Genomic DNA, 57,671 nt, shown 5'->3' on the forward strand with positions numbered 1-57,671 from the left:
GGAGCCGGGGGAGCCGGGGGAGCCGGGGGAGCCGGGGGTGCCGGGAGTGCCGGGGGAGCCGGGGGAGCCGGGGGAGTTGAGAGAGCTGAGGGAGTCGAAGGAGTCGGGTCCGGAGCCGAGGAGGCCGGCCGTGGCTGAGCCGAATCCGGATCCGCGCCCCGTCTACCCCACCGCGCTGGGCGCCTCCGACCTGAAGACCATCACCCTGCTGGGGCACGACCTCGCCGAGGACATCATGGGCTCGGTCGGCTTCGGCGAGCTCGCGTTCTGGCTCGCCACCCAGCGCCGGCCCGCCCCCGGCGAGACCCGCGTCTTCGAGGCCGTGCTCGCCGCACTCGCCGACCACGGCTTCACCCCCACCGCCATCGTCACCCGCCTGACCTACCTCTCCGCGCCGGACTCGGTGCAGGGCGCCCTCGCCGCCGGCCTGCTCGGCGGCGGCTCCCGTTTCCTGGGCGTCACCGAGGACACCGGCCGCTTCCTGCACGACGTACTGGAGACCCTGGACGGGGCCCTGCCCACCGACGAGGCGGCCTGGGACGAGCTCGCCCTTCGCACCGTCCGGGAGCACCGCGCAGCCGGGAGGTTCGTCCCCGGTCTCGGGCACCACGTGCACAAGGAGGGCGACCCCCGTACGCCACGGCTGATGCACATCGCCCGGGAAGAAGGCGTCTTCGGGCCGCACCTGCACCTGTTCGCCGCCATCGGCCGGGTCCACCCGGTCGTGCTGAACAGGACGCTTCCCCTCAACGGAGCGGGTGTCTGCGGCGCCGCCCTCGCGGACCTCGGCCTCCCGCTGCCGCTGCTGCGCGGCTTCGCGCTGCTGGCCCGTACCGCCGGACTCATCGGCCAGCTCGCCGAAGAACTGCGCCGTCCGGTCGCGCAGGACGTCTTCCTGTCCGTCGACCTCAACCACACCCCCGTCGCACCCGAGCCCTACGCCCCGGAACCCCTCGCGAAAGAACACCACGAGGACTGACCGCGCGACCGACGCACCGCCTTCCACCACAACCGCCCGCAGACCAGGGGAGCCGCCACCGTGTCCGTCGACGAGGAGAACATCACCGAACTGGCCGTCCGGCGCTGGGCCACCGCGCACTCCCCGCGACTGGGCGAGCTCATGACCGCGCTGGTCCGTCACCTGCACGACTTCTCGCGGGAGGTGCGGCTCACGGAGGACGAGTGGACGGCCGCGATCGAGTGGCTGACCGCGGCCGGCCAGACCAGCGACGACAAGCGCCAGGAGCTGATCCTCACCTCCGACGTGCTCGGACTGAGCACCCTCGTCGTGCAGTTGAACAACAGGTTCGGGCCCCGGGCGACCCCCGCCACGGTGCTCGGACCGTTCCACATCGACGGTTCACCGACCGCGCCCTACGGCTTCGACATGGCGGACGGCATCGAGGGCACGCCGATGTTCTTCACCGGCAGGGTGACGGACATCGAGGGCAAACCCCTGCCGGGCGTGGTGCTCGACGTCTGGCAGGCCGACGCCGACGGCGCCTACGAAGCCCAGCTCCCCGAGGTCGACGAGGCACGCCTGCGCGCCAAGTACCGCACCCGTGAGGACGGCACGTACTGCATCCGCACCATCGCGCCGCGCGGTTACGCCATCCCCATGGACGGCCCCGTCGGTGACCTCATGCGCCGGACGGACATCAGCCACTTCCGGCCCGCCCACGTCCACTTCCTCATCGACGAACCGGGCTACCGGAAACTGACCACCCACCTGTTCCAGGAGGGCGGCCAATACCTCGATTCCGACGTCGTCTTCGGCACCAGGGACGCGCTGTTCACGCCGTTCACCGAACGGCCGGCGGGCCGGGCCCCCGACGGAAGCACACTCGAAAGCGCCTACCTCCAGGCCGAGTACGACTTCGTTCTTCAGCCCGGCTGACCTGAGCGGAGCAACCACCGGCCGCCGGTGGCGGCCGCGTCCCGTAGCGCGTCCAGGAAGCTGCGCAGGGCCGGTTGTCCCAGGGCGGTCGTCCGGGCGGCGGCCGAGATCACCCGGAGCGGCTCGGGGTTGCGTACCGGGCGTACGACGACACCGGGGTGCTGGTTGCGCAGCCCGAGGCGCGGCATCAGACCGACGCCGAGGCCGGCTGCGACGAAGCCCTGTGCGGTGGCGTAGTCCTCGCTCTGGATGACGAAGTCGGGGCTGAAGCCGGCCGCGGCGCAGGAGTCGATGACGGGTTCGAGGCAGGGGCCGGGCGGCTCGCTGCCGACCCACTGCTCACCGGACAGTGCGTGCAGGTCGATCACCTCCTTGCCGGCGAGCGGATGACCGAGGGGCAGTACGGCCGCGTACGGGTCGTCGAGGAGGTGGACGAGCCGGCAGCCGTCCCCTGCGTGGCCTCGCGCCTGGACGACCACGGCCAGGTCGGCCCGGCCGTCCGCCACCTCCTGGAACGGGTCCTGCGGGTCGCTGAGTTCGAGTTCCACGCGGACGCCGGGGTGCTCGGCGCGGAGCCCGGCCAGGGCCGGCGCCACCAGGGTGGAGCCGGCGGTGGCGAAGTAGCGGACCGACAGCCGGCCGGTGCGCCCGGCCCGGAGGTCGGCGAGCGCCGACTCCGCCTGGGCGACCGCCGCACTGATCAGCGCCGCGTGCTCGGTGAGCAGCAGCCCGGCCGCCGTCGGGCGCACCCCGCGACCGACCCGCTCCAGCAGCGCCGTTCCGGCCTGTCTCTCCAGCGCGGCCACCTGCTGACTGACGGCTGACGGGGTGTAGCCGAGGTGGGCCGCGGCCGCCGTGACCGTGCCGCTGGTGACCACCGCGCGCAGGACTTGCAGTCGCCTCACATCAAGCATGTAGGACAGCTTAACGGTATTGGTAGAAGCGTTTGCTTGTTCTCAAAGCTCGGCTGGGGCACCGTCGTGGGAGCCGCAGGGCACCGACGAGCCGGCCACCGGACGAGAAGACGAGAACGGGGAAACGCCATGACTGACAACAGCGGCACGAGGGCCTTGCGGGGCGGCGTGCGGGTGGCCGTGCTCGCCCTGCTGTGGGGCTCGACCTTCCTCTGGACGGAGCTGGCGCTGCGTGGACTCTCCCCGCTCCAGGTCACGTTCGCGCGCTGTGCCTTCGGCGCGCTCGTCCTCGTCGTCGCCTGCTACGCGTCGGGGCACCGGTTGCCGAAGGGCGGCACCGTCTGGCGGCACATCGTCGTCGCGGCCTTCTTCTGCAACGCCCTGCCGTTCGCGTTGTTCAGCGTGGGCCAGCAGACCGTCGACTCCGGGCTGGCGGGCGTCCTGAACGCCACGACCCCGCTCTGGTCGATCATCCTCGGGCTCACCCTCGGCTCGGAGCGCGGGCTGCGGCCCGTACGGCTGGCGGGGCTGCTGCTCGGCTTCACCGGCACGATCGTCATCTTCGCCCCCTGGCGGACGACCGGGGCCACCGGGTGGGGTGCACTCGCGATCCTGGGCGCCGCCGTCAGCTACGCCATCGCGTTCACGTACATGGGCCGCACCCTGGTCCGCCGGGGCACACCCACGATCTCGCTCTCCGCCGCCCAACTCGTCGCTGCGAGCGGGCTCACCGCGCTGGCGGTACCGATCGGCGGTCTGGACGCGATCGACCCCGGACCGACGGTCCTCGTCGCGGCCGTCGTCCTCAGTGTGTGCTGCACCGCCGTCACGTTCCACCTCACCTACCGGATCATCAACGACGAGGGCGCTACCGACGCCGCCGTGGTCGGCTACCTGCTGCCGGTGGTGTCCGTGCTGCTGGGTGCCGTCGTCCTGGGCGAGGACCTCAACATCCGGGTGGTCCTGGGCATGGCGGTGGTACTGCTGGGCGTGGCGATGACCCGAAGGCGGGAGACGCCCACGAACTCCGCGGCGCCCACGAAGTCCGCGGCGCCCGCGCAAACCGTGGCGCCCGCGCAAACCGTGGCGCTCGCCGAGGAAGCGGTCGGCCCCGGAACGCGCCCGTGACCCCAACTGGTAGGAGACTGCCGGTCGTTCAGCGGGTGCGTTTCCACAGGCGGATCGTCTGATCGGCGCTGCCACTGGCCAGCAGGTTTCCGTCCGGGCTGAAGGCCACGGCGTAGACGGCGCCGCTGTGACCGGTGAGGGGGCGCCCGATGGGGGCCGGCCCGGCGGAGTCGGTCACGCGCCACAGGCGGATCGTGTGGTCGCTGCCACCGCTGGCCAGAAGACCTCCGTCGGGGCTGAAGGCGACGGTGTTGACGGCGTCCCCGTGTCCGGTGGCACGGCCGAGGAGCACCGGGTGCGCGGGGTCGGTGACCTTCCACAGGAGGATCGTGCGGTCGCCGCTGCCGCTGGCCAGCAGATGCCCGTTCGGGCTGAACGCCACACTGTAGACGCGGTCGGTGTGGCCGGGCAGGGGCTGGCCGATGCGAGCCGGACGGCCGGCCACGTTCCACAGCCCGACCGCGTGATCGGAGCCGCCACTGCCCATGACTCTTCTGCCGTGGCTGAACGCGACGGACAGGACGGCATCGGTATGTCCGAGGACGGGTTCGCCGACGAGTGCGGGATGCGCGGGGTCGGTCACCTTCCACAGGCGGATCGTCTTGTCGCCGCTGCCACCGGCCAGCAAGTCCCCGCCGGGGCTGAAGGCCACCGAGAAGACGGCGTCGGTGCGGCCGGTGACCGGGTGGCCGGCGGGTACCGGCCTGGCCGGGTCGGCCACGTTCAGCAGCCGGACCTTCTGATCGGCGCTCGCGTCAGCCACCAGGTTCCCCTTGGGGTGGAACACCACCGAATAGACCGTGTCGGTATGGCCGTTGACGGGGGAGCCGACCGGCTCGGGGCGCAGCGGATCCGTCAGGTCCCAGAACCTGAGCGTCTGATCGGCACTGCCACTGGCCAGGACCCCTCCGTCCGGCCGGAAGGCCACCGAGTAGACCCGGTCGGTGTGGCCGATGACCGGGTGTCCCAGCGGAACCATCACCACGGTCGCCGCCGTGCCGGCCCCCTTGCCAAAGGTACCGGGGTCCGAAGCCGCCGCCGGGTCGGCACGACGGCCGGGAAACGTCAGGATGGTGTCGGCGACGGTCAGCCCCAGGGCACCGATGGCGTTCAGCAGCATGCGCCGGTCCGGCAGGGGCCACCGCCCAGTGACGGACCGCGCCGGGACATCGGCGGCGTCGGCCGGTACCAGACTGCGGAGAACGGCGATGGCGGCCGCGGCTGCGCTCTCGGCGGCCTGACGCTGGGAGCCTTCCGCGTCCCGCTTGCTCTTGTCCAGGTCGGCCTTGTCGCTGATGCCCCGGATGATCAGCGTGTTCAAGGTGCCGGTGAGGTGGGCGGCCTGGGCGACGCCGGCGCCTTCCATTTCGATGGCGGCGGCGTCGTTGTAGTGCTCGTGGATGTGGCGGGCGATCGCGGACCCGGCGTCGGCGAGGACGACATCCCCGACCGCGATCGGCTTGAAGTGGGCGTGGTAATCGGCGCCGCGCAGGGCGTGACGGGCGGCCTGTTCCAGGAAGTGGGAGGCGTGCCAGGCCGCAGGGCGTTCGCGGAAGCCCTCCGGGGTCTGCTTGCCCCCTTGAATGCCGTACACCTTCGTCGCCACCACGACGTCCCCGATGTCGATGTCGTCCTTGAGGCTGCCCGCGACACCCACGAAGAAGAGGAGGTGCGGAGCGAGCCAGGAGTTGACGCGTTCGGTGAGGGTGGCCGCGGTGAGGGTGCCCTCACCGATCTCGGCGAGGGCGACATACCAGGGGGTCCCGGGGAGTCGGCCATGTTCGACGCGGGTGCCGGAGGGATGTACGAGCGTCCTGGTGTCGGTGAGGTGAGCCCGTACGGCCTCGTACTCCACGGACAAGGCGGTGAGGACGACCGCGGTGGGGGGAGCGGTTTCTGCCACGTGACCAGCCTCAACCGTTCTTCTCTCGCATGGGTGCGAAGTTCACGTTAAGGCACATCCCATGGTGGAATATGGAGTTCCGTGGAGAATACGGCCCTTGTCGGAACCACTCGCCGTGTCCGAGCCTCGCTGGGCAGGGACGTGAACTCGACGAACGGTCGGACGACCCAGGTCCGAGGACGTCTTGATGTGGTGACGGCCGTCAGGGTCGGGGGCCGGCGGTCGGCCGTCGGCCCGCCTGTGTCGGTGGGCGGTGCGCAGGGCCGGTGAGGGGGTGCCACCACCAGGCGAGGCACGGGATGCCCGCGGGTGCGCCGGTGGCGCTGGGGGCGTCGGTGACCGTGCCGGTCGTCGTTACGGCGCCTGGGTGGCGGCCGTCGGGGTTGGTGTAGCGGCCGGCCCGGATGCCCCATTCGTAGTTGCCGCGGATCAGGCAGGTCAGGTCGGACAGGTACCGGTGCAGCGGTTCTCCCGCGCCGGGCAGGACCGCGTCCCGTACTTCCGTGAAGCGGGCCACGATCCGGTCCCGCAGCGCGACGACCTGCCGCAGGGCCTCGTCGCGGCCGCAGCGGCCGTGACGCTGGTAGAGGTCGACCGGGTTGAGGACGGGTCCGGTCGCGTCGGGGCCGCGCGCTGCCCACCAGAGCTCCTTGCCGTGGGAGTACAGGTCGTCGTCGACGGCTGCCACCGTGATCGCCATCTCGGTCAGCGCGTGTACGGCAGGGGAGTCGACGTCCGTGTCGGGGATGTCGTCCACCTGGCTCATCTGGGCCCAGGCCAGCGTCGGGAAGCCGGCCGCGTACAGCAGCCGGGCGGCGAAGTAGTCGTTCAGGGCAGGTGCCGACCGGCGTAGGCGGGCGGCACGTTCCCAGGCCACGCCGAGGTACCAGCCCCGGTGGGCGTCGAGGAGGCGCCGGCGCTGGGTCGGCGAGGCCAGGCGGTGCAGCCGCTCGGCCAGGTCGGTGACCGCGCCGGTGAACAGGTGGCCGGGCGGCAGCAGGCCGGCGGTCGGGGATTCGAGGGTACGGGCGACACGTACGGCGAGGTCCAGGAAGGAGAAGGAGTCCTCCGGGGCTTCCTCGTCACAGGCGAGGTCGTCGAACACGAACATGGTGTAAGCCCAGTCCACGGCTGTCTGTAGCCGGTCCACGTCGGCGTCGGGGCAGAAGCCGGCGAAGAACAGCGCGGACCGCGTTTCCACGACACGCTCGCGCCGGTCCGCCCCCCGGCACAGGCCGTGCCGCTCCATGAACGCGAGGCCCCGCTTCTCCAGCAGGTCCGCCTCCGCGTGGACGCGCCAGGGCATGGGGAAGTACATGCCCGGGAGCGGCATCACGATCTCAGGGTCCGTCATGGTGCTCCTGTCCGTTCGGTGCGGGTTCACGACGCCCTCCGGGTGGCGGCCGCCGCCAGCCGCCGCAGGGTCGGGATCACCTGCGCGGCGATGGCGGTGCTCGTGTCCAGCAGGTGCCCGGCGGCCGCGTGACGCTGCCGGATCATGTCTTCGACCCGGGCGCGCGCGGGGGTGAGGAGAACACGGATCTGCGCGGCTTCGGCCTCGCCGAGTTCGGCCCTGCCGAGCAGACCGTGCAGCAGTTCGGCGTGGCGGAGGTCCGCGTGGCGGAAGGCGAGGGCGACGAGCGCGGTGTGCTTGCCCTCGCGCAGGTCGTCCAAGCGGGACTTGCCTGTGACGGCCGGGTCACCGAAGACACCGAGCAGGTCGTCGCGGAGCTGGAACGCCTCGCCTATGGGCAGGGCGTAGCGGGACAGGTCCTCCAGCAACCGCGGCGGGCCGCCGGCGAGGGCCGCGCCGATGTGCAGCGGGCGTTCCACGGTGTACTTGGCGGTCTTGTAGCGGACGATCTTCAGGGCGTGGTCGACGTCGTCGGTGGGCTGCCCGGTGACGGCGAGGTCGAGGTACTGGCCGTACATGACCTCCGCCCGCATGGCGTCGAGCAGTGGCAGGAGCGCGGCGAACTGGGCGGCGGTGAGGCCTGCCGTGTGGATGAGTTCGTCGGAGAAGGACAGGGCGAGATCGCCGACGAGGATGGCCGCGCAGGTCCCGAACCTCCTCGCGGTCTCGGTGCCGCCGGGGGTGGAGTGCCGGCCCCTCAGGGACTGATGGACGGTCAGCCGGCCACGGCGGGTGGGACTGTCGTCCATGACGTCGTCGTGGATGAGGGCGGAGGCGTGGAACATCTCCAGCGCGGCCGCGACCTGGATCACGGAAGCGGGCGGTGGGTCCGCGCCGGCCGCATGCCAGCCGGCGAGGCAGAGCATCGGGCGCAGACGCTTGCCGCCGGAGGCCGTGAACTGGGCGAGGGACTCGACGGCGTCCACGGGCAACTGCTGGTCCCGGGCAGTGGCGGCCTTCCGGTCCAGGAACCCCGCCAGGACGCTGTCGACCCGCCGGCGCGCACTGCTCGGATCAGGCAGCGGCGGGTCCGGAGCCGGGACCGGACTCATCGGATCACCGGGCCCCGCGGCGGTGCGGGCCGGCCGCTCCGGTTCGGTGGCGCCCGCTCGCCCACAGCCGGTACAGGAACCCGACGGCTGCCCGCTCGGACCGCTCGGACCGCTCGGACCGGTACTCAAGGCCGGATCGCGCCGTTGTGAGGTTCGGGCCGGCGCCTGACGACACGAAGCCGCATCCCGGTGGTGGGATGCAGCGTCATGCCGGCAACGGGCCGGACGTCCTGGCCGGGGACCAGGCTGACCTGCCAACGGGCGGCGATGGTGCTCAGGATGATCGCGGCTTCGGTCAGGGCGAAGGCATCCCCGATGCACTTTCGGGCGCCGGCCGCGAAGGGGATGAAGGAGTGGGGCGGGGGCGTCGGGGCCTGCGGTGCCCAGCGGTCGGGGTCGAAGCGGTCGGGATGCGGGTACTGCTCGCTCGCGCGCTGGACGAGGTAGGGGCTGTACACCAGGTTCGTGCCGGCGGGAAGCGTGTGCCCACCGAGGGTGGTCTCCGTGCTCACGGCCCGGGTGATCATCCATCCACTCGGGTGGAGCCGAAGGGTCTCCTTGAAGATCTGGCCGGTCAGCCGCAGGTTCGGCACGTCGTCGAAGGTGGCCGGCCGGCCGGCGAGGACCGAATCGGCTTCGGCGTGCAGGCGTTGCTGGACGGCCGGATGGATCGCCAGCAGGTACAGGGCCCAGGTCAGGGCGGCCGAGATGGTCTCGGTGCCGCCGATCATGAAGTCGACGAGCTGGTCGATGATCTCCGTGTCCGTCAGGCGCCGCCTGCTGCCGGATTCATCACCGTCCTGGGCGGTGATCAGGGTCGTGAGGAGGTCATGGTGATCGGCGGTGCCGGCCTGACGGTCGGCGGCGAGGGCCGCGCACGTGTCCCGCAGGCGCCGGACGGCGCGCTGGAAACGGCGGCGGCCGGGAGTGGGAAGGTCCAGTGCCCAGCGCGGTACGAACATCCTCCGGTACCACCCTGCCAGGAGGGCGGTCAGGTCCTCGTCGAGCTGGGCCGTCACGGCCGTCGGCAGGGAGGTGGAGAACATCGTCTCCAGCAGGATCGTGCGGGTCAGCCCACGCAGGTGCGCGCCGATGTCGAGAGCCTGTCCGTCCTGCCACGTGGTGGTTGCCGCAGTGACCTGGGCCGTCATGACGCGGGCGTGGTCGGGTAACCGGGCCCGGTGGAAGGCGGGCTGGGACATCCGGCGCTTACGCCGGTGCTGACTGTGCGGACAGGTGCCCAGCCCGCTCCCGCTGAAGCCGCGGGCTCGTTCGAAGGTGGGACCACCTTTGTCGAACGTGCGGTCGTCCAGCAGGACCTGGTGGGTGAGCTCCGGGTCGCACACCACCACCGTCTCGAACGGGCCCAGTCGGACCCGCACCAGATCGCCGTGTGCCGGGAGGCTGCTGAGGAAACGCAGCGGATCCCGCAGAAACGCCACGGAATGGCCGAGCAGGGGCAGGTGTCCTGGTGCGCGTGGCACCACGTGGGTGGAGGACATGAACTTCCTTTACGGGACGGCTGCTCGCTCAGCTGCGGGACGGCTGCTCGCTCAGCGCGGGCTCGTCGACGTCGTCAACGGGTTCGCGAAGGAGTCACTACCCCGAGGTCGTCGAACCCACGGGCGGCGGAACCCCGGCGCTCGGCACGAACGATGCACCGGGCCCCGCCGCGCGTGCGCCTCCGAGCCCTCTCGCCGCGCCGCCCCCGGGGACGGATGGTCGGTGTGGTGGCGGTGGGGGTGTCTCCGCACATGCCGCTGTGGTCTCAGCCAGGGTGGCCGGGCGGGGTGGGGCGGAGGGCGAGGAGGGCGATGTCGTCGGTGTTGTCGGTGCCGTACTCGATGATGAGGTCGTCGCAGAAGGTGTGGAGGGGGTCTCGGGCGTGTCGGGCGGTGTGCTGCCGTAGCCGGGTCATGCCGTGGTCGAGGGGTTCCGTGCGGCGTTCGATGAGGCCGTCGGTGTAGAGGAGGAGGGTGGAGTGGGGCGGCAGCGGGGTGCGGGCGGTGTGCCGGGGGAGGTCGGGGTCGAGGCCGATGAGGAGCCCGCCCGCGGTGTCGAGGTAGCGGGTGTGGCCGTCGGGGCCGGTGAGCAGGGGTGGGGGGTGGCCCGCTGAGGAGTGGTGGAGGCTGTGTTCCGGGCCGCTGCCGTGGTTCTTGAGGAGGGTGTAGATGCAGGTGGCGGTGGTGTGGAGGGTGAGGGTGTGGTGTGCGAGGTCGAGCCGGTGCAGGACGTCCGAAGGTGGTTCGGGGTGGTTGACGGCGATGCCGCGGAGCATGTTGCGCAGAGTGCTCATCGAGACGGCGGCCTGTAGGTCGTGACCGGTGACGTCGCCGATGACGAGTGCGGTGTCGCCGTTGGGAAGGGTGAACGCGTCGTACCAGTCTCCGCCGACCTCGGCGGTGGTGCTGGACGGCAGGTAGCGGGCCGCCAGCTCCAGGTGCTCCACCCTGGGCAGTTGGGGCAGGAGGGCGCGCTGGAGCTGTTCGGCGTTGGTGTGGGTGTGCTGGTGGAGACGGGCGTTGTCGACGCCGAGGGCGACGGAGCGGGCGAGTTCGGCGATCAGGGGGATGTCTTCCTTGGTGAAGGGGCGTTCGTCGCCGGTGCGGACGAGGGTCAGGGCGCCGATCACGTCCCGCTGCACACGTAGGGGAGCGACGACGGCGCTGTCACCGCCGAGTTGCCCGAGGAGTTCGAGTTGCCGGGCGTCCAGGGGGCTGCGGGCCCGACCGGCCGGGGGGATGACATCGATCAGCAGGGGGCCGGCGCCGCGCAGGACCCGGGGCAGGGTGCCGGAGGCGGTCCCGGACAGTGGAGCGAGTGTGCCGAAGTGCCCAGGAGTGATCGGTGCCCGGGGGTCGCGGTGCACGATGCAGACCCGCTCGACCAGCTGGTGCTCGTCGATCAGGTCGACGGCACACCAGTCGGTGAGCTGCTGCGTCAGTACCCGGCACACTCGCCGCAGCCGCTCGTTCAGGTCGAGGGTGCTGGCGAGGGCCCGGCCGGCCTCGGCGAACAGGGACAGCTCAGGCGCCGCCCGGTCGATCCGCGCTCTCCGCGCCTTCTTGGTGGTGACCGGCAGGTGGACGGGGCCCGGCGCCGGCCGCGTCGCGTATCCGCCGCCGTGCGCGGCGCCCGACGAGGCGTCCTGCGCGCCGAAGGACGCGCTGCCGGGCGCGGTGGGGGGAGTGGTGGTCGTGGAGAGCTGGGCCACGAACACGGTGCGCCCGTCGACCGCTTCCTGCGTCTGGACGGACAGCCGCACGGGGACCAGCCTGCCGTCGCGGTGCAGTGCGCGGACGGGCACGGAACGGCCCAGGATGCGGGGTTCGCCGGTGAGCAGCAGCGAGGTGAAGGCGCTCAGGTGGCGGCTGCGCAGATGCTCGGGGATCAGCACGGTCAGCCGTTGTTCGAGGAGGTCGTGGGCCTGCCAGCCCAGCAGGCCGGCCGCGGCGGTGTTGACCGCGATGATGCGGTTGCGGTCGTCGGCGGCGACGGTGGGCACGTTGGCGGCCTCGACCTCGCTCGCGTCCCAGGGAGCCAGGTCGGTGGGGGTGGCGCCCGGTGTGCCGGGGGTCATCGTCCACGCGGTGGGGTGCCCGCCGGACAGCTGGCCGGTGATCTCCTCGAACAACCAGTGCCGGAAGGCCCGCAGCTGGGGAAGGGCCGGGAGGGTGAGCAGGCTTGCCTGCTGTGCGGCCCCGTCGCCCTGGTCGAGGACCCTACTCAGCGTTGCCACGTCGGGGGCGGTGTCGGCGGGGAACGCCACGAGCAGGGAGAGCGTCGAGCTGTCGGGGGTCTCCTGCCGCACCGCCGTCGTCATGCATGCGCAGATCATGTTGCTGGTGTCCTGGGCGGTGGCGAGGTCGGCCGGCGGCACCTGGGCGAAACCGGCCGCGGCCGGCGCGAGGAACAGTTCGCGCAGCAGACCCTCCCAGTGCTGCTGGGCCGCCCAGTACAGGGAGTAGGGAACGTCGTTCAGCGTCACCGTCGCCATCCGGCCGGACGGCGCCAGCGTCTCCCACGCGGACGTGGGCGGCCCAGGCGTCCTGGGCCGGACCTCGAACCAGACCGTCTTGCGGTCCTCCGTGCTGTGGACGCCGTGGCCGGTGGCCAGTTCCTCCACCAGCGCCAGGCCCCGGCCGGTGCAGGCGTACGCATGGCGGTCGTGCGGTACGAGCCCGCACTCGGGCCGGTGATCGGTCACCCGAACCTGCGCCCGCCCGTCGACGGCCCACACCCGTACCTCGGCCTCGGTACGCGCGTGGATCACCACGTTGGTCATCAGCTCGCCGGCCAGCAGCTCGGCGGTGTCGGCCACCTCCGGCGCGGCACCGTCCAGCACCGACCGTACGAAGCGCCGGGCCACCGACACGTTCCTGGCCACCGGAGCCAGCCTCCGCGACGGCACCCCGGGAGGGAAGGGGCTGCCCATAGGAACTGGGTGCCCCGAAACCCAGGCCTGAAAAGAGCACCACATGCGCGACACGAGCCACCGCGGTCCCGCAGCCCCGCAGCCCCGCGGTCCCGCAGCCCCGCCGTGCCGCGGTCCCGCCGTCCCGCCGTGCCGCGGTCCCGCCGTCCCGCCGTGACTCCCGCCGGCTGAAGACCTCCGCTCAGCCGGTCGCGGGGCCCGTGGGGGCGGCTGCGACTGCTGCCGCGGTCATGCTGCGCGCGGTGGTCACCAGGCAGACCACCGCGTCGTCGGGAGTCAGTCCACAGAGGTCGATGAGCGTGAACAGTGACTCGGCGCTGATCACGAGGGAGAGGCCGCGTGCCAGCTGTTCCACGTCGGCGCGTCCCGCGGGGCCGCGCCTGTCGGCCCACGGCCCGAGGGCGTGGTCGATGAGCGCGAAGCGGCGGGCGGGACGCTCCTGCACCGTCGAGGGTTTCGCGATGGTCGAGGCGACGACCGCCCGCACCGCGCCCTGCCGGCGCAGCACCGCCCCGGCCAGGATCTCCGCGGCCTGGCCGACCCGATCGACCGGGTCGTCGCCGCGCGTCGCCGAGCGCAGTACGGCGACCAGGTCCTCCGTCATCAAGGCGGCACGCAGGAGCGCGAGGAGGTCGGGGAAGTAGCGGTAGGCGGTCGCTTCGGAGACCCGCGCCTCGGCCGCGACCTTCGGCATCGTGATCTCTGCCCCGGTGTCGGCGAGGTCCCGGGCCGCCGCCACGATCGCCGACCTGGTGCGTTCCATCTGACCTCCCTCGCGGCGGTCTGGACGAGGTACGGCACCGAACCCTCCACCGACTACGCCTCGTGAACGCCCTGTTGGCGGCCAACGCCGTCGCCGCTGTCGCCTCCGTCGCCTTCGCGCTGGTGGGAGGTGTCCGCCCGGCGGCGCTGAGCGAGAGCGGCACACCGAGTGCCGGGGAACGTTTCTACGGCTGGATGTACGCGAATAGGGCAGTGCCGCTGGGAGTGGCGGCCCTCGTCGCACCTGTCGTCTGGCCGGGGCCGGCCGGTTCGCTCCTCCTGTCCGCGGCCGCCGCGGCCCAGGCGGGGGACGCGGTCATCGGGATCGCCACGCGGAAATGGACGATGATCGCGGGTGCCTCGCTCCTGACGGTCATACACGCCGCGACGGCCGCCGCCACCGCGTGACAGGGCCCCCTCGCGAAGGAAGTGGAGGGTCGGACCCCGGCCACGGGCGGGAGGGTCGAGGGGCCACGGGCGGGAGGGTCGAGGGGTGCTGGTGCGTCTCGCCGTCCCGCCTGGCGGAACGGGACGATGCCGACGGAACCGGCGCCATAGACTCGGCCTCCGCCTGCGGCCTGGAGGTCGAGAAGGCGTCGTTTTCGGGAAGGGACCCCTACGGTGAGTGCAGCGGCGCATAGCGATGCCCCGATCTACGAACGGCTCATACGCGAACGGGGCGATGTGGCCGCCGATGCGCGCAGGACCGCGGAGGCGACCTGGCGAGAGGTCGGACGGGCCATGGACTTTCGCCTCCCGCACGCGATCACCACGCACGGCATCAGCCCCCGTTGACTCCCGTGAGACCCCGGGGATCACGGACCTGCCTCAGCGGGCGGCCTGTTTGCGGCCCCGCCGGCCCGGGGGTCGGGTGATGAAGTGGGTGGCGGCGGTGACGGGGTCGAGCCGGGTGTCGCGTCCGGCGCAGATCAAGTGACCCCTGCTGCACATTGGTCGGGAGCCGCGCCTACCCAGCGGCGATAGGCGTTCACGTCGACGTTGCTGCCGCACACGATGGAGGCCACATGCCGGCCGGCGAAGCGGCCGCGGTCTTCGAGGATCGCCGCGATGCCGAGCGCGGCCGACGGCTCGACGACGAGGCCGGCGTGGTCGAGGAGCATCCGCATACCGGCGATGATCGACGCCTCCTGGACCAGGACGGCGTCGTCGGCGACCAGGAGGAGGTCGTCAAGGACCGCCGGGATGGGACACCGGCCGGCGACGCCGTCAGCGATCGTGTTCGTCGAGTCGGTGGTGACGACACGCCGCCCGCGCCAAGAGTGTGTCATCGCCGGTGCGCCCAGCGGCTGGACACAGATCACCTCGACCCCGGGCGCCATCGCCTTCAGCACATGCCCCACACCGGTGGCCAGCGCACCGCCGCCGAGAGCGATCAGGACGGCGTCGAACGACGGCACGGCGTCGGCCAGTTCCAGGCCGATGGTCGCCGCGCCCTCGCAGGTCTCGATGTCCAGGCTGTCCTCGACCAGCCGGATGCCGTCGCGGCGCGCGATGGCCGCCGCCCGCTCGCGAGCCGTCTCGTGGTCGCCGTCCACCAGCTCCAGCCTGGCGCCCAACGCGCGGATGCGGTCGAGCTTGGCCACGGTCGCGAAACGGGACGCCACGACCGTCACCTCGAGCCCCCGGCCGCGACCGGACCACGCGAGGGCCTGGCCGAGATTGCCCGCGCTGGCGCACACCACGGCTCGCGAGCCGTTCGCGGCGAGCAGACTCGCGACCACCTCGGTGCCGCGGCCCTTGAAGCTGCGGACGGGGTTCGCTGTTTCGAGCTTGATGCTCACCGTGCACCCGAGGCCGGGCTCCAGCGCCTCGCAGCGGTACAGCGGAGTGTCGAGGAAAACCGGGTCGATCACCCGCCGGGCCGCCCGGATCCGATCAGTGTCGAGGCGTGTCTTCCGCACGACGCAGCAGCGTAGCGCGAGCGACGGACAGGGCGATGCACCCGACCCGGCGGTCGGGTGCTGTCCGCCGCCCCGGTCGTCAGCGCCAGCCGAGTTCCGGCGCGACGTGCGTCAGGATGCCGTCGAGGACGTGTGCGTTGTAGTCGACGCCGAGTTGGTTGGGCACCGTGAGCAGTACGGTGTCGGCGGCGGCGATGGCTTCGTCCTCGGCGAGCTGTTTGACGAGCGCGTCGGGTTCGGCGGCGTAGGAGCGGCCGAAGATGCTGCGGGTGTTGGCGTCGATGTAACCGATCTGGTCCGTCGAGTCGCGGTCGCGGCCGAAGTACGCGCGGTCCCGGTCGTCGACGAGCGGGAAGATGCTCCGGCTGACCGACACCCTGGGGGTACGGGTGTGGCCCGCGGCACGCCAGGCCTCGTGGTACGCCTCGATCTGCTTGCGCTGCTGTACATGGAGCGGCTCGCCGCTCTCGTCGTCCTTGAGGGTCGAGCTCTGCATGTTCATCCCGAGCCCGGCGGCCCAGACCGCCGTGGCGTTCGAGCCCGAACCCCACCAGATACGCTCGCGCAGGCCCTCGGAGTACGGTTCGATACGCAGCAGGCCCGGCGGGTTGGCGAACATCGGCCGAGGGTCGGGCTCGGCGAATCCCTCCCCCTTCAGCGCCTGGAGCAGTTCCTCGGTGTGGGCGCGCGCCAGATCGGCGTCGGTTCCGCCCTCCGGCGGGCGGTGACCGAAGTGCCGCCAGCCGTCGATCACCTGCTCCGGTGAGCCCCGGCTGAGGCCGAGCTGGAGTCGGCCGCCCGAGATCAGGTCGGCCGCGCCCGCGTCCTCCGCCATGTAGAGCGGGTTCTCGTAGCGCATGTCGATCACACCGGTGCCGATCTCGATCCGGCTGGTCCGCGCACCGATGGCGGCGAGGAGCGGGAACGGAGAGGCGTGCTGCCGTGCGAAGTGGTGGACCCGGAAGTAGGCGCCGTCCACCCCCAGCTCCTCCGCGGCGACGGCGAGGTCGATCGCCTGCAACAGCGAGTCCGACGCGGAACGCGTCTGCGAGTGCGGCGATGGCGTCCAGTGCCCGAAGGACAGGAACCCGATCTTTTTCATACCGCTTTCAACAATCCACGGACGCATTCATTCCGCAGCAGAGGAACGCCGCACGACGACCCGACCGGACTGACGAGGACAGGATGCGCCGGCGAGCCGGCCCCTGCGCACGGACCCCGGCCGGCCGGGACCTGGCCGGCCGGGGAACCACCTGCTCCGGCGACGGACCTCCACCGGACACTCCTGTCGCGCCTGCCGGCGAGTCGCCGACGACCGCTTCGGCTCATTCCCGGTGCGCCGGGCGGCGGTCGGGGCGGAAGACGCCGGCGAGTCGTGCCATGCCTCTTCGGATCTCCTCCGGTTCGTGGGTGGCGAAGGACAACCGCAACGTGGCCGGGTCGGCCGGTCCGGAGAAGAACGGGGCACCGGGAACGTAGGCGACGCCGTGGTCGACGGCGTCGCGCAGCAGGGCAGCCGTGTCGTGACCGTCGGGCAGCCGCGCCCAGATGAACATGCCCCCCTCAGGGCGGCTCCAGGTGCTGCCGGGAGGCAGGACGTGCGGAAGGGTGGCGAGCAGTGTCGCGCAGCGTTCCCGGTAGACGGCCCTGACGGGCAGCAGCCGCGTGTCGAGATCGTGTTCGAGCAAGTACTGCGCGGCGGCCGCTTGATCGACGGTCGAGGAGTGCAGATCGAGCGCCTGCTTGGCCAGCACGCTGGAGCGGCACACCTCTGCCGGAGCCCGCAGCCATCCCAGTCTCATCCCCGGGGCGAGGACCTTGGACAGACTCCCCAGCAGTACGGTCCGGTCCGAAGCCTCCTCGTATGTCGCGATCCACGGCATCGGTTCGCCGTGGAACCGCAGTTCGCCGTAGGGATCGTCCTCGGCGATCCAGAACCCGTGTTCCGCGGCGAGGCGCGCCACGGCGTGCCGGCGCTCCGCGGGGAGGGTGTGCCCTGTGGGGTTCTGGAACGTGGGCACCAGATAGAGCAACCGAGGCCGTTCCCTGACGACTATGTCCGCGAGGGCGTCGATCACGATCCCCTGGTCGTCGGTCGGTACGGGGACGACCCGTGCGCCGGCGTAGTGGAAGCACTGAAGCGCCGCGAGATAGGTGGGGTCCTCGACGGCCACCACGTCACCGGGATCGAGGAGTGTGGTCGTCAGCAGTGCGAGGGCCTGCTGCGCTCCGGTGGTGATCACCAGGTCCTCCGGACGGCTGTGCAGCCCCCGGCGGGTCAGCCGGGCCCCGATCGCCTCGCGCAGAGCCGGGTCGCCTTCCGTGGTCGAGTACTGGAGCACCCGATACGGGGAGGTGCCGAGCACCCGGTCGTAGGCGGCCCGGATGCCGTCGACGTCGAGGAGTTCCGACGCGGGAAGTCCGCCGGCGAACGAGATGATCTCGGGCCGGGCCGTGAGCGCCAGCGCTTCACGGATCACCGATCCGCTCGCGGCGACGGCCCGTGCCGCCGGCCCCGGGGGAGGAACACGTGTGTCCATGGACATCACCGTTCTCCGGCGGTCAGCGGACCACGTGCGACGGCGGTGCCGGCACGTGCCGAGAGCTCGTGCCCGAGCAGGGTCATCACGTTGTCCATGAAGCCCCGGGTGCTGCCCGCTCCGCCGAGGTCGGGGGTCGCAGCCTCGCTGCCGGCCGTCTTCCGCACGCAGGCGCGGAGCAGGTCCGCCGCAGCCCCGTGGCCGAAGTGGTCGAACATCATCACGAGCGACATCGCGGCGGCGTAGGGATTGGCGGTCCCCTTCCCCGCGATGTCGGGGGCGCTGCCGTGCACGGGTTCGAACAGAGCGAAGCGGGTCTCCGGGCAGATGCTCGCGCTCGACGCCAGGCCGAGGCCCCCCATCAGGGCGGCGCCGATGTCGCTGATGATGTCCCCGAACAGATTGGAAGCGAGGACACCCTCATAGGGCGTCGGGTCACGGACCAGGTTGTAGCAGAACGAGTCGACGTACTCCTCGGAACCGACCAGTTCGGGGAACGCCTCCAGTTCCCTGCGGAACACGTCCTGCCAGAGCCGACCTGTGTTGGGCACGGCGTTGGACTTGTGCACCAGGGTCACCTTGCGACGGCCGGCCTCGCGGAGCCGGCCGAGGCAGTACCGGACGAAGCCCTCGACGGTCTCCCGGGTGTACAGGCACTCGTCGATCGCCACCGTGACCGCTCCTGACCGGCTGATCGAACCGCCGACGCCGGAGTAGAGTCCCTGCGTGTTCTCGCGGTAGAGATCGATGACACCGTGCTCCAGCACCACGGGACGGTGGTTGACGTAGAGGTCGAGCCCCCTGCGCAGACCGAGCAGGATGTCACGGCCGTGCGCCATGTCCGGGATACGCGGGTCGCCGAGCGCTCCCAGGTAGACGGCCCCGTAGTCGCGGGAGAGGCGGTCGGTCGCACCGGGGGGAAGCCCGGTGCCCGTGGCGAGCCACTGGTCGGCTCCCCAGTCGAACACGTCGTAGGTGATGTCCAGGCCGAATGCCTCGCTGAGCATCGTCAGCGCGGGAAGGGTCGCCGGGACGACCTCCTGGCCGATCCCGTCTCCGGGAACCACCGCGATCTTCACGGCCGGGCCTCCGTTCCCAGCATCGTCTCCACGGAGCTGAGGCGTCCGGAGATCGCCGTGGCGGCCACCACGTAGGGCGAGGCCAGATACACCTGGCCAGGCCCGGAACGTCCCGGGAAGTTGCGGTTCTGCGCGCTCACGGTGACCTCGGCGGGGCTCTCGGAAACACCCGGGCCGGCGTTGATGCACGCTCCGCAGGAGGGCGGCAGCACCTGCACCCCGACGTCCTCGAACAGCGTGATGTACCCCCGCTCGACGGCGTACTTCATGACCGCCTCGCTGCCGACCTGGATGTAGGCCTGCACGCCCGCGGGTACCGCCATGCCCCGTGACCGGGCCAGTTCGAAGACACTCGCGTACATGTCCATGTCGTACGCCTTGCCGCCGGTGCAGGATCCTCCGTAGACCTTGTCGACCTTGACGTCGCCGTGGACGACGGCCAGGGGGACGGCGTTCCTCGGATCCCCGGGGAGTGCCACCATGGGCTCCACCTCCGCCAGCGCGATGTCCACCACGGAGCTGTACGTGGCCTCCCTGTCCGAGGCCAGGGCGAGCGCACCTGTGTCGCGCGCCGGCCCGGGGCGCTCGGACAGATGACCGCGCGTCACGTCGTCCGGTTCGAAGAGGGCGGTCATGCCGCCGGCCTCGACAGCCATGTTGCACAAGGTGGCGCGCTCGTCCATGTTCGTCGCGGAGCAGCCGGGACCCGAGAAGAGCAGGACCTTGCCCAGAGTCTGGCTCCCCTCGATCATCGGGTGCGCCAGCAGGGTCAGCATGAGGTCCTTCGCGCACACGCCCTGCCGCAGCCGCCCCACCAGGTTGATCCTGATGACCTCGGGGACCTTCACCAGGATCTCGCGGTTGTACCAGGCGTTCGCGATGTCGGTCGCACCCACACCGAACGCCAGGGCGCCGACGGCACCGGCCGTGCACGTGTGACTGTCCGTGCCGATGATGACGTCTCCCGGCCAGGCGACGTTCTCCACGATGTAGTTGTGGCAGATGGCACGACTGCCCCCGTTGTCGGACGGGCCGATGAAGCGGCCGCCGCCGAGCGTGGCGAACTCCTCCTGCCGCCGGCCGAGGTTGTGGACCCGCTCGATGAGTTCCAGGCCCCGTGGGCGCCGCGTCAGCACCTGGTCCGCCAGCGAGAGGTGGTCCTGGAAGAAGTAGCAGGACTCCGGGTCGCTCAACGTGGCCTCGGCGCCGAACTGCTGGGTGAACATGCCCGCGGCCATGGGCGTGACGTACTCGTGCGAGAACCTTACGTCGGCCTCCACGAAGTAGGATTCACCGACCCGTACGCTCGAGCCCCCGGGAAGCCCGTTCCGGGGCGAGAGCCGGCTCTGCACGATCTTCTCCACGATGTTCAGCGGCCTCTCCCCGTCGAACACGGGCCGGATCGAGGGCCGTTTCCCGTCGCGATGTCCCCGGTTGAAGCCGAACAGGCCACCGAGATCGATGATGGCGCGTTCCATGTCGTTGGCGCTGCGCGTGAACGCCTCGAGCGGAAGCTCCTCACCGTTCAGGAGAGCGCCGAGGACGTCGAAGTCATCGCATGTGACGATGCCGACGTTGCGGCAGTTCTGCTGGTAGATCCGCTCGAAGGACCGGGCGAAGACGAGTTGGACCCCGCAGTACTTCTCCGCGTACACGGCGTGCTCCCGCGAGGAGCCGCTTCCCTTCGCCTCACCGCTGACGACGACCTGCGGGGCGAACGCCCGCACCGCGCCCTCGCCGAATCGCCGTTCGCGCAGCCCCAGGTAGGCGTAGTCGCCCAGCTTCTCGTCGTACCAGTAGCAGCACCATCCGGGGATCATCTCGTCCGTCGAGATGTTGTTCCTGAGCGGGCGGCGCAACAGCTCCGCCGGGGTGAGGACGTTGCTGCCGTCCAGTTGTGCGGCAAGCAGCTCGGGGTCCTCGGTGAGGACGAGCACGTTGCCGCGGAGCGCGATCGTGCGGTCGGGACCGCTCGTCGTCGGTTCATCCGGACGTCGCAATGATCTGCCCTATCTCTTCGTCGGTCAGGGGCACCCGGCTCGTCTTCGCCCGCTCCAGCACCGCCTTGATCAGGGTGGTGTCGTGGGGTGGGTAACCGCGCAGGGTCAGCCAGTACTTGACGTTGTTCGCGCCTGAGGCCGCGTCTATGAGGACTTCCTGCTCACGGCCGAGCAGGCCGGCCGGAACGCCGGCGTAGACGCTGTCCTTGAGCGCCACGCTGCCCTTCTCATGGGCCTTGAGGATCGCTGACGCGTGGACGCCGGCACTGGTCTTGAAGACGTCGCGGCCCATCGCCGGGTAGTTCTGCGGGATGCCGACGCCGAGCACCGGTGCCGCGTACTCGCAGTACTCACGGAGGGCCCTGAGATCGTACTCGTGGTGGCCGTCGAGATGGCTGTTGACCATGAGCTGGTCGAGGGACGCGTTGCCCGCCCGCTCGCCGATCCCCAGGATCGTGCCGTGGACGCGGTCGCAGCCCAGGGCGAGCGCGGTGAGCGAGTTGACGAGCGCGAGGCCGCGGTCGTTGTGCCCGTGCCATTCGAGCGCCATGGGATGGCCGCGGTCGGCGAAGTAGCGCTGGGTCCACCGGATCAGTGCCTCGGTCCCGCTCGGCACGGCGGCACCGACGGTGTCGCAGAGGGTCAGGCGTCGAGTCCCCGTGTCCACGGCGACGTCGTAGATGCCGTCCAGCACCTCCGGAGTGCACCGGACAGCGTCCTCCAGCACCAGGACGAACTCCACGTCCTCCCGTCGGCACTCCGCCGCCGACTGGCGGATGGCGCACCTGATGCGTTCGATGTCCCAGTCCTCCACGTACTGCCGAATGGGACTGACACCGATGAACACATAGGCCTCGACCCCCAGGCCCGCCTGCTGCCCCACCTCACAGATCGCGTGGATGTCCGACGGGTGGGTGCGGCCCGCGTAGCCGGGTGTCAGGGCGAGACCGTTCGCGGCGATGTGCTTCGCGAGTACCGTGCACTCCCGGGCGGCGGCCGCGTCCGAGCCGGGGAAGCCCAGGTCCGCGGACCGGACTCCGGAGCGGACCATGTGATCGACGATGGCGAGTTTCTGGTCCACGGTGGGATTGCGGATGTGCGGGGCCTGGAGGCCGTCCCGTAACGTCTCGTCGAAGAGGATCCCCGCATGTGCCGGAGCGGGGGAGGCCTCCTCGGCGCTGACATCGTTCCAGGTGAACCAGACATCCGCGGTGGGTGTCGTGTGCTCGTTGGCTGTTCCGCTCACGGTGGTCTCCGGTGTGTCTCGTCTGGGTCGGGCTGTTCGCTCTCCTGCTGAGGGGGCGCGACCGGGCGGTGGGACCTCACCCGTCGGTACGGAAGCGGTCGATGGCGTCGAGGCGCTGGGCGCGCGGGGTCCGTCACGCGCCGTCCGCGGTGGCGCGGAACAGATTCAGGCGGTCCGTGCCGACGCGTTCACGGGTGGCGGGGTCCGTGACGCCGAGTCCCGGCTCCGGAGCCAGACAGAGGACGCCGACCTTGCCGAGGTGCTGGTTGGACTGGACGCTGCGGGCGGCCTCCCCGACCTCGTCCAGTTCGTAGACCGTGGAGAGCGCCGGCACGATTTTGCCCTGGCTGATCAGTCGGTTGGTCTCCCACTGTTCCTGAAGGTTGGCGCCGTGACTGCCGATGATCCGCTTGAGGTTCATCCACAGGTAGCGATTGTCGAACTGGTGGTGGTACCCGGTGCTCGAACCGCAGGTGACGATGGTTCCGCCGCGCCGGGCGAGGAAGACGGAGGCGGGGAAGGTGGCCTGGCCGACGTGCTCGAAGACGATGTGCGGGTCCTCGCCCACCGCCTTGCGGATCGCCTTGCCCATCCGCTTCCAGCCCTCCGGGGTCTGCAACGCGCCGGGGGTGCCCTGTTCGACCTCGGTGCGGTCGATGACGACGTCGCAGCCGAGCCTGCGGACGATCTCCGCCTTCTCCGGGGAACCGACCACGCCGATGGACGTGCCGCCGCCGTTGCGTACGAACTGCACCGCGTACGCCCCCAGGCCTCCGCTGGCACCCCAGATGAACACGACGTCGCCCTGCTTCATCCGGGCGCCCTTGTCGCTGACGAGCATGCGGTAGGCGGTGGCCGCGCACAGCGGGTTGCACGCCGCCTCCTCCCAGCTCAGATGTGCGGGTTTGGGCAGCAACTGGCTGGCCCGGACGACCGAGTAGTCCGCGAGACCGCCGAAGTTGGTCTCGAACCCCCAGGCGCGGGGGTGGTCGCTGAGCATGCTGTCGGCGTGGCTGGCCGGCTCCTGGTCGTTGACGTGGGCGGTGGCGACCACCACGTGGTCGCCGGCCTGCCAGCCGGTGACGGCCGACCCGGTGCGCACGATGACGCCCGCGGCGTCCGAGCCGAGCACGTGATAGGGCTGGTCGTGCCGCGTGTGCCAGCCGCCCTTGGCAGCGAGGTGCTTCAGGAATCCGAAGGTCGGCATGGGTTCGAAGGTGGCCGACCACACGGTGTTGTAGTTGATGGCGCTGGCCATGACGGCGATCACTACTTCGTCGGGGGCGAGCTCCGGCATCGGGACCGGACCGACGTGCAGGGACTTGCGCACGTCCTTGTCCCGCACATCTGCGAACATCCCGGTGTCCTCGACCCGCAGGTAGGCGGCGCGGAACCGGTCGGGGACGGCGTGCCGCTGGAGTTCCTGGCCGTCGGCCCCGGTCAGCACGGCTTCGGTGAGGCTGGTCATGTGAGTCCTTTACGAGAGTCGAGTGGGTCCTTCGAGCGGGCCGAGGGGAACGGTCAGGGGTGCAGAAGGCCGACCGTCTCCCCGCTCATCCAGGCTTGGGACAGCCGTCGGTAGACGTCCGGAAGCGGCTGCGAGACCTGTTCCCACAGGCTCGTCAGACGGCGTCGCGAGCCGTGGCAGTAGACCGCTGTCAGATCCTGGGCGTGGGGTTCCTCGTCTTCGCTCCACGCGGCGCGGGCCAGCACGACCGCCATCGTGAACACCTCGGTGACGATGCGGTTGACGGCGATCAGCGTCTCCTGACGGAGGAGGAGCTCGGGAGCCGGCGTGCTGCCCGTGAGCTCCGCGCAGACCTCACCGAGTCGTCGTACGTCCTGGAAGAGGGCCGTCAGGTGCCCCTCGTTGACCTCCGACAGAGCGCCTGTGTCGACCGTGCCGGACACGGGCTGTTCGCCGCTCGGTCCCGGGCCCGGGGCGTCCCGGTAGTACGTGGCCAGCATGCGTGCGGCCAGGACGCGGTCGAGGTTGAAGTCCACGCCGCCGCCGACCCTCAGCCCGCGCAGATCCCGCTGGGCCTGCTCCGCGGGGAAGGCCGCGACACCCCGTGCCGCCTTGCTGCGCGCGGTCTCGAAGCCCTGGGCGGCCATCAGCGACACCGCACGGTCCGCCACCCGCCACGCGGTCAGCGAAGTGATGTTCTTCAGCGCGTCGCGTTCCCACTGGGACCTGGTGGCGTCGGTGCCGATCAGCGCCCGGCGCACCGCGCTGTCCATGGCGTAGACATCCGCGGCCGACGCGGCGGTCATCCGCTGGATGGCCTCGTACTCGGCCAGCGGCCGTCCGTCGACCCGGCGTCCGGCCACGAAGGACCGGGACCAGTCGAGGCACCGCCGGGCGATCGCCATCGAGGGAGCGCTGATCAGATAGATCCGGGCCAGGGTGTGCAGTTCCGCGAACGGCGACGCGCTACGCCACTGCGCGTGCGCGGACACCGTGTGGCCCACCGGGACGAACACGTCGGTCATCCGCAGATGCGCCGAGGGCGCACCACGCAGCCCCATGTACTCGTGTTCGGCGACGACCTCGAAACCGGACGAGGGAACCTCGACGAAGAACAGGCCGACCTGACCGCCGCTGTCCTCGACGGTCGCGGTCACGGCGACGAGTCGTGCGAGGGAGCCGTTGCTGATGAACACCTTCTCGCCGTTCAGCAGATAGCCACTGCCGTCCGCCGTGAGACGCGCGGTGGCGGACCGGTCCGAGTTCGCGGCACCCTCGGGTTCGGTGCTGGCGATCGCGGACAGGGATCCGGCGGCCAGATGCCTGGCGAGGAGATCGTGCAACGGGCCCTCGGGCAGGGCGCGCAGGTAGGTGCCCGGACCCATCGAGTTGTGCGCCGACAGCAGCATGCCGACGGCGGGCGAGCGGTGGGCGGCCGTCTCGTAGACCCGGAACGCGCCGTACTCGGAGAGGCCGAGACCGCCGTCCGCGCACGGAAGCGACATGGCCAGGAATCCGGCCTCGGTGAGCCCGCGGACCAGGCCGTCGGAGAGCCGGCCGCCGCCGTCCAGGGCGAGTGCGTCGAGATGCTCGTCCAGCAGCTTCTCCAGCACGGCCATCGCTTCGTCAGCGGCCCGCCGGTCCTCCGGGGACTGCTGGGGGACGGAGCGCAGTTCCGTCCAGGGGAGCCGGCCGTGGACGATCTCCCGCAGGATGTTCGACGTCATATGAGCCTCCGCAGCACGTTCATGAACTCCTCCGGCCGTTCTCGCAGGTAGAAATGTCCGCCCGGGATCAGCCGCACGGTGCAGTCCGCGCGGGTGTGCTGATCCCACTCGGGCAGCAACGGGGTCGAGATGTCGTTCTCCCCGCCCAGCACGGAGAGGGGGATGTCAAGAGGCGGCTGGGGGTCGTGCTTGTACGTCTCGAAGACGGTGAAGTCCGCGCGGTACGCCGGCACCACGAGCTTCGACAGCTCCGGATCCTGGCGCAGCGCGTCGGGCAGGCCGCCGTACCGCTCGTCGATCGCGGCCAGCAGTTCGTCGTCGTCCAGGGTGTGCAGCGGGCTGCGCGGATGGGTCAGGTGGGGTGCCGGGTAGGCGGACACCACCAGCCGTTCGGGCAGCGGGCGGCCGGCGGCACGCAGGGCCCGGACCGTCTCGAAGGAGGTCAGACCGCCGAGGCTGTGCCCGAAGAACACGAAGGGCGCGACGAACTCGGTACTCCCCACGAGCCCGTCCGTGAACTCCTGGACCGAGGTGACGGGCGCCTCCGCGATCCGCGACCCGCGGCCGGGGGCCTGGATGCCCCACACCTCCACGTCGGGCAGGTCCTCCGCCCAGCGCACGTACTCGCCGGGCGAACCACCGCTGTGCGGGAAGCAGTAGAGGCGCAGCCGTGCCTCGGGTCGTTTCCGGCGGCAGACCAGCCAGGGTGAGCGGGCGGCCATCACTGATCACTCTCCGCGATACGTCGGTCCGTCAGTTCGGCCAGGGCGGCGACGGTGGGGTGGACGAAGACCTCGCGGGTCTCCAGGGGGATGTGGAACGTGTCCCGCAGCCAGGCGGCCAGCCGGGTGGCCAGGACCGAGTCGCCGCCGAGGTCGAAGAGGCTGTCGGACGGCTCGACCTCGTCGAGTCCGAGCAGCTCCCGGAAGGTCTGCGTGATGCGCAGCGCGGTCGGCGTGCCGGCCGCGGCCTCGTCGTCCGGGGCCACGGTCCCGTGGTGCCGCGCGTCCCCGGCAGCGCTCCCGCCGTCGTCCGCCCGGGGTGCGCGGCCCATCCACGCGTCGGGGACCGACGAGGTGGCAGCGGACGCGCCGGCCGTGAGGTGCGCCTCGGACTCGGGCGGTTCCACCAGGTAGTGCCTTCGGTACAGGGGATGCCCGGGCAGCTTGACCCGCCGTCCCGGCCGCCCCTGCCGCACCCGGTCCCAGTCGACCGGGGCACCGGTCAGCCACAGCCTGCCGAGCGCCTCCAGCGCGACGGCCAGCGAGGAGCTGGGATCCGTGGGGTGCGGCTGGGACTGTACGACGAGCTGATGCTCGGTCAGCTCCGGGTGCTGCCGGGACAGTGTGCTCAGGGTCATGCCGGGACCGACCTCCAACAGGATGCGGTCGGGCTCCTCCAGGAGAGTGGACACGGCGTCCCCGAAGCGGACCGCCCGACGCATGTGAGCCGTCCAGTACGACGGATCGGTCAGCTGCCCGGGCTCCACCCAGGTGCCGGTCATGTCGGAGACGAAGGGCACCGTGGGCTCGGCGAGCCGGATGCCGGCGACCGTCGCGTGGAACTCCTCGAGGATCGACTCCACCAGCGGCGAGTGGCCGGCGCCCGAGATGCGCAGCTTGCGGAAGTCCATCCGGCGGTCCGTCAGGACCTGCGCGAACGCGTCGATGTCGGCTTCGCGTCCGGACACGGTCACCTGTCCGGGACCGTTCACCGCGGCCACCGTGACGGTGTCCGGGAGCAGCGGCAGTATCTCTTCTTCCGGCCGTCGGACGGCCAGCATGGCGCCGGGCTGCACCGTCTGGAGCAGCCGCCCCCGCATGCCGACCAGGCCGACACCGTCCTCCAGGGAGAACACCCCCGCGGCGCACGCGGCCGCGTAGGCGCCGAGGCTGTGGCCCACGACCGCACTGGGTTCGATGCCCCAGTGACGCCAGAGCCGGGCCAGCGCGTACTCGATGACGAACACCGCCGGCTGCGCGACCGTGATGGAGTTGACGCGCCGCTCCGCCTCCGCCACGGAGTCCGCGTCGCCCGTGTCAGGGTGGATCAGGGCGCGCAGTTCCAGGCCCAGTCGGCCGAGGGCGGCCTCGCAGGCCTCGTCGAGGTGGCGCCGGAACTCGGGCTGGTGCTCGTAGAGGTCCCGGGCCATACCGATGTGCTGACCTCCCTGCCCCGGGAACATGAAGGCCACCGGGCGCTGCTTGGGCGCCGCCGCGGCCGTCAGCACCCGCCGCGGTGTGCGTGCCGCGAAAGTCTGCGCGGCGTCGGAGGTGTCCCGGGCGACCAGGAAACGGCGGTGCGGGTAGGCGCGGCGGCCCTGCTGGAGAGTGAGCGCCACGTCGGCCGCCGACAGCTCCGGGGCGCCGGCCAGCCGCTCGGCGGTCGCCGTCGTCAGGTCCTCCAGGGCGGCCTCGGACCGGGCCGACAGCGGCAGCACCTCGGGCACGGCAGGTCTGCCGGCCGGCGCCGGTACGGCGGGCGGCTCGTCGATCACGACGTGCACGTTGGTGCCTCCGATACCCAGCGCGGTGACCCCGGCCCGCCGGGTGCCGCCGGGCACCTTCCACTCGCGCAGCTCCGTGTTGACCACGAACGGGCTGGAATCGAAGTCGATCTGCGGGTTCGGCTTCTCGAAGTTGAGGCTCGGCGGGATCTCTCCCCTCTCCACGGCGAGGACGGCCTTGATGAACCCGACGACACCGGCGGCCGCGTCCGTGTGCCCGATGTTCGTCTTGACCGAGCCGAGGTAGCAGAACCCCCGCTTGTCGGTGCCGGCCCGGAACGCCCGGGTGAGCCCCGCCACTTCGATCGGATCCCCGAGGGGTGTACCGGTGCCGTGCGTCTCGACGTAGCCGACCGAGTCCGGCTCGATGCCCGCGGCCAGGTGCGCGGCCCGTACGACCTGTGCCTGGCCCTCGATGCTCGGCGCGGTGAAGCCGATCTTCGCTCCACCGTCGTTGTTGATGGCCGAGCCGCGCACCACGGCGTGGATGTGGTCGCCGGCGGCCAACGCGTCCGACAGCCGCTTGAGGACCACCACGGCTGCGGCGCTGCCCCCTACGATCCCTGAGGCGTCGGCGTCGAACGCCCGGACGTGTCCCTCCACCGCGAACGGGCCGCCCTCGCTGTAGCGCACCGGGAGCAGCGGCAGCCGGATTCCCGCCCCGCCGGCGACGGCCACGTCGCAGTCGCCGGACATGAGGGCCTGGGCGGCGAGATGGACAGCGGTCAGCGAGGTGGAACAGGCGGTGGCGACGGTCACCGCGGGGCCGCTCAGCCCGAGCTTGTGCGCGGGCCGCGTGGTCAGATGGTCGGCCCCCGCGGCGAGCCGGAACTCCCAGTCGTCGGCGAAGGGCAGCCGGGCACGCTGGGCGCGCAGCACGGAGTAGTACGTCGTCATGCTGCCGCCGGCGAAGATGCCCACAGGGGGGCCGTCCGCGCGCGGGACCAGTCCGGCGTCCTCCAACGCGGTGTGCACCACCTCCAGGAAGACCCGCTGTTGTGGATCGATGAGGAGCGCGTCGCGCGGCGAGTAGCCGAAGAACTCGGCGTCGAACTCGGCGGCTGACTCCAGTAGTCCGAAGGCGGTCAGTCCCTCTCCGTCGGGGCCGACCGGGCCCAGTGGGGTGATGGACTCCACGCCCGCCCGGAGGTTCTCCCAGAACGCGTCGATGTCGGCGGCGCCCGGGAACCGTCCGGCCATGCCGACCACCGCGATCTGCTCCGACGCGGCCGGCGCGCGCTCGCCCCGGTCCCGGACCTCGACGCGCGGTGGCGCGGACGGTACGCCGCTGAGGTGGGCGGCGAGGGAACTCACGGTGGGGAATTCGAACAGGGTCATCAGCGGGACCGAGATCCCGAGTTCCGCGTCCAGCCGGTGGTGTACCTGGGCGAGCAGCAGGGAGTGCCCGCCCAGGTCGAAGAAGTTCTCCTCCAGACTGACCCGGGACAGCTCGAGTGCGTCGCACCAGAGGTCGGCGATCCTGCGCTCGAGGGTGTCGGCGGGCAGGCGTGTCGCCGGCGCGGCCGGCTGTCCGCCGGGTTCGGGCAGCCTCGTGGTGTCGACCTTGCCGTTGAGGGTGAGGGGCAGCTCGGGCACCACCACGAACCAGGTGGGCACCATGTACTCCGGCAGACTGCGTGCGGCGTGCCGGCGCAGCAGGTCGCGGTCGGGTCCGGCCCCGGAGTCCTGCGGAACCACGTAGGCGACCAGCTGGTGATGGGCCGACCCGGACGACGACGTGGCCGACGCGGGTGTCCGGGGAGCACGCACCACCACGTGCGCGTCGCGCACCAGGTCGTGCGAGCGCAGTACGGAGGCGATCTCACCGAGCTCGATCCGGTACCCCCGCACCTTCACCTGTTCGTCGATCCGCCCGATGAACTCGATCTCGCCGTCGGCCCGGAACCTGGCCAGGTCCCCGGTCCGGTACATACGCGCACCGGGGACGGACGAGAACGGGTCCGGTACGAAGGCCTCCCTGGTCAGCTCCGGACGCCCGAGGTAGCCCCGTGCCACGCCGGAGCCCCCGATGTGGAGCTCGCCGACGACCCCGGCCGGTACCGGCCGGCGCCCCGTGTCCAGCACGTAGGCGGCGACTCCGGCGACGGGCCGGCCGATCGACGGCTCACCGTGTGCCTCGCCCTCGGCCGCGACCGTCGCGACCGTGGTGAGGACGGTCGTCTCCGTGGGGCCGTACACGTTGATCAGACGGAACGGGGTTCCGGGACCGGGCCGGGCGGTCAGCCGTTCACCGCCGGTTACCATCAGCCGCAGGGTGGTTCCGGGGTCCCACGGCAGACCCAGGAGCGGGGTGGCCAGGGCGACCGGCAGGGTGGTGAGGGTGATGGAGCGCTCCGCCATCCACCTCTGGTAGTCGGCCGCCACCAGCAGGACGGCCCGGTCCGGGAAGTGCAGGGTGGCGCCGACCGCCAGTGACGGCCAGATCTCCAGCTGGGTGGCGTCGAACCCGGGGGAGAAGACACAGGTCGCGTTGTCGTCCCCACTGAGGCCGTACTCCCGTACGTACCAGGAGACGAGGTTGCTGAGCCCGCGATGCGGTACTTCGACGCCCTTGGGCCGTCCGGTCGAACCGGACGTGAACATGATGTAGGCGAGGTCGTCGGCGGAGACGTCCGTCGTGTCGGGGGCGGCGTCGACGGCCACGTCGTCCTCCTCGGCCGTGTGCACCGTGAGGCAGGTGAGGCCCGGGAACCGGGTCCGTCCCTGGTCGTCGGTGATCACCACGAGAACGTCGGCGTCCTCGGCCATCGCCTGCGCACGGGCCTGTGGATGCCCAGGGTCGATCGGCAGGAACGCGGCCCCGGTCTTGAGCACCGCCAGCTCGGACATCACCAGGTCGGGTCCCGGCGGCAGACAGATGCCGACCACGGTCCCGGCGCGCGCGTCGACAGCCCGCAGCCGCCTGGCGAGCAGGCCGGCGTCCCGGTCCAGCTCGCCGTAGGTCACCGACCGGCTCCCTTGGACCAGCGCCGCCTTGCCGGGCTCCGTCCGGGCCCGCAGCTCGACGCGGCGGTGAACCGGCAGGAACACCTCCCCTGGCATGTCGTCGCCGACGGCCGCGGGGGCGCTCCACTCGCGAAGGATCCGCCGCACGTCCGCGTCGTCGGACAGCCGGAGCCGGCTCACCGGGGTCCCCGGCTCGGCCAGGGCGTGGTCCAGCATCCGCAGGAAGGCCGCGGCCATGCCCTCGACGGTCGCGGCGTCGAACAGGTCCGCGTTGTACTCCCAGGTCAGCGCGATCCCGTCGGCCGGCCGGCCGTCCGCCGCGGCATCGTCGCAGTGGGGCCGGACGCGGGGAGCCATGATGAGGCCCAGATCGGACTTGGACGTCCCGTTGAACGGTTCGGTGATGACCGACTCGGCGTTGCCGAATCGCGGTCCCCGAACGCTGTCGTCGTGAACGGTGATCATGGTCTGGAACAGCGGCGCGTGCGCGGCCGTCCGGGAGATGCCGAGGTCGTCGATGACCAGGGGCAGCGGGCAGGCCTGGTGCGCCGCCGCGTCCAGCACGGTCTCGCGCGCCTGCCGCAGCAGTGCCTCGAAGGTCGTGTCCTCGGAGAGCCGGGCCCGCAGGGCCGCGGTGTTCATCACCAGGCCGACCAGCTCCTCCTCTTCCCGGGTGCGCCGGTTGGCGAGCGGACTGCCCACGCAGATGTCGGTGTCGCCGCTGTAGCGGTGGAGGATGCCGGCGAAGCACGCGTACAGCACCATGAAGCTGCTGACTCCCTGCGCGCGGCAGACCGCGTCCAGGGCAGGCATCAACGCGGCGGGCACCTCGCCGGCGACCCGGCCGCCCCGATGGGACGGCACGGACGGCCGGGGTCTGTCGGTCGGGAGGCCGAGCAGCCCCGGCACGCCCGACAACTGCTCGCGCCAGTAGGCCCGGTGCTCCTGCATGGCGGGGGATTCGAGCGCCTGCCGCTGACTTCGGGCGTACGCCCGGTACGGTGGAGCAGGAACCTCGGCCTCGAGCCGCCCACCGCGTGCCCCGGCGTTGTAGAGCTCCTCGAGCTGCCGCAGTACCAGGGAGAACGACCAGCTGTCGTGCACGATGTGGTGGCCCACGGCCAGCAGTTCGTGCTCACGCGGGCCCAGGGTGAAGGCCGTCCAGCGTTCCAGAGGCAGTTCGGAGAGCACGAACGGCCGGGTGAGCTCCTGTCCGGTGAGCCGGCGCAGTTCCGCCTCCTGCTCGGCCGCGGGCAGGCCGGAGAGGTCCACTCGGCCGATCTTCACCGGACCGGCCGGATGGACGACCGGCGTGGGCCGGCCGCGCTCCTCCCGATAGGTGGTGCGCAGGATCTCGTGCCGGGCGTGGACCTGGGTCAGCGCCTCTTCCAGCAGGTCGAGATCGAGTTCGCCGCGCACTCGGATGGTCCGGGAGCTGTTGTACACGGGGTCCTGCGGGGAGAGCTTGTGCAGGAACCACATCTGTTCCTGGTTGACCGACACCGGATCGATCGGCGCGGCGCGGCCCGGCGAAGGACGGTCCGGCGCGGGATCCCCCACCGTGGGATTGCCCGACGCGGCATCGCTCGGCGCGGGACTGCCCGACGCGGCAACGCCCGCCGCGGACGGTTCCGGCTGGTTCGCCGGCGTTTCGTCCCGTGGTCCGGCCGCGGCCCGCCGGACCGCTTCCGCCAGTTCACGCAGTGTGGGATGGACGAAGATGTCGCGGACCGGGAGGGCGATGCCGGTCCGTTCCCGGATGCGCGTGACGATCTGAGTGGCCAGCAGGGAGTCGCCCCCCAGCTCGAAGAAGCTGTCGTCCCTGCCGATCAGCTCCAGGGCCAGCACTTCCCGCCAGATCGCGTTCAGGTCGTCCTCGACGGCGGCCGCCGCCTGCTGTACGTGCTCGTCTTCGGTCGGATGCACACGAATCTCCGTGATGTGGGCGGTTCCACCCTGCTCGGCACACGACGCTGGGGCGGATGGGGCGCAAGTGCGAGTGGAGGTGAAAGCCGCGACCCGGTGGTGGGTCAGTCGGCCGTCGGCAGGTCCGTCCGGGCCGGCGGCGCGATCTGGGCGGTACCGGAACGTCCGGTCCCGAACAGGCGGGCTGTGGCGGTGAGGACCAGGAGGGCCGTCACCGTGATGCCGGTCCCGGTCAGAGTCAGACTGGTCATGGAACCGTCTCGCAGGGCGAGTCCTCCGACAGCGCCGCCGACGGCCGCGCCGAGGTACGAGGAGGAACTGTTCAATGACAGCGCGACGGTCGGCGCCGGGCTGTCCAGCCCCGCGATGCGGTGGTTCTGGGCCGTGGGAAGTGCCCAGCAGGCGACGCTGATCACGGCGAGGACCAGCCCGAACAGTACGCGGCTCAGGAGGGAACCGCTCGGTTCGGGCAGGGTGAGCACCGTCATGGCGGTCAGACCGGCCAACAGGACCGCCGTGGCCGTGAGGTAGGCGCGGTGGCCGCCGACGGCGTCGGCGGCGCGCCCGCCGACGGCACTGCCCAGCACGGCGGCGACACCCCATACCAGCAGGAACGCGCTGACCCCGCCGGCACCCACCCGTGTGGTCGTGGTGGTGAGAGGAGCGATGTACGTGAAGACGGCGAACACTCCGGCGCAGGCCAGCGAGTTCGACAGCAGGGCCGTCAGGACTCCGGGGTGGCCCGCGACCTGGAGCCGATCGCGGAGCGTGGCGGCCGGCGGGGTCGGGACCTGCGGCAGGGCCACAGCCAGCACGATCGCCGACAGAGCCGCCAGAGCGGCCACCAGGACGAGCGTCGTGCGCCAGCTGCCCACGGTCCCGACCAGGGTCCCGATCGGGACACCGAGCGCGGTGGCGGCCGACATGCCACCCGCCACCAGAGCGATCGCGCGGCCACGCCGTTCCTCCGGCGTGATGCTGATCGTGATGGCGATGCCGCACGGGATGTACAGCCCGGCTCCCAGGGCGGCGACCACCCGGGCGGCCATCAGCACGGGATAGCCGGGCGCGACGGCTCCCAACGCGTTGGCCGCCACGAAGGTGACCATGGCGGTCAGCAGCAGGTGCTTCCGGCGCACGGCACCGGTGAGCGCGGCGAGGACCGGCGCGCTCAGTGCGTAGACGAGAGCGAAGACACTGACCAGCTGGCCGGCACCGGACTGCGTGACATGCAGGTCCGTCGCGATGTTCTCGAGAAGTCCGTTGATGACAAAACTGTCGGTACCGATACTGAATGCACCCATGCTGAGCGCAAGTAAAAGTGTCAGGTTTGGCCTGGCCGATAACACTGGATACCCATCTGTGTGGACTATGCAGAGGTCTCAGCGTGCGTGAATTTCAGCAGAACCCCGCGAATCCTTCACGAAGGGCCCACTTCACCGGATCGGCATGTCAGAGAATGCCGGATACTTCGTGCTCGCTCTTCGGACCTCATGTCCACCCCCGTCGACACGTTCCCGGCCTAGGCCAACTCGTTCACAAAATCGAACACGGGGGAACGTAACTGATTCAACTTGGTGCAGTCAACAGTTGAGCCACCACGGAGACCGTCTGGTCGGTCAGGGTTCCGGGCCTCGTGTTCTGGCTGAAAATCCATGCTGCCCATCCGCCTGACCACCGGCTCCGAAGCGCGGGCACGGGGTACTGGGCTGCCGTTTTGGCTGGAACATGCTTCTGCGTCGCGAGGGGCCCGCAGTCGGACCCGGCCGTCGCCTCTCGCGCACGCCTCATCGCACCGCAGGGCCACCCCGATTATTTCTGTGAGATTTCAAGTTGCCGGCCCGCGGCGGTATCTCCTCATGTCAGCGCCCGCGTGTTCCCGCTTTGCTCAAGTCTATGCGTAAAGAATTGATTCAGGTCCTGATCCGGTACACAACCGGCATTTCGAGTAAAGCAGGTGAACTGGATATGCGAGTCCGAATCACCCTTTATTATTTGTGTTGACAGGCCTGACGACCTCTGACTAACTTCTTTCGGTGGCTCGGACGGGGTTCAGCAAAGTCGTGAGGACGATGCTGTCGAGCTCGGTCGATTCGACCTGCGAAGTGCGGCGGATCGCGACCCCTTTCCCGTTCGGTCAGCCGACCTCCCGGAAATTTGGGAAAGGTGGAGAAAGTGCTTGTCGCGCATGCGGCGGCGCACGGATCCCTTGGTGAATTATGGCAGGGGCCGGTGCCGCACGACGGGGGCTCCCGTATTGGCCTCGTGACCCTTCCGGTGTCGCGTCACAGCTACGCGAGCTATTACTCGAAGCCGGCACCGGCCGATCCCTCCGACGCCTCGCCGGTGGCACACCTGACGGCGAAGAGACGGGCGGCGCTCGAGTGCTACACGCGCCTGCACGACGTCGAACTCCCCGCCGGCCGCTGGGAGTTCAGCTCGGATCTGCCGGTCGGCAAGGGGATGTCCAGCTCGACGGCCGACATCCTGGCCCTCATCAGATGCCTTGATTCCCTGTTCGATCACAAGGACGATCCGGACACCACCCGCAGGATCCTCACCGCGATCGAACGTTCGGACGCGATTCACGCCGACCGGTACACGCTGTACCTGAGCGGCGCCCATGTCTTCGTCCGGGACTATCCGTCGACCGTGGCCTTCAACGTCTGCTACGCCTACGACGAGCACGAGGTGCGTACCGAGGACTACCCCGAGACCGACCTCCTGCACGTCTACCAGGACTCGGCGCGGGACTACGCGGACTCGCTGCGACGGCTCGACGAGGCCCTGACGGACCAGGACGGCCTCGCGATGGCCCGGGAGGCGACGCGGTCGGCCGAGCTGGCACAGCGCTACCTCCGAAGCGACCTGGTGGCGGACCTCCTGCGGGACTACTGGGACCTGGGGGGCGTAGGCGTCATCCGGGCGCACACCGGGACCGTCGTCGGCCTGCTGTCGACCGCCGACTTCGACGCGACCACACGAGCCGATCTGTGCAGGTACTTCCTGCTCCGGGGCTACAGGTGCTACTTCACGAGAGCGGGGTACCCCCTTGTTTGACCACATCGCCGACGCGCTCGCCCAGCCCGACCTGATACGCCTGCGCCCCGGCCTGTTCACCCTCCGGTTCGAGTCCATGAAGGTGATCTCCGCGCTCGGCGCGGTGGAGCAGCTCATGGCCGACGGGGTGATCCGTCCGGGCGACACCCTGGTCGACAGCTCCAGCGGCGTCTACGCGCACGCGCTGGCACTGGCCTGCCAGAAGTACGGCTTCCACTGCCACATCGTGGCTTCCCCCATCGTCGACGCGGCCCTGCGAGCCCAGCTCCAGGTCCTGGGCGCCACGGTGGACCAGCCGGACGCCACGGACAACGCGAAGCTGGACCAGGCCGGCCGGGTGCGGAAGGTGATCGAATACGTCGGACGCCACCCCGGCACCCACTGGATGCGCCAGTACCACGACCGGATTCACTACCGCGGCTACGAACACGCGGCCAAGAGCATGATGAAGCAGCTCGACGTCCCCGAGCTGGTTCTCGTCGGCGGAGTGGGGTCCGGCGCGTCGACGGGCGGGCTCGCCACGGCGCTGCGGCGCCACGGCGTCGACGCCCGGCTCCTCGGGATCCAGCCCTTCGGGAGCGTGTCCTTCGCGAGCCAGGACGTCGAGGACCCCGAGTTCCTCATCGCCGGCCTCGGCAGCGGCATCCACTTCGGCAACATCGACTACGACGCCTACGACGACATCCACTGGATCGACTTCACCTACGCGAGGTCGGGCAGCATCGAACTGCTCCGGGAACACGGCGTGTTCGCCGGCCTGTCGAGCGGCGCCGCGTACGCGGTGGCGGAGTGGCAGGCGTCCAGACACGGGTTCGACGACGGGCGCCCCGTCGTCTTCGTGACACCGGACACCGGTCACCGCTACGTGCACACCGTGTTCGAGGACCCCGACTCGGCCGTCGTACGGGACTCCGACCGCTATCCCCTCGTCGTGACCGAGCCCGTGGAGCTCCGGCTGCCCTGGTGCAGGACGGACTGGAAGCGCCACGGCGTCAACTTCGCCAAACCGAAGAGCGAGTTCTGACGTGGCCAGGGTCGTCATGCTGGAGGCGCTGGCCTACGGCCTGGACCGCCTCACCGAAGCGGCTCGGCGTCGCGGGACCGAGCTGGTCCTGCTGACGTTCGACCGCGAGTACTACAGTCGGCAGCTGGCCGGCAACGACTACCTGCGTGTGGTGGACGCGGACACCTTCGACATCGACGCGGTGCGCGCCGCGCTCGACGCCCTGGGTGACGTGTCCGGCCTGATCTCCAACACGGACACCTGGGCGGGAACCGCCGAGACCCTGGCCGAGGAACGCGGCTTCCCCAACGTCCTGCGCGACGTACGCCGACTGCGCGACAAGGTGTGGGTACGCAACCAGGTCGCCGACGCGGGGCTGAGCACCGGCCGCGCGGTCCGGGGCTCCGACTGGGCGGCCCTCGCCGGCTCGGGACACCTGCCTGCCGAACCCGTGCTGCGCATCGTCAAGGACGCGGAGGGCACCGGAAGCAGACACGTCCGGCTCGCGGACGGAACGGAGTCCGTCGCCGACGCGATCGAGGAGCTGCGCGGGCAGCACGTCCCCGCGGAGCGCATCACCGTGGAGCCCTACGCCTGCGGCCCGCTCTACAGCGCCGAAACGTACACCGCGGAGTCCGGCACGGTGCTCCTCGGCGTCAACAGCCGCACGGTCTCGGAGTTGCCGCAGTTCCGCGAACTGGACCTGACGTTCCCCATCGGCAGGGGCAGCCGATGGGAGACGGACATCGCGGACTGGGTGTCCCGCGTACTGGCGTGCGTACGCCGCGGCACCGGGTTCTCACATGTCGAGTTCGTGCACACGGCGGACGGATTCGAACTGGTCGAGGTCAACGCGCGACTGGGCGGCGGCAGGATCGGTGAGGGCATCCTCCAGGCCGGCGGCGTCGATCCCTTCGAACTGCTTCTGCTCCAGGCCACGGAGCCGCACATCGACGCCCGGCACCTGGAGACCGCCGCGCGTGAACCCGTGGCCGGTGGCTTCGCCCAAGTGCTGAAGTACGCCTCGCAGGACGGGAAACTCGGAGACGTCACCGGCACCGGGGAACTCGGCAGGTTCCCCGGCGGCATCGAGTGGCATCCGCTCAGGGACTCCGCCTCCCTCATCGAGAGTGTGGACGACCAGCGGGCCTGCTACGGCTTCCTCACCGCCCGAGGGCCGTCGCCCGAGATCGCGCTGCACCGAGCCCACGCCGCCGCCCGGCACCTGAGGGTCACCGGGCTCGGACCGTCCGGGCCGCGATGAAACGCTCGTCACGCCTGTGGCTGCCGTCCTGGTGCAACGGCCCCGTCGCGGTCCTGCTCTTCGGAGCGTTCGTTTCCAGCGTCGGCGTCTTCCTGGTCGTGCCGTACCTCGGCCTCTATCTGCGCGACTCCTCCGGACTCGGTTCGGCGACCGTCGGCCTGCTGCTGGGACTGAACTACTGGGGCACACGAGTCTCGGGTCTGGCCGCCGGAGCCCTGGCCCACCGGTGGGGCATGCGCCGCGTGATGCTGCTCGGCAACCTGCTGCGGGTGCTCGGTTATCTGCTGTTGCTCGGCGGCTCCCTCGCACAGGTCACCTGCGCGGTACTGCTCATCGGTGTCGGGGCCGGCGTGTTCTTCCCCGTGGCCAAGGCGTGCCTGTTGCGTGTGGTGGACGAGGAGCACCAGCTCGAAGCCATCGCAGCACGCAACATGTGTGCCAACACGGGAGTCGCGCTGGGGCCGCTCATCGGGATGCTCGTGTTCGTGCAGGGGCCACGGGGTCTGTTCCTGCTCGCCGCAGTGGCCTTCGGCGCCCTCAACGTCCTGCTGCTGCGGCTGCGCCTGCCGCAACGACAGGACAGCGGCGAGCCCGCCCAGGCGTACTGGCGCAACGCCGCGGCCCTGGCCGTCCGGCGGCCCGTCGTCCTCGTGACCGCGGCGACCACGCTGCTGGGCGTCGCGGTCGTCCAACTGGAGAGCACGTTCCCCCTCCTCGTCTCGCGAGGGCCTTCGACCTGGCTCGCCGGCGCCCTGTTCCTGATCAACGCGTCGCTGGTCATCGTGGTGCAGCCGCCCGTGATGAAGGTTGTCGCGGGCGGGAACGTCCGTCCGGTCTTCGTGGCGGGGTTCACCCTCTTCGCCGCCAGTTTCGTCCTGCTGTCGGCCCCCGGGCACCTGTGGCCGGTGTGGCTCGTGGCGGTCGGCATCTTCAGCGTGGCGGAGGTGGGTGTGAGCCTCTGGATCGACGACCGCGTCAGAGCCCAGGGAGCGGACGACGCCACCACCGTCTACGGGCTGTCCGGGGTCGGCGACGCGTGCGGAGGTCTGGCCGGGGCCTACCTCGGCGCGTCGCTGATCGGTGCCGCGCACTCCTCGTCCGCGGACGTCTGGAACGGCTACTGGGTCCTCGCCCCGATGCTGATGGCCGCCGTCCTCGTCCTCGGCCCCCTGCTGCCCACCACGCCCCGGACCGGCCGGTCGCAGGCCACACGGCACGACGACCGCGCACCGGATCCGAGCACCAAGGGAGATGTATCACGATGACCGTCACCGTCCTCGGGATCGGCTACGGTGCCGACGTCACCACGTCCACGGCCGCCGCCCTGGCCGAAGCCGACGTGCTGATCGGACACGAGGTCTTCCTGAACAGCGTCAGGCACCTCGCCGGGCCGGACGCCGAGTGCTTCGACGTCCTGGACCGGGCGACACCCGAGGAGGACGTCTTCGCCGTCCGCACCAGGGTCGCCGCCGAACGCTCCGCCGCCGGCGCGAAGGTCGTCATCGTCTCCGGCGGCGACCCGGGACTGCTCGGCATGGCCGGCCCTGCGCTGCACCACCTCAACAGGACCGGGGACCGAGCCCTGCCGGACGTCCGCGTCCTGCCGGGCCTGTCCGCATGGCAGTACGCCTCCGCCGAACTCGGCGCACCCTTCAACGGCGGGGTGGCCGTACTGTCGCTGTGCCTGTACAGCCACAGCGACGAAAAAGTCGCACGCCAGATCCGCGGGGCCGCGCTGTCCGGTCTGGGCACGGTCGTCTACATGCTGCGCCACAACGGCGAGCAGCATCCCGAGCTCTTCCCCACCGAGCGGCCCGCCGCCGAGATCTCCCGTCGGCGCTTCACCCTCCTGCGGGACACGTACCTCGCGGAACGCCCCGCCGACACACCCACCTACCTGCTGGACGGACTCGGCCGAGCCGAGGGACACACCCGCATCGGCGCCCCGCTCGCCGACGCGCTCGACCTCTACGAGAAGTCGGGCCCCGAGTCGGTGTGGTGTCTGCCCGGCGAGGAGTACGAGCAGGGTGCCGGGCTGATATGGGGCACGACGTGACGACTCCTCACCCCACGCGGTCCCCGTACCTGGAGGCACTGCGCTGCATCCAGTGCGACGAGCGGCACCCGGTCGCGGACCATCCGCAGGGCTGCCCGTCGTGCGCGGCACGTGGACGGAACTCCAACCTCTTCTGCGTGTACGCGGACACCGCCCCCGCGCACCAGAGGTACCCCTACACGGGTGTGCCCGTTCTGGGCCAGGGGGAGACCCCGCTGCTGCCGGTCGGCCGGCGGGCGAACGTGTGGGTGAAGAACGAGGCGGTGAATCCGACCGGCTCGCACAAGGACCGGTTCTCGGCGTTCGTCACGGCACACGCCCGTGCCTCGGGGTACCGCGGCGTGGTCATCGGTTCCTCGGGCAACGCGGGTCTCTCCGTGGCCGCCTACGCGGCGGCCACGGGGCTGAGGTGCACTGTGGCCGGCTTCGACTGGCTGCCCGACCGGGTACGGACCTACCTGACCGGCTTCGGCGCCGAGGTGCGGACCTTCGCCACGGACCGGGAGCGCGTCGCCCTGGTGGAGGAACTGGCCGGCGCACCGGACACCCTGGCCGTCTCCAACGTCACGCACCCCGTCGTCGGCAGCAGCTGCTTCGGCATCGAGGGCTACAAGCGGATCTCCTGGGAGATCCTGGAACAGGCGCCCGAGCCGGTACGGCACGTGATCCTGCCGTCCAGCCGGGGGGACCTCGCCTGGGGTGTCCACCGCGGCTTCGTGGAAGCCGCCGAACAGCTCGGCCGGCCGATCCCGCGACTGCACCTCGTCGAGCCCTATCCACGGCTCTCCGCCGTGCTCGACGGAGCCTCCCTCACCGACAGGTTCCCCGGCGACTTCGGGCGGCTGTCGTCCATCGCGGGCGACGGCACGACCGTACAGGCGCATCGCGCCGTCACCTGCTCCAAGGGTTCCGCGGTGGTGGTGCCCGACGCGGTCGCCGACGAGTGGTTCCAGCGGCTGTGCCGCCGCGGACACGTCTGGGAGCGCAGCAGCACCACGGTCTTCGCGGCCCTGGACACACTGCGCGCACAAGGGCGCCTGAGAGAGGGGGAACCGACCGTCCTCATCGCCACATCGCACCTTTTCAAGGGCTTCTAGCCGGTTCAAAGGCTCCCGGCCGACAGGACAAACAGGCGAACAAGGAAAGGAAGAAAAACGATGAAGACCAGCAGCCTCTGGGGAACCCCGCCGTCGCGCTTCTACCGCTTTCTGAGGCTTCTCGGCGAGCAGGCCAAGGACAACGCGCCGACCTTAGCCGTCGTCGGCTGCGCGGACGGCAAGTTCGTCGTTCCCGCCGCGCGTCGCGGATTCAAGGTGTGGGCGATCGACATCGACGAGATCGCCCTGTTCGGTGGCACGAAGAACGACGCCTCGGGCGAGGTCCACATGCCCGGGCTGAAGTCGCGGGTCAAGGACGAGAACCTGGAGGAACTCGTGGAGATCGTGCACGGCGACTTCATGGAGTCGCCGCCCGGCCGGACGTTCGACGGCGTCTTCACCAGCGGCGCCCTCCAGTACTCCAACAACATGGAGCACAGCCTGACGGAGATGGTGGACGCGGTGGGTGATCTGGTGCGTCCGGGAGGCCTGTTCTACCTCGACTACATGCTGCCCTACGAGGAGAAGTACAAGGGCCGGCCGAACTGTCCCGAGGCCCCCTGGTGGGCCGACTACTTCGCGCGGCGTCCGCAGTGGGACGTCCGGTACAACCGCGTCATGGAACCGACTCTCGACCGTGCCCACGTCGAGTACCCGGTCGACCACTACCATCAGTGGGGACACGCGCTCGCGGTGCGCGTCAAGTCGGCCTAGGGGCGTGCCGTGCCGCACGCCGAACGACATGACGAGATCCTGGAGGCGGTGGCTCCGGTCGTGGCCGGGACACTCTGCCCCTTCGCGGTGAAGGCGCGACTGCGCAGTGCTCCCGCGTACGACGAGAGCCGCTCGCTGCGCGCCAATCTGGAAGCGTCCGTCGACGCCCTCACGTGCTTCACCGAGGACGCGCGTACGGAGGCCCTGGACGCGTTCGTGTACCGGTTTCCCCAGTCGGTGGTCGGAGACGGCGTCAACCGACTGGCGCGGCTGGTGCGCACGCTCGTCGAGGTGCTGTTCGTCCGCGACCCCGTCGACCCGCGCGTACCGGCACGGCGCGACATTCTGGCCCCGTCGTGGCGGCTTTCCTTCGCAGGCGTCGACTACTTCGCACCGGTCTTCTCACCCGTCTACGGCAAAGAGCACAGCCGGTACACCCACGGAGTCAGCGACAGCGTCTTCGTACTGATGCAGCCGAACAGTTCCTTCCATTCACGGCTCGGAACGAGATCCGCGAAGATACGCGGGAACATAAGGGCCCGTTTCGCCGAAGCCGGACGCCCGTACCCGAGCCCGGAACTCGAAGCACACAAGTTCGTCCTCCCGCTGGACCCCGAAGACAAGCCGGTGGCCTGGTACGATCTACCGCCCTTTCCCCAGGAACGCATCGTAGAGAGAGGGCTCATGGCCTCGTGAACAAAGTACTTCTCGCCAGTCAGAACTCCATCAAACTCGAAGAAGTCCGCAGCATCTTCCCCGAGGTCGACGTTCTGCGCGCCGATCTGCTGGAAGTGCAGTCGGTGGACGTGCGGCGGGTGGTGGAGCACAAACTCGAACAGGTCGCGGCCCTGCGGCTTCCCGCACCGGTCATCGTCGAGGACACGGGACTCGCCGTGGCGGCCTGGAACGGCCTGCCCGGCGCGCTCGTCAAGTGGTTCGTGGACGGACTGGGCGCCCAGGGACTCAAGGAGGCTTTCCCGTCCCACGGGCCCGTCACGGCGATCGCCACCAGCGCGGTGGGCGTCGTGTTCGACGGCGAGTGCGAGGTGTGGGAGGGGCACACCGAGGGGAGACTGGTCGACGGCCGGGGCCAACTCGGCGGCTGGACACCGGTCTTCGAGGTGAAGGGCACCGGACTCACCCTCGGCGAAATGGGTTTCGACGACCGGATGCGCTGGACCATGCGGCGGGAGCCGCTCCTGGCGGCCCGGGACTGGATCGCCAAGCGAACCGCCGCGAGGCGGTGAGCGCCGCGCGCCGGCCGACAAGCACATCCCCCCACCCCCCCCCAAGGAGGCATGGTGAACATATGCGTCTTCCTCTCCGCCGCGGACCTCGACGAGCGCTACGTCGGACCGACCCGTGAATTCGCGGAGCTGCTCGGCAGGTCAGGCCACACGCTGGTGTGGGGCGGATCGGACGTGGGCCTGATGAAGGTGCTCGCGGACGGCGTCCAGGCGGCGGGCGGACGGCTGTGCGGCGTCTCCGTGGAGTTCCTGACACACGTCGTACGACCCGGCTGCGACGAGATCGTGATCGCCAAGGACCTGGGTGAACGCAAGGCGCTCCTGCTGGACAAGGCGGACGCCGTGATCATGCTCGTCGGAGGCACCGGAACCCTGGACGAGACCACCGACATCCTGGAGCTGAAGAAGCACGAACTGTGCGACAAGCCTGTCGTCGTGGTGAACACCGCGGGTTTCTACGACGGGCTCAGGACCCAGCTCGTGCGTATGGAGGCCGAGGGCTTCCTGCCCGTACCCCTGTCCCAGTTGATGTACTTCGCCGACACGGGCAAGCAGGCACTCGACTACGTCGAGAAGTACATCGAGGAAAGAGCACAGGCCGCCATCGCCAACTGACGGCCCGTCCGGACGAACAAGGGAGGACTTTCGAGTGGAGACGCCGATCCTGCGGGCACAAGAAATGAACGCGGTGGCGGGGCGTTGGTCCCTGCTCGCGGAGAGTCTCTACTCGCTGCCCAACTGGCTGCGCACGGCGGAGAGCCGGGAGGCCGGCGACCGCCACTACTCGGTCCTCGACGGTGAGTTCGCCCCGCGAGGCGGGCTCGTCGCCTACCACATGACCGAGGAAAGCTGGTTCTACAACAACCCCGTCACCCAGCTGGTCCGCCAGGACCCGGCCCTGCGGCCCTTCCTCAGCCCGGAGGAACAACGGTGGCTCTCCGATCACGCCGGGCGACTGGAGAAGGCCGCGGCCCGGCTCGCTCCGGCGCTGGTGTCCGTCCTGCCCAGCGGCTACCTCCCGGGGCTGCTCAGAGCCCCGGGGGCGGACGACGGCGTGGTCGGGGAACTGGTGGACGAACTGGAACACCTGTGCGCCGAGCAGGGCCTGGAGACCACAGCCGTGATGCACGTACCGGAACGGGACATGGCCCTGCGGCGGGTGCTGGAGCACCGGGGATACGTGTCGTACGCGTTCGTGGGCGACTGCGTTCTCCCCGTCTCGTGGCCGGACCTCGACGGCTACCTGGGCGGTCTGCGCAGTCCCAGACCGACACGTGTCCGCCGGGAGATACGGGGCTTCGAGGAGTCGGGCGCGACCCTGCGCGAAACCACCATCGACGACCTGGACGACAGACACGCACACCTGCACTGCGAGCACCTGCGGCGCTACGGCCACGACGTCCACGTCGCAGGATCCCGCACTCTGATCAGCTCCATCAAGGCCAACCCCACCGGCCGGGGCAGAGTGCTGGAGGCCTGGCGCGGGGACACCCTGGTCGGCTTCGTCGTCTTCTACGAAGCGAACCAGGTGTTCCATCCCAAGATGATCGGAGTCGGCCCCGACGAGCGAAGGGCCTTCACCTACTTCAATCTCTGCTACTACGGCCTGATCCGCATCGCCGCCGTTGAGGACGTGCACTCCATCGTCTACGGACCCGAGTCCTACGAGGCCAAGGCCTTCCGCGGGTGCGCGCTGGAGCGCCGGATCAGCTACCTCCGGGCACCGGAGGACCTGCACGACGTCGTCGCCGGTACGGCGGCCGCGATCGACGCCGCGGGCCGGCGCCGGCTCGACTCCTTCGCGTGGCAGACCTGAGCGGGGCCGGCCACTGCGGCGCGGACGGCGCTCCCGCACGCCATACGCCCGTCACCCACCGACGTTGCACCGTTCTGGAGGATCCATCTCATGCCTGAAACCGGTACTGTCCACCGCGCCGGCTCCGACACCGCGCCGACGTATCCCACCGTCCGCACCGGATGCCCGTTCGATCTGCCTCCGTTGGTGGGGGAGTTACGCGAGGAACGCCCCGTCGCCAGGGTCACGCTCTGGGACGGCAGTCGCCCCTGGCTGGTGACCCGCTACGCCGACGCGCGGCAGGCGCTGCGTGACCCCAGGCTGAGCGCGGATCTGCGCCGCCCCGGGTTCCCCTTCATCTCCCCGGTGCAGAAGCTCCAGCGGAACCAGGACCTGCCCGTGGGGTTCCTGCGCATGGACCCTCCCGAGCACACCAGGCAACGCCGCATGCTCATACCGGAGTTCATCGTCAAGCGCATGCAGCTGATGCGTCCCGAGGTCGACGCGTTGGTGGCGTCGCTGATCGACGACATGACGCGGTCCGGTACGACGGCGGACCTGGTCGGTGCCTTCGCGCTGCCGCTGCCGTCCCTCGTGATCTGCAAGTTGCTGGGGGTGCCGTACCGGGACCACGACTTCTTCCAGGAGCAGAGCCGTCTGATGCTCGACCAGACGGCGGGCGTCGACCGGGTCCTCGCCGCACGTGAGGAACTGCGGGACTACTTCGACCGGTTGGCCGTCCACAAGGCCGGCCGACCGGACGACGACCTGCTCAGCCGGCTGGTCGCGGACCAGGAGGCGCCGGGACACCTCACCCACGACGAGGTCGTCGGCATGGCCGCCGTCCTGCTGGTCGCCGGTCACGAGACCACCGCCAACATGATCGGCATCGGTGTGCTGAACCTGCTGGAGACCCCGGACCAGTGGGCGGCACTGTGCGAGGACCCCGGTCTGATTCCCGGGGCCGTGGAGGAACTGCTGCGGTATCAGACCATCATCCACACGGGCCTGCCGCGCGTGGCGACGGAGGACCTGGAGATCGGCGGTGTCACCGTCCGGGCCGGCGAGGGCGTCCTGATCCAGCTCGCGGCCGCCAACCGCGACGCGCGCGTCTTCGACGACCCCGAGCGGCTGGACGTCCGCCGCCCGCCGCGCCAGCACCTGGCATTCGGGTTCGGCGTCCACCAGTGCCTGGGACTCCCGCTGGCCCGCGTCGAGTTGCAGTCCGCCCTGACCGGCCTGGTGCGACGCCTGCCCGGACTGAAGAGCGTCAAGCCGCTGGAGGAACTGGAGTTCAGGCACCGCATGAACGTCTACGGACCGGTGGAGCTGCCCGTGACCTGGTAGGGCGCCGCCCACGGGCGGACACGCCCCGCGACCGACCGACGGCCTGGGCGGTTCGGATGCTCCGGAAAGGTTCCCGGATGGGTTCCCGGAAGGGTGGGTGCCCGTCGGCTGGTGGACACCTGGGCGCAACCTTCTGGTGTTCCCGCGTGTCCATGTAGCGTGCTGACGATACGCAGAACGTGGCGGACAGCGGCGGCCGCCGCTTTCGCGACCGCCGTCCTGGCGGTCGCGACCCCGGCCGCGCACGCCGCCGGAACGACACTCGTCCTGGACGCCCAGGAGAACTACTACCTCCCCACCGAGGGTGAGGGTCCGAACCTGGACCTCGGCATCACCGCCTCGGGCGGGGACGCCCATGACGTCTCGGTCACGGTCGACGCCTCGTCCCTCGCCGGGAAGGCGACGATGGAGGTCACGGGGGACTGCGTGAGCACCGGCGCCCTCAAGGTCAGGTGCGACATCGGCCCGCTGTCGGGCAGGGAGTCGATCGACCCGTTCTTCCTGAAGCCCACCGCGGCCGCCAAGGCGGGCGACACCGGTGCCGTCACCTACACCGCCACCGCCTCCGACGCGTCCACCGTGACCGCGAGGACGGACGTCCTGGTCGGCGGCCCGAAACTCGCCACCCGGCCCTACCCGGCACTGAAGGGCATCGCGCCCGGCACCGTCTTCGAGCGCACCCCGGCCTTCGCCGACACCGGCGCCGCCCCCGCCGACAAGGGCGTCATGCTGCTGGTGCAGGACTCCGAGGGCGTCTCCCTCGCCCGCGCTCACTCCAACTGCCATTACTCGAACGGGTCCGACGTCGGAGCCTGGTGCCGGTTCGACACCCCGGTCGCGCCGGGCTCGGCCTACGAGACGGACGCGCCGCTGCGCTACACCGCCGCAGCGGACACGATGTACGGCTACAACACCTACGTCGTGTGGCCGGTCGGCGGCAGCGCGCCCGACTCCTTCGACCCGTCCGACTTCCCCGAGACCGGCACCGGCGCCCCGCTCGGCCTCAAGTCCGTCGCCCCAGGCTCCGGGTTCACCGGCTCCGGGTACGGCACGTTCGCCACCACCCAGCACGCCGACTACCAGGCGCTCGGAGACACGGTCGAGGGCAAGGTCGGCGAGACCGTGAAAATCACCGTGGGCGTGCGCAACACCGGGCCGGGCCGGATGAACTTCCGGTGGATGGACGCCGACAACTCCGGCACCTTCGTGGTGACCCCGCCCGCCGGCACCACCATCACCGGCGCACCAGGCCCCGGCGAGCAGGGCGACCCCGGGCCGTTGTGGAACTGCACACCGCGGAAGGCCGGCGCGAAGAGCTACACCTGCGACATCAGCAGTACGGACTTCCGGCCGGGCGACTCCGTGACCCAGGAGTTCACGGTGCGGATCGACCGGGTCGTCCCCGGCGCCCGGGGCAGCGTGAAGGCGGCGGCGAACCCCGACTACCCCAACCGTGACGACGACACGGCGAACGACACCGCGGCGATCACGGTCAGCGCCACCGGCTCGGCGACGCCCAGCCCGTCGCCCAGTGCCTCCGCGTCCCCGTCGGCCACGGCCACCGCGGGCTCGTCCGGCTCCGGGGCGGGTACCGGAAACGGGACGACGACCGGAGGCGGGCTCGCCGCCACGGGCGCCGGCGGGGTCCTGCTGAAGGTGGGTACCGCCGCCCTCCTGGTGGCGGGCGGCACGCTGGCGTTCCTGACGGCACGGAGGTCGCGTCCGCGGAGCGGCCGCTGACGCCCGGACCGGCGTTCCGTCACCTCGCGAGCCGCGCTCCGTCCGCAGCCGCTGGGCGGGGCCGAGACGGCGGGCGCCGGTCCGGGCACAGTCCGGACCGGCGCCGACCGGAGCGAGGGTGGTCACGGTGCTGCTCGGTCACGCGGTGGCCCAGGCAACGTCGTTCACCGCGCCGATGCCGTTGCCGCTGCCGCTGCCGTTGCCGCTGCCGCTGCCGGCCGGCAGCGGTGGTTTGCTTGGGTGCGGTACTGGTGGGGGTGGTGGCTGTGCCACTGCCCCTCAGGGCGGCTGAAGTCCATGGGGAGGGGTGCGGCGTGGTGGAGTCGGTTCCGAGGCCGACGGCGGCGACGCCGGCCGAAGTGACGCGGGCGCGGTCCGAGACGGCGATGAGCCTTCCCTCGGCGCTGGTGACCCTGTGGAGGGTGAGGGACGGTCTGCTCACCGAGTCCGGGGTCGCGGTGTACTCGGCGAGGGACATCGGTGAACGCAACGCCACCTACGAGATCGCGCGGTACGCGCCGGGGTACGTGCTCGTCGGCGATGACAGCGGTGGCCGCGGGTTCCTCCTGCGCGCCGACGACCCCGACTCCGCCGTGTTCTCCTCCGGCCTGGGCGACCTGAACCCCGCGGACTTCGCCGTCGTGTCCCCGGACTTCGTGTCCTGGCTCGCGTCGCTCGGCCCCACGCCGTCCTGCTGACCGAGGGGTACTCACGGTGTTCGGCGCGTAGCAGCGGAGTGCCGTCCGGTCCTGTGTGGCAGGCGCGAGGCCGCCCGGGTAGTGCTCAACTCCGAGGTGGTACCTCGGTGTCCTGCTCGAAGAGCAGCCGTACGAAGTCGGTGACCGGCCCGACGATGTCGAGCTCCTGGTCGAGCACCCACTGCAATTGGAGTCCGTTGAGCACGGCCTGGAAGAGGACCGCGGCGCTCTCCGGGCTGACGCCCTCCCGGAGCCTGCCCCGAGACGTCTCGTCGGGAAATCCGCCGACGAACTGGGCGCGGCTGCGTTCGTAACGTTCGACGAAATACGTGTGCGCGGGGTGATCCGGCCGTGAGGCCGCCGCCGCGAGCTCGATCCACAGGCGCATCAGCTCCGGGGTGTGCTGATGCCGCCGCATGAGCTCAGCGAGGTAGGGCCCGAGCTGGTCGGGACTGTCGACCTCGTCCAGGCCCTGCCGCCACTCCTCGGAATCGCGGTCGGCGAGCACCTCGGCGAGGAGTTCGTCCTTGTTGTGGAAGTGATGGAGGAGCCCGGCGTGGGTGATGCCGGCCCGTTCCGCGATGTCGCGCAGGGAGGAGTTGGCGTACCCGCGCTCGGCGAAGCTGTCGCGTGCCGCCCGGACGATCTCCGCCTTGCGGGCCGGCGTCTTGGCGTAGGGTCCTCGCGATTTCGCCTGTCCCACGGTGTGTTCACTCTCCTCGACGAGGCCGGTCCGGGCGGGTGGAGCGCGTCGGTCCGACCTTAAAATCTACCACATGGTCCGGATTCGTGTCCGCTCGCTCCAGGGGCGCCGGGGACGGGCACCCGCACTCCCGTGCGGCAGCCGGAGGTGGGCAGGGGTACCGTCAACCCTCTTCGGCGTCACCCTCGTAGTGGTGCAGGAAGCGCTCCACGAACGCGAGCGCCTCCTCGTGCCGGGTCGTCATGCCCATCGTGTTCTCCATCATGATGATCCGGCCGAGGGCGTTCGTCAGCATGAGCAGTACGGCCGGCGACACCTCGGGCGGCAGTTCGACGCCCGTCTCCGCGAGTCGCCGGGTGAGTGCCGCCAGTTGTGCCTCGCGGTAGCGGTCGGCGAAGGCGGCGAGTTCGGCGCGGATCGCCTTGCGGTGGTTGGCCAGGGCGGCGAACTCCGTGGTCAGTGCGTTGCCCGGGTGGCTGGCGATCCGCCACAGGGTGTGCAGCGGCTGCGGGCCGTCCAGCAGGCGGACGACCCGCTCCATCTCGTGGTCGCCGCGCCGCCGCAGCATCGCCAGGAACAGATCGTCCAGCGTGCGGAAGTAGTACAGCACCAGCGCCGGCGCCACCCCGGCCTCGCGCGCCACCCTGCGGATGCCCACGGAGGCGTATCCCTCGTCCAGCATCAGCCGCTCGGCGACGTCGAGCAGGACCTGGCGCGTCTTGGAGTTCTCGGTGCCCATACGGCGAGGCGCAGTCATGCCGCTCATTGTCCTTGACGGCCGCCGGGAGCGCTGTTAAACAAGTGTTCAGCACTCGTGTTGAACACTCGTTCAGTGCACACGGAGGGCCCGGTCGATGGCTCGCTGTATGGGTACCAGGCGGTTCGCCGAGCACCTGGCCTCCGAACTCGCCGCACCCGCACCGGAGTCGCCCGCGCCGAAGACGGCCGCGGGCCCCGACGAATCCGTCACCACACCGCAACCCGTACGAGGAATCGAGGTAGTCATGCCCGGACGAGTCGAAGGCAAGGTCGCGTTCATCACCGGCGCCGCCCGCGGCCAGGGCCGCAGCCATGCCGTACGGCTGGCCGAGGAGGGCGCCGACATCATCGCCGTCGACGTGTGCAAGCAGCTTGACGGCGTCACCTTCCCCATGTCGACGCCCGAGGACCTGGAGGAGACCGTCGACCAGGTGCGGAAACTCGGCCGCCGTATCCACGCGGTGCAGGCGGACGTGCGCGACCACGACGCGCTCAAGGCGGCCGTGGACGACGGGGTGGCCGCGTTCGGCCGCCTGGACGTCGTCGTGGCCAACGCGGGTCTCGGCAGCGACGGCGCCACGCTCGACGTCATGCCCGAGAAGACCTGGCGCGACATGATCGACGTCAACCTGACCGGCGTATGGCTCTCCGCGAAGGTGTCCATCCCGCACATCGTCGCCGGCGGCCGGGGCGGTTCGATCATCCTGACCAGCTCGGTGGGCGGTCTCAAGGGTTATGCGAACATCGGCCACTACATCGCCGCCAAGCACGGCGTGGTGGGCCTGATGCGGACGCTGGCGGGGGAGCTGGGGCCGCACGGTATCCGCGTCAACACGGTGCACCCCACCCAGGTCAACACGCCGATGGTGATGCACGAGGGCACCTACCGGATGTTCCGCCCCGACCTGGAGAACCCCACCGCCGACGACTTCGCCGCGGTGTCCCAGGGCATGCACGTGCTGCCCACGCCCTGGGTGGAGGGGGTGGACATCAGCAACGCCGTCCTCTTCCTCGCCTCCGACGAGTCCCGCTACGTCACCGGTGTGACCCTGCCGATCGACGCGGGCGCCCTGCTCAAGTGACCCGCACAGCAGAGGAGTTGTGCTCATGACCCGCAATGGGACGATCTACTGGGACCCCTACGACCCCGCCCTCGCCGTCGACCCCTATCCCCTCTACGCGCGCCTTCGTGAGGAAGCGCCGCTCTACTACAACGAGCAGCACGACTTCTACGCCGTCAGCCGTCACTCCGACGTCCAGCACGGTCTCGCGGACTGGGGGACCTACTCCTCCGCCCGCAGTGACATCCTGGAGATCATCCAGGCGGACATCGCACTCCCGCCCGGCACCCTGATCTTCGAGGACCCGCCGGTCCACGACATCCACCGCCGCCTGCTGGCCCGGGTGTTCACGCCGCGCCGTATCTCCACACTGGAACCGCGGGTACGGGCCTTCTGCCGGCGGGCACTCGAACCGGTCACCGGAGCCGGGCGGTTCGACCTGGTCGAGGCCGTCGGCGCCGAGCTGCCGATGCGGGTGATCGGCATGCTGCTCGGCATACCGGAGGCCGACCAGCCCGCCATCCGCGACAGGACCGACGAGACGCTGGGCACCGAGGACGGCGGGAAGATCAACCATGAGGACATCCTCAGCACGGACGCCTTCAAGGACTACATCGAGTGGCGCAAGCGGCATCCCTCCGACGACCTCATGACCGAGCTGATGACGACCGAGTTCGAGGACGAGCACGGTGTCAGCCGCACCCTCACCGACGACGAGGTCCTGACCTACTGCTCGGTCGTCGCCGGCGCCGGCAACGAGACGACCGGACGGCTCATCGGCTGGTTCGGCGCCCTGATGGCCAGATACCCCGAAGCGCGCCGGGCGCTGGCGGCCGATCCGTCCCTCATCCCCAACGCCATCGAGGAGGTCCTGCGGTTCGAGCCGACCGGTCCGTTCACCGGCCGGTACGTGACCAAGGACGTCGAGCTGTACAACCGCACGGTGCCGGCCGGCAGCGCGATCCTGTTCATCCAGGCCGCCGCCAACCGGGATCCCCGGCGCTTCGACGACCCGGACCGCTTCGACATCCACCGGGTCACCCAGCACATGAGCTTCGGCGTCGGCGCCCACTACTGTCTGGGCGCGGCACTGGCCCGGCTGGAGGGCAGGATCGCGGCGGAGGAGATCCTGGAGCGGTTCCCCGGCTGGGACGTGGACTGGGACCACGCCGAGCTGGCCCAGACCTCGACCGTCCGCGGCTGGAAGACCCTGCCGCTCGTCATCGAAGGAGCTCGGTGATGACACAGCGCTGGAAGGTCGCGGTGGACAAGCGGGTGTGCGTCCGCACGGGACTGTGCGCGGCCTCCGCGCCCGAGGAGTTCGAACTCGACGAGGGCGGGCAGGGACACGCGAGGTCCGAGACTCTCCCGGCCTCCGAACTGGTGCTGGAAGTGGCCGAGTCCTGCCCGATCGAGGCGATCTCGGTACGCGACGCCGACACCGAGGAGCGGCTCTTTCCACCGGAGTCGTGAAACACGCGCCCGGGACGGCCTGCGGGACATCACACGTGTGCCGCCCCGTCCCGGTCCCGTCCGGCCGGCCTCTCCCGCCCGCTCGGTGCCGACCCGGGAGGGAAGACATGTGTCCCGCAAGCAGTCAGCCGTGCCCTGCACTCCTCCGGAGGGCTCGAAGCTGACCGCCCACGCGGACCGGGTTCCCGCCCCCTCGCCGGCACGGCCGAGGCGACGTGGGCCTCCGGGCCCGACCGGGTCCGACCGCGCCGACCCATTGTGCTTCGGCTGGGCCGTTCGTAAGCTTTCCACTTGGAAGGTATTGAAACGTTTCAGAACGCCTTCCGCTCACGAAAGGAACGACCCGTGGACGAGGGCAACAGAAGTGCGCTGAGCCGCCGGCACCTGATCGGCATCATGACGGCGGCGGCCGCGGGAGCCTCCCTCCCGCTCGCCGCCGCCCCGGATGTCCGGGCGTCCGGCGGACCCGCTTCCGCCCCGGCCGGTCTCCAGGTCAACTCCCGGACCGAGCCGCTGGGCACCGAGACCACGCCGACCTTCAGCTGGATCCCGCCGGTGGCCAGGCAGACCGCGTACGAGATCCGGGTCGGCAGCGCACCCGGCAGGGCGGACGTCTGGCGCAGCGGAAAGGTGGCGGGCACCGGCAGCACCGAGGTCCCGTACGGGGGCGGGGCGTTGCGGTCGGAGCAGGCGTACTTCTGGCGGGTGCGGGCCTGGGACGAGAAGGGCGCCCCCGGCCCCTGGAGCGAGCCCGCGAGCTGGGAGACCGGCCTGCTGAAGGGCGCGAAGGACTGGTCAGGCGCGCAGTGGATCGGCGGCCGGCAACCCCAGGACCACGACTGGCAGGACCTGACCGCCACCGTCGTCTTCCGCGGCGGCACGGACCCCGCGAGCGGCCTGTCCCTGCTGCTGCGTGCCGAACCCGTCGGCAAGACCTGGGGCGAGGGCCTGAACTGGACCGTCCACCAGAGCGGTGACGACATGCAGCTGGTCATGAGGACCAGCCACTACGCCGGCAACACCTGGGTGGACGACGGCACCTCCGAGCCCGACTGGGGCGTCGACTTCCACGACCCGCAGAGCGAGACCAACCCGACCACCGCGGGCACCCGCACGGTCCCCGTCGGCACGGTCACCCTCCCCGCCGCCACCGGGCTGACCAAGGACACCTGGGCCGCCCGCGACCACACGGTCACGGTCGGGATACGGGGTCTCACGGTCACCACCAGCGTCAACGGCGTCGAGGTCGACAGCCGCACCCTCACCGGCGACCAGATCCGCCGCCACGGCAGCTTCGGCTTCGCGGGCGGCACCGACGCCACCATCCGCAGCGCCAGGGTGACCGGCACCGGCGCCCCCGACTTCGCCGTCGACCTCACCACCGGCGCCAACCCGTTCGAGAGCGGCATCGCCACCCTCGCCGGCCTGACCTTCCCGCCCAGGAACCCCTACATCCCCGCCAAGAACGCGATCCTGCCCATCGCCAACCCCGCCCCCCTGCTGCGCCGCGCCTTCACCCTGCCCCGCGGCCGTCGCGTCGCCAAGGCACGCCTGCACCTGAGCGCCGCCGGCAACGTCACCTTCACCGTCAACGGTCACCCGATCACCGTCGACGGCAAGCCGGCGTCCGGCGACGGGACCAACGTGCCGCGGCTGCTCACCGACCAGAGCACCTACGACCGTACGGTCCTCTACGACACCTTCGACGTCACCGCGCTGGTCCGGACGGGCGGCGAGAACGTCGTCGCCGCCGAACTCGGCCGCGGCTGGTACGGGCTCACCACACCGCAGGAGTGGTACTGGCACCTCGCCCCCTACGCCGGCCCGCCCCGGGTGCGCGCGAAGCTGGTCGTGACCTGCACCGACGGTTCCACCACGACCCTCGTCACCGACGAGGACTGGCTCACCGTGGACGGACCCACGACCTTCGACTCGGTCTACTCGGGGGAGAAGTACGACGCCCGCCGGGCCGACGCGCTGGGGGAGTGGCGCTCGGTCGGCTACCACACCGGCCGTGACTGGCGCCGGGCCACCGTGCTGATCCCGCCGGGCAGTTGCTCCGGCCCGTCCCCCGAGTACCACGGCGCGCTGCCTGCCACGAGGATCCCCGCGGGCTTCAGAGCGGCCGTCCTGCGCGCCCACGAGGCGGATCCGGTGCTGGTCGACCAGACGCTGCGCCCGGTCGCCTTCACCGAGACGGCACCCGGATCAGGCATCTGGATCCTGGACTACGGCCAGATCGTGACCGGTCTCGTCCGCCTGTCCCTCACCGGGCTGCGCCCCGACAAGGAGGGCCTCACCCTCCGCCTCCGCGGCGGCAACCGCATCACCGGCGGCGACGGCACCACCGCCTCTCCCTTCTCCGTCGAGGAGGAGAACTTCCAGCACGACGCCGACCTCCAGACGCACTACTACACCGTCAGCCGGCGCCCGACCCAGACCTGGGAACAGCAGTTCAGCCACTTCGGCTTCCGCTACCTGGAGGTCATGAACCTGGAGGCCGTACTCGGACGCGCCCCCGATCCCGAGCGCGACGCGTCCGTCCTCACCGTCGGCGTCGCCCGCACCGGCTTCGCCCGCACCGGCACCTTCATCACGGACAACGCCCTCATCAACAGGATCCAGCGCAACCTGGAGTGGGCCGAGCGGAACAACCTCGTCCAGAAGCCCACCGACACCCCGTCCCGGGAGAAGAACGGCTGGACCGGCGACGCCATGGCCAGCTCCGAGTCCGAGTCCCTCACCTGGGACGTCAACGCCGTTCTCACCACCTACCTGCGGCACTTCCCCGACACCCAGATCTCCACCGGCCAGCTGCCCATGTTCGTCCCCATCGCCAAGGGCGGCTACGGCTACGATCACACCCCGGGCTGGAGCTCCGCCTGGAAGGCCGTCCCGGCCTGGGACTCGGCGTACTTCGTCATCCCGAGGGAGCTGTACCGGTACTACGGCAACAGCAGCCTGTTCGCCGAGCTCTACGACCACCAGGACGCCCTTCTCACGTACTACGAGACGCTGTTCACCGCAGAGAACGACTACCGGTTCGAGGCGTCGCTGGGCGCCTACTCGGGCGCCGAGGCGCCGGGCAGCAACGCCGTCATCAGCCTCGCTTTCTACATCCACTTCTGCGACTACATGGACGAGGTGGGACGCGGTCTCGGCCGTACCGGACGCGCCTCCCACTACGCGAAGTTGGCAGACACCCTGCGCAGGGCGTTCATCGCCGCCTACTGGGACGCCTCCCAGGGCAGCTTCACCCAGGGCAGCATCTCCAGCGAGAACGCCATGGCCATCGCCTTCGACCTGGTCCCCGGCTCCGACCTGGAGCATGACGATCCCCGCTACCTGGCCGGCACGAGGACACTCGCGGAGAACAGGCAGGCTCTCGCCACCCTGCTCGCCGACCGCATCACGGCCGCCGGCCGGCACATCCAGAACGACATGTACGGCTCGCGCTACGAGTTCAACATCCTCAGCGAGTACGGCTACACGGACGTCGCGTTGCGGGCCGTCACCCAGACCGGCGTCCCCGGCTACGTCCACCAGATCGCCAAGGGCGCGACCTCGCTGTGGGAACAGTGGACCGACCGGCTCTCGGTCGACCACCACTACCGCTCCAACGTGGCCACCTGGTTCTACCAGAGCCTGGCCGGCATCAAGCCGACCTCCATCGCCTACGAGACGCTGCGCATCCGGCCGTACATCCCCTCGGCCGCGGTCAACAGCCAGGTGCCGAAGAGCGTCGACGACACCGACCTGTCACCGGCGACCCTCGACCACGTCGGCGCCTCGATCGACACCGTGCGCGGCAAGGTCGCCTCCGAGTGGCGGCGCCGTACGGACGGCCGGATCGACCTCGCCGTGACCGTGCCCCACAACACGGAGGCCGAGATCTGGGTGCCCACCCAGGGCAAGCCCGTCACCGCCCCGGCGGGCGTGACCCTCGTCCGCGAGGACACCTCCGGCGGCGCCGCCTACCAGGTGTACCGGGCCCGAACGGGGACGTACCGCTTCAACGCGTGACGAACGGCCGGTCGGCGTTCGTCGGTGGCCGGGTCCCGGGGACGAGCCCGGCACCCGACGGAAGCGGCCCTCCCTCGTCGAGCTGTCGCAGGCGTCGCCGCTGCGCTCCGTAGCCCTTCCTTGGAGTTCGTGACCGGAGCGCTATGGGTGGGGGTGTTGTCGGGCGTCATGGCAACGGGTGTCACACGCGCTGAGCGGGGAGGAGCTCCCGGCGCCAGGTGCGAGGATGGAGGGCACAGTGCGTGGGGCGCGGGGTCTCTCGCTGTGGGCCGGAGGAAGGGGTCGTGGATGGAGCCGCCACCGGGCGACGCGGCGGTGTGTGCGCGGTCCGTGCGTCAGGGCCGACCGCGCGCGACCTCACGGGCAGAACTCGAACGACTGGGCTTCGAACTGTTCGCGGAGCGCGGCTTCGACCACACGACGGTCGACGACATCGCCGCTGCGGCGAACATCGGCCGACGCACCTTCTTCCGCTACTTCGCCTCCAAGAACGACCTCGTGTGGGGCGACTTCGAAGAACAACTGGCCAGGCTCGACGCCCTGCTGACGGCGGCCGACCCGGCGACGCCGATGATGGACGCGCTGCGCGAGGCGGTCGTCGAGTTCAACCGGTTCGACCCGGCGATGGTGCCCTGGCACCGGCAGCGCATGGCGCTCATCCTGGGCGTGCCGGCGCTTCAGGCGGACTCGGCCCTGCGGTACGCGTCGTGGCGGTCCCTCGTCACGGAATTCGCGGCACGCCGCC

43 protein-coding genes (1 of these 43 running past the window's edge) are annotated in these 57,671 nt (G+C 70.6%); 23 read left to right on the top strand and 20 right to left on the bottom strand.

All coding sequences use genetic code 11. The annotated features are described in order from the left end of the window. Positions 1-130: 130 nt before the first annotated feature. Positions 131-979: a citryl-CoA lyase gene (locus AAW13_RS34185; RefSeq protein ID WP_046731273.1), complete on the top strand. Its 849-nt coding sequence runs from the start codon at positions 131-133 to the stop codon at positions 977-979. A gap of 60 nt (positions 980-1,039) precedes the next feature. Further along, complete coding sequence (locus AAW13_RS34190; RefSeq protein ID WP_046731274.1) at positions 1,040-1,897, top strand: dioxygenase family protein; 858 nt, start codon at positions 1,040-1,042, stop codon at positions 1,895-1,897. Here the strand turns inward: AAW13_RS34190 and AAW13_RS34195 are convergent. Continuing rightward, the gene (locus AAW13_RS34195) at positions 1,885-2,811 is read right to left on the bottom strand and encodes a LysR family transcriptional regulator (protein ID WP_046731275.1); all 927 of its coding nucleotides are present in this window, start codon (positions 2,809-2,811) and stop codon (positions 1,885-1,887) included. The two genes, AAW13_RS34190 and AAW13_RS34195, sit on opposite strands and share 13 nt — an antisense overlap. A gap of 129 nt (positions 2,812-2,940) precedes the next feature. Here AAW13_RS34195 and AAW13_RS34200 point away from each other — a divergent pair, with 129 nt between their 5' ends. After that, positions 2,941-3,939, top strand: a complete 999-nt coding sequence (locus tag AAW13_RS34200) for a DMT family transporter (protein ID WP_046731276.1) — start codon at positions 2,941-2,943, stop codon at positions 3,937-3,939. Between the two features lie 28 nt (positions 3,940-3,967). Here AAW13_RS34200 and AAW13_RS47870 read toward each other — a convergent pair whose 3' ends face one another. From AAW13_RS47870 to AAW13_RS34230, 6 genes are all read right to left on the bottom strand, one after another. Further along, on the bottom strand, positions 3,968-5,842 hold the full coding sequence (locus AAW13_RS47870; RefSeq protein WP_052768623.1) for a phosphorylase family protein: 1,875 nt from the start codon (positions 5,840-5,842) through the stop codon (positions 3,968-3,970). A gap of 202 nt (positions 5,843-6,044) precedes the next feature. After that, entirely contained in the window at positions 6,045-7,196 is a 1,152-nt protein-coding gene (locus AAW13_RS34210) for a terpene synthase family protein (RefSeq protein WP_052768624.1), read from the bottom strand. Positions 7,197-7,222: 26 nt separating this feature from the next. Then, a complete protein-coding gene (locus tag AAW13_RS34215; RefSeq protein ID WP_046731277.1) occupies positions 7,223-8,308 on the bottom strand; it encodes a polyprenyl synthetase family protein in 1,086 nt (361 codons plus the stop codon). Positions 8,309-8,433: 125 nt separating this feature from the next. Further along, positions 8,434-9,810, bottom strand: a complete 1,377-nt coding sequence (locus tag AAW13_RS34220) for a cytochrome P450 (RefSeq protein ID WP_046731278.1) — start codon at positions 9,808-9,810, stop codon at positions 8,434-8,436. Positions 9,811-10,076: 266 nt separating this feature from the next. Beyond that, the gene (locus tag AAW13_RS34225) at positions 10,077-12,743 is read right to left on the bottom strand and encodes a SpoIIE family protein phosphatase (RefSeq protein ID WP_046731279.1); all 2,667 of its coding nucleotides are present in this window, start codon (positions 12,741-12,743) and stop codon (positions 10,077-10,079) included. Between the two features lie 181 nt (positions 12,744-12,924). Beyond that, positions 12,925-13,506: a TetR/AcrR family transcriptional regulator gene (locus AAW13_RS34230; RefSeq protein ID WP_046731280.1), complete on the bottom strand. Its 582-nt coding sequence runs from the start codon at positions 13,504-13,506 to the stop codon at positions 12,925-12,927. Positions 13,507-13,568: 62 nt separating this feature from the next. On the opposite strand from AAW13_RS34230, the gene AAW13_RS34235 reads away from it, so the two are divergent. Next, positions 13,569-13,913 (top strand): hypothetical protein, encoded by a 345-nt coding sequence (locus AAW13_RS34235; protein WP_046731281.1) that lies wholly within the window; start codon positions 13,569-13,571, stop codon positions 13,911-13,913. Positions 13,914-14,434: 521 nt separating this feature from the next. Here AAW13_RS34235 and AAW13_RS34240 read toward each other — a convergent pair. The 11 genes from AAW13_RS34240 to AAW13_RS34290 all read right to left on the bottom strand — a co-directional run bounded on the left by AAW13_RS34240 (position 14,435) and on the right by AAW13_RS34290 (position 34,190). Beyond that, positions 14,435-15,427 carry a threonine ammonia-lyase gene (locus tag AAW13_RS34240; RefSeq protein ID WP_046731282.1) on the bottom strand — a complete coding sequence of 331 codons (993 nt, stop codon included), beginning with the start codon at positions 15,425-15,427 and terminating at the stop codon, positions 14,435-14,437. A 79-nt stretch (positions 15,428-15,506) separates the two neighbouring features. Further along, positions 15,507-16,529, bottom strand: coding sequence for an LLM class flavin-dependent oxidoreductase (locus AAW13_RS34245; protein WP_046731283.1), 1,023 nt, complete (start codon positions 16,527-16,529; stop codon positions 15,507-15,509). 223 nt (positions 16,530-16,752) lie between these two features. Then, positions 16,753-17,967, bottom strand: coding sequence for an aminotransferase-like domain-containing protein (locus AAW13_RS34250; protein ID WP_046731442.1), 1,215 nt, complete (start codon positions 17,965-17,967; stop codon positions 16,753-16,755). A gap of 5 nt (positions 17,968-17,972) precedes the next feature. Next, the gene (locus AAW13_RS34255; protein WP_046731284.1) at positions 17,973-19,046 is read right to left on the bottom strand and encodes an isocitrate/isopropylmalate dehydrogenase family protein; all 1,074 of its coding nucleotides are present in this window, start codon (positions 19,044-19,046) and stop codon (positions 17,973-17,975) included. Beyond that, a complete protein-coding gene (locus AAW13_RS34260) occupies positions 19,043-21,046 on the bottom strand; it encodes an aconitase family protein (RefSeq protein WP_046731285.1) in 2,004 nt (667 codons plus the stop codon). The genes AAW13_RS34255 and AAW13_RS34260 overlap by 4 nt, the downstream gene beginning before the upstream one ends. Beyond that, complete coding sequence (locus AAW13_RS34265) at positions 21,030-22,292, bottom strand: LeuA family protein (protein WP_052768625.1); 1,263 nt, start codon at positions 22,290-22,292, stop codon at positions 21,030-21,032. Before AAW13_RS34265 ends, AAW13_RS34260 begins: the two co-directional genes overlap by 17 nt. A gap of 133 nt (positions 22,293-22,425) precedes the next feature. Next, on the bottom strand, positions 22,426-23,760 hold the full coding sequence (gene ccrA / locus AAW13_RS34270) for a crotonyl-CoA carboxylase/reductase (protein ID WP_046731286.1): 1,335 nt from the start codon (positions 23,758-23,760) through the stop codon (positions 22,426-22,428). Positions 23,761-23,813: 53 nt separating this feature from the next. Further along, on the bottom strand, positions 23,814-25,487 hold the full coding sequence (locus AAW13_RS34275; protein WP_052768626.1) for an acyl-CoA dehydrogenase family protein: 1,674 nt from the start codon (positions 25,485-25,487) through the stop codon (positions 23,814-23,816). Next, positions 25,484-26,209 (bottom strand): thioesterase II family protein, encoded by a 726-nt coding sequence (locus AAW13_RS34280; RefSeq protein ID WP_046731287.1) that lies wholly within the window; start codon positions 26,207-26,209, stop codon positions 25,484-25,486. Before AAW13_RS34280 ends, AAW13_RS34275 begins: the two co-directional genes overlap by 4 nt. Further along, entirely contained in the window at positions 26,209-32,886 is a 6,678-nt protein-coding gene (locus AAW13_RS34285) for a hybrid non-ribosomal peptide synthetase/type I polyketide synthase (protein ID WP_046731288.1), read from the bottom strand. The genes AAW13_RS34280 and AAW13_RS34285 overlap by 1 nt, the downstream gene beginning before the upstream one ends. A 104-nt stretch (positions 32,887-32,990) precedes the next feature. Beyond that, positions 32,991-34,190: an MFS transporter gene (locus AAW13_RS34290; protein ID WP_052768627.1), complete on the bottom strand. Its 1,200-nt coding sequence runs from the start codon at positions 34,188-34,190 to the stop codon at positions 32,991-32,993. Positions 34,191-35,151: 961 nt separating this feature from the next. Here AAW13_RS34290 and AAW13_RS34295 point away from each other — a divergent pair. From AAW13_RS34295 to AAW13_RS34360, 14 genes are all read left to right on the top strand, one after another. Further along, positions 35,152-35,946 (top strand): GHMP family kinase ATP-binding protein, encoded by a 795-nt coding sequence (locus AAW13_RS34295; RefSeq protein WP_046731289.1) that lies wholly within the window; start codon positions 35,152-35,154, stop codon positions 35,944-35,946. Next, positions 35,939-36,970 (top strand): pyridoxal-phosphate dependent enzyme, encoded by a 1,032-nt coding sequence (locus tag AAW13_RS34300; RefSeq protein ID WP_046731290.1) that lies wholly within the window; start codon positions 35,939-35,941, stop codon positions 36,968-36,970. The genes AAW13_RS34295 and AAW13_RS34300 overlap by 8 nt, the downstream gene beginning before the upstream one ends. A 1-nt stretch (position 36,971) precedes the next feature. Next, positions 36,972-38,213 carry an ATP-grasp domain-containing protein gene (locus AAW13_RS34305; RefSeq protein WP_052768628.1) on the top strand — a complete coding sequence of 414 codons (1,242 nt, stop codon included), beginning with the start codon at positions 36,972-36,974 and terminating at the stop codon, positions 38,211-38,213. After that, positions 38,210-39,478, top strand: coding sequence for an MFS transporter (locus AAW13_RS34310; protein ID WP_046731291.1), 1,269 nt, complete (start codon positions 38,210-38,212; stop codon positions 39,476-39,478). Before AAW13_RS34305 ends, AAW13_RS34310 begins: the two co-directional genes overlap by 4 nt. Next, positions 39,475-40,269 carry an SAM-dependent methyltransferase gene (locus AAW13_RS34315; protein ID WP_046731292.1) on the top strand — a complete coding sequence of 265 codons (795 nt, stop codon included), beginning with the start codon at positions 39,475-39,477 and terminating at the stop codon, positions 40,267-40,269. Before AAW13_RS34310 ends, AAW13_RS34315 begins: the two co-directional genes overlap by 4 nt. Beyond that, a complete protein-coding gene (locus tag AAW13_RS34320) occupies positions 40,266-41,366 on the top strand; it encodes a PLP-dependent lyase/thiolase (protein ID WP_167391760.1) in 1,101 nt (366 codons plus the stop codon). The genes AAW13_RS34315 and AAW13_RS34320 overlap by 4 nt, the downstream gene beginning before the upstream one ends. Positions 41,367-41,426: 60 nt before the next feature. After that, entirely contained in the window at positions 41,427-42,080 is a 654-nt protein-coding gene (locus AAW13_RS34325; RefSeq protein ID WP_046731294.1) for a class I SAM-dependent methyltransferase, read from the top strand. 87 nt (positions 42,081-42,167) lie between these two features. Next, positions 42,168-42,776: a YqcI/YcgG family protein gene (locus tag AAW13_RS34330; RefSeq protein ID WP_167391761.1), complete on the top strand. Its 609-nt coding sequence runs from the start codon at positions 42,168-42,170 to the stop codon at positions 42,774-42,776. After that, on the top strand, positions 42,773-43,327 hold the full coding sequence (locus tag AAW13_RS34335; RefSeq protein WP_107483478.1) for a non-canonical purine NTP pyrophosphatase: 555 nt from the start codon (positions 42,773-42,775) through the stop codon (positions 43,325-43,327). Before AAW13_RS34330 ends, AAW13_RS34335 begins: the two co-directional genes overlap by 4 nt. Positions 43,328-43,381: 54 nt before the next feature. Beyond that, the gene (locus tag AAW13_RS34340) at positions 43,382-43,942 is read left to right on the top strand and encodes an LOG family protein (RefSeq protein ID WP_046731448.1); all 561 of its coding nucleotides are present in this window, start codon (positions 43,382-43,384) and stop codon (positions 43,940-43,942) included. Between the two features lie 34 nt (positions 43,943-43,976). Continuing rightward, positions 43,977-45,143 (top strand): GNAT family N-acetyltransferase, encoded by a 1,167-nt coding sequence (locus tag AAW13_RS34345; RefSeq protein ID WP_143145064.1) that lies wholly within the window; start codon positions 43,977-43,979, stop codon positions 45,141-45,143. 90 nt (positions 45,144-45,233) lie between these two features. Further along, positions 45,234-46,469 carry a cytochrome P450 gene (locus AAW13_RS34350; RefSeq protein WP_046731297.1) on the top strand — a complete coding sequence of 412 codons (1,236 nt, stop codon included), beginning with the start codon at positions 45,234-45,236 and terminating at the stop codon, positions 46,467-46,469. Between the two features lie 159 nt (positions 46,470-46,628). Next, positions 46,629-48,209: a COG1361 family protein gene (locus tag AAW13_RS34355; protein WP_046731298.1), complete on the top strand. Its 1,581-nt coding sequence runs from the start codon at positions 46,629-46,631 to the stop codon at positions 48,207-48,209. A 386-nt stretch (positions 48,210-48,595) separates the two neighbouring features. Then, entirely contained in the window at positions 48,596-48,907 is a 312-nt protein-coding gene (locus AAW13_RS34360) for a hypothetical protein (protein ID WP_046731449.1), read from the top strand. 85 nt (positions 48,908-48,992) lie between these two features. Here AAW13_RS34360 and AAW13_RS34365 read toward each other — a convergent pair whose 3' ends face one another. Further along, positions 48,993-49,610, bottom strand: coding sequence for a TetR/AcrR family transcriptional regulator (locus AAW13_RS34365; RefSeq protein WP_046731299.1), 618 nt, complete (start codon positions 49,608-49,610; stop codon positions 48,993-48,995). 163 nt (positions 49,611-49,773) lie between these two features. Next, entirely contained in the window at positions 49,774-50,367 is a 594-nt protein-coding gene (locus AAW13_RS34370; RefSeq protein WP_046731300.1) for a TetR/AcrR family transcriptional regulator, read from the bottom strand. Between the two features lie 247 nt (positions 50,368-50,614). Here AAW13_RS34370 and AAW13_RS34375 point away from each other — a divergent pair, with 247 nt between their 5' ends. The 5 genes from AAW13_RS34375 to mftR form a co-directional block, all read left to right on the top strand. Next, the gene (locus AAW13_RS34375) at positions 50,615-51,451 is read left to right on the top strand and encodes a mycofactocin-coupled SDR family oxidoreductase (protein ID WP_046731450.1); all 837 of its coding nucleotides are present in this window, start codon (positions 50,615-50,617) and stop codon (positions 51,449-51,451) included. Positions 51,452-51,476: 25 nt separating this feature from the next. Further along, entirely contained in the window at positions 51,477-52,670 is a 1,194-nt protein-coding gene (locus AAW13_RS34380) for a cytochrome P450 (protein WP_046731301.1), read from the top strand. Beyond that, positions 52,670-52,903 carry a ferredoxin gene (locus tag AAW13_RS34385; protein ID WP_046731302.1) on the top strand — a complete coding sequence of 78 codons (234 nt, stop codon included), beginning with the start codon at positions 52,670-52,672 and terminating at the stop codon, positions 52,901-52,903. Before AAW13_RS34380 ends, AAW13_RS34385 begins: the two co-directional genes overlap by 1 nt. Positions 52,904-53,248: 345 nt before the next feature. Continuing rightward, positions 53,249-56,926, top strand: a complete 3,678-nt coding sequence (locus AAW13_RS34390; protein ID WP_240528812.1) for a family 78 glycoside hydrolase catalytic domain — start codon at positions 53,249-53,251, stop codon at positions 56,924-56,926. A 288-nt stretch (positions 56,927-57,214) separates the two neighbouring features. Continuing rightward, positions 57,215-57,671, top strand: partial view of a mycofactocin system transcriptional regulator gene (mftR, locus tag AAW13_RS34395; RefSeq protein WP_046731303.1) — the 5' portion only. It continues 176 nt past the right edge of the window; only the first 457 of its 633 coding nucleotides appear in the window; its start codon is at positions 57,215-57,217; its stop codon lies off the right edge, out of view.

The sequence above is a fragment of the Streptomyces humi genome, assembly GCF_001005085.2.
Taxonomy (GTDB): Bacteria; Actinomycetota; Actinomycetes; order Streptomycetales; family Streptomycetaceae; genus Streptomyces; species Streptomyces humi.

Coding starts and splice junctions, on each gene's coding strand:
- AAW13_RS34360 (WP_046731449.1), top strand. CDS start 48,596: ATGAGCCTTCCCTCGGCGCTGGTGACCCTGTGGAGGGTGAGGGACGGT.
- AAW13_RS34275 (WP_052768626.1), bottom strand. CDS start 25,487: ATGACGTCGAACATCCTGCGGGAGATCGTCCACGGCCGGCTCCCCTGG.
- AAW13_RS34375 (WP_046731450.1), top strand. CDS start 50,615: ATGCCCGGACGAGTCGAAGGCAAGGTCGCGTTCATCACCGGCGCCGCC.
- AAW13_RS34290 (WP_052768627.1), bottom strand. CDS start 34,190: ATGGGTGCATTCAGTATCGGTACCGACAGTTTTGTCATCAACGGACTT.
- AAW13_RS34385 (WP_046731302.1), top strand. CDS start 52,670: ATGACACAGCGCTGGAAGGTCGCGGTGGACAAGCGGGTGTGCGTCCGC.
- AAW13_RS34380 (WP_046731301.1), top strand. CDS start 51,477: ATGACCCGCAATGGGACGATCTACTGGGACCCCTACGACCCCGCCCTC.
- AAW13_RS34310 (WP_046731291.1), top strand. CDS start 38,210: ATGAAACGCTCGTCACGCCTGTGGCTGCCGTCCTGGTGCAACGGCCCC.
- AAW13_RS34210 (WP_052768624.1), bottom strand. CDS start 7,196: ATGACGGACCCTGAGATCGTGATGCCGCTCCCGGGCATGTACTTCCCC.
- AAW13_RS34315 (WP_046731292.1), top strand. CDS start 39,475: ATGACCGTCACCGTCCTCGGGATCGGCTACGGTGCCGACGTCACCACG.
- AAW13_RS34220 (WP_046731278.1), bottom strand. CDS start 9,810: ATGTCCTCCACCCACGTGGTGCCACGCGCACCAGGACACCTGCCCCTG.
- AAW13_RS34370 (WP_046731300.1), bottom strand. CDS start 50,367: ATGACTGCGCCTCGCCGTATGGGCACCGAGAACTCCAAGACGCGCCAG.
- AAW13_RS34230 (WP_046731280.1), bottom strand. CDS start 13,506: ATGGAACGCACCAGGTCGGCGATCGTGGCGGCGGCCCGGGACCTCGCC.
- AAW13_RS34250 (WP_046731442.1), bottom strand. CDS start 17,967: ATGGACACACGTGTTCCTCCCCCGGGGCCGGCGGCACGGGCCGTCGCC.
- ccrA (WP_046731286.1), bottom strand. CDS start 23,760: ATGACCAGCCTCACCGAAGCCGTGCTGACCGGGGCCGACGGCCAGGAA.
- AAW13_RS34195 (WP_046731275.1), bottom strand. CDS start 2,811: ATGCTTGATGTGAGGCGACTGCAAGTCCTGCGCGCGGTGGTCACCAGC.
- AAW13_RS34225 (WP_046731279.1), bottom strand. CDS start 12,743: ATGGGCAGCCCCTTCCCTCCCGGGGTGCCGTCGCGGAGGCTGGCTCCG.
- AAW13_RS34280 (WP_046731287.1), bottom strand. CDS start 26,209: ATGGCCGCCCGCTCACCCTGGCTGGTCTGCCGCCGGAAACGACCCGAG.
- AAW13_RS34215 (WP_046731277.1), bottom strand. CDS start 8,308: ATGAGTCCGGTCCCGGCTCCGGACCCGCCGCTGCCTGATCCGAGCAGT.
- AAW13_RS34200 (WP_046731276.1), top strand. CDS start 2,941: ATGACTGACAACAGCGGCACGAGGGCCTTGCGGGGCGGCGTGCGGGTG.
- AAW13_RS34325 (WP_046731294.1), top strand. CDS start 41,427: ATGAAGACCAGCAGCCTCTGGGGAACCCCGCCGTCGCGCTTCTACCGC.
- AAW13_RS34350 (WP_046731297.1), top strand. CDS start 45,234: ATGCCTGAAACCGGTACTGTCCACCGCGCCGGCTCCGACACCGCGCCG.
- AAW13_RS34245 (WP_046731283.1), bottom strand. CDS start 16,529: ATGAAAAAGATCGGGTTCCTGTCCTTCGGGCACTGGACGCCATCGCCG.